Below are 57671 nucleotides of genomic sequence, written 5' to 3'. Positions count from 1 at the left end.
AAGGCTGCCGCTGGACGACCGCACGTATGCAGAGATCGTGCAGCAATCCAGGAAGCTCATACCGAAACGTATGCCGGAATGGACAGACGAAAACGCGCATGATCCCGGTATGACCATGCTGGAGCTGTTTGCATGGCTGACGGAAATGCAGCGCTATTACGTAAGCCGGGTTCCGAACAAGAATCGCAAGAAGTTCCTTGATCTGCTCGGCGCTGAAGTTCGCGACACTGCCTCAGCCAGTGCTATCGTCAGGTTCTCCGGTTTACAGGAACCAGTATCTCTTCCGAGAGGAACGAAGCTGCTTGCGGAGGACCAAGTATTCGAAATGATAGAGTCAGCAGAGCTGAAACCGCTTATGCTGGACCGAATCCTATGCCGAACGGAGAGGGAGTCTAGCGACGTCACAGCCTCCAACGATCATCTCCAAGTTTCCTTTTATCCCTTCGGCATCGACGCGAAACCAGGATCTAAGCTGTATATTTCGTTTGACAGGGAGCTAATTCCAGGAATAACGACAGCGTTGACCTTCAAGCTGTTGAAGACCGATGAGGCATCGAGAGACATCTATGACTCCGCTAGTGAAGAAGATCTGTCGATGCTGGCCCCTTCGGCAAGGTTGTCTTGGAAGGCGTATGGCGTGGATGATAACACGGGCAAAGCTGGCTGGCTGCCGCTGGAAGTAGTATCTGACGAGACGCGGCACTTCACGGTAAGCGGTACAGTCTGCATAGCCGCGACATCTCCGATGCAGAGCGTAACTGTACATCCGGCGGGAGATCGTCCACGATTCTGGATCTGTTGTACGGTAGAAGAGGCTGGTTACGAGATGCCTCCTAGAGTCGGCAGTCTGATGCTGCATACGGCACATGTCATCCAGAAAGATACATTAAGCGAAGTCATTGAAGCGATTGCTTCAGGTGACGAAGATGGAACTTTCGCTCTAAATTCGTACCTAGCAGCGTACGGCAATATTAGAGTTCAACTGGAAGCAGGACTCGGCGGTGGCTGGATAGAGCAATCCCAGAGCCAGTTCGAGGTAATCCGTTCGAGTGACGGCGTTAAGACGTCAGTTCGTCTATCACAAGGAGACGGTGGCAGGCTGGCAAAAGGAAACAAAATCCGTTTCATCGCAAGCGTGCCGGAGTTCTATCGATACCGAAACGTAGGAAGAAGTAACGGATTGCCTAATCAAAGCTTTGAATTGTACGATCTGCCTTGCCGCAAACGTAGTGCCATTGGATTGCAAGTAGGCGCTCAGGATCTTGCAGGTCAGATAATCTGGTCCGATTGGACTGCTGTAGATGACTTTGATCGTTCGGGGCCAAGCGATCACCATTTTTCGTATAACCCGCAAGAGAGACGAATTACCTTCGGCAATGGCGAACGCGGTGCGATCCCTGAAGCGAGCGTAGATGATAATATCGTTTTGATCTTCTGCGAGCTTGGCGGGGGAGATCGCGGTAACGTCAAGCCAGGTCTCATTCGAGAATGGGTGCATGTTGCGCAGCAGAAGCTTGGCATTCAAATTTCCAATCCGTTTTATGCAGCAGGCGGAACGGAAGCTGAGTCTCTCTCAGAAGCGTTGACGCGTGCCGCAGCTGAGCTGAAGCTCGCATTCCGGGCCGTAACGGACGAGGATTACGAGCTGATCGCCAAGGACACGCCAGGCATTGAGGTAGCGAGGGCCAAGTCGATTCCGCTCTTTAGGCCGGGGCTCTCCGATTATCCTAAAGAAAAAGCGGACGGTCAGCTGTCGTTGGTCGTTGTACCGCAGAGCCTCTCGCTTACGCCGATGCCAAGTGCGGGATTCTTGCGAACGGTGAGCAGCTATCTGGAGCAAAGACGATTAATTACGACGGAGCTGCATGTCATTCCTCCCGTATATATCAAGGTAACGGTCCATGCTGTAATCGTGGTTGAGCCTCCGTTTGCAGATGAGAAAGAACCATTAATTGCATTGCTTAAGGGATTGCTTCGACCTCTCGACGGTAATGAAGGAGAACGAGGCTGGGCTTTCGGTAGAACGGTATACAAGGGCGATATCTACAGTGCGCTTACCAAAGGCAACGGAGTTGTGTTCGTCCAAGATCTGTGGCTGGATGCAGAGGGTCTTCATGTGACTAGGTCTGCAGGCGGCGACATTGTCATCCCGCCTCACGGACTCGTGTTCTCAGGCGAACATGAGATTGAATTAATAAGCAGAACCCGGCTATAACGACGGATGATTGGCGGCAAAGGAGGGATTTTCACTGAAGGAGCAGAACCAATATTTCTCCATTAACCGGGAACAAGACTGGTTAAAGGGGACCACATACAACCTGGAGTTCGGGCTGGCGGGCCTCGGGATACGAAGGGATCATAGGTATGGAATTGCCGCATCGCTTCGATTAGCCGATCTCGAAGGGGTGTCATCCGTACGGGATATGGCCGTGGGCGAACATGATCGTATTTATCTCCTAGACGATCGCGCCGATCTATGGGGCTATGATTGGCGGATTGGCGATCATAAACGTCTCTTCCCGCAAGGTCACGGGTTGTTTGGGGGGGATGCCAGGATCTCGGCTTCCGGTCCATTGCTATTTGTTGCCGATCCTTCCGAACACTGCACGCTACTCGCCTTCCATGCCGGTAATGGACAAACCATGTGGTCGAGGCACGGAGGCGAGATCGAAGGATCAATCTTCCACCCCCTCGCCATTACATCTGATGCGAACCGTGTTTATGTACTCTCCCCTCAGGAAGTGGATGACGGCGGGGAGGAGCCGGCCGTGCCGGAAGGAAGCAGGTTTTCCGTCTATGCGTTCACGCATGGCGGAATGCTGGCAGAGAAATATGAGCTGCCTTCGTTAAAACAATCGGTAAGAGCAAAGCTGAAGCATCTCAACGGAGCTTACTTCATGACCAGAGGCGGAGACGGCAGCTTTGTTATTTTGGATACGATCTTTGCCAGGATTGCGATCCTGCACAGGGATGGGTTGGATGCTGTTCATGCTCTCCCGACAAGTACCTATGCCGGGATCGCCAGTGACCGCAGCGGAAAGTTATATGTCGGCGATGCTAGGGAAATCAGGGGGGAGGACGAGGATGATCGATTCGTTCTTTCCTTCGGCAAGAATGGTGAGCCGGCAGGCGCACTTACAAGCTTCCGAGGTCAGACAACAAGGTTGACGACAGATGGTTCGGATCGACTGTATGCATTGGGCAGCGGAGAAGAAGCGAGAATCACGCTCCTTCACCTGCAGCCGCAAACGTTGTCCATGCCAGAGACGGGCGTACCTGAAGGAGTCTGGTTGTCTAAGCGGTTCGACAGTACGGAGATCGGCACCATCTGGCACAAGCTGACGGCCGAAAGTTTTGTACCGGAAGGGACACAGCTACTCCTTTCCTACTTCTCACTTGATGATGAACGGGCCGTTATAGCAGGCGCCTATCGTTCCGTCGATGATTGGATCGCAGATCCAGCTGTTCCATACAAAGAAAAGCTGGATGGATTGGCGAAGCTTTGGTCAAGTCCGATACCGAATCCAAAGGATGCTTTGTTCATTAAAGCGAAGGGGCGATATCTGTGGCTCAAGCTGGAGTGGATCGGAACGGAGCGGTATTCGCCATCCATAGGGAAGTTGAGAGTTTATTTCCCTCGTGAAACCTATCTGGATTATTTGCCGGCCGTCTATCAAGAGGACGAAGAGAGTCGAGACTTTCTGGAGCGATATCTGTCATTGTTCGGAACCGCATTCTCCGAATTGGAGGACGAGATTGGCGATCTGTCTCGCTACATTGATCCCTACAGGGCGACAGGCGAGCATCTTCGCTGGCTTGCGACCTGGATCGGCCTCGAGACGGATGATTATTGGACCGACGAGCAGGTACGCGCATTTATACTCGCTGCCCCCGAGTTATACAGGTATCGAGGCACAAAGCGTGGGATCGGTGCCGTCATAGAGATGTACACGGGCGTTCAGCCCATTATTATAGAGCAGTTTCAGACCAAAAAAATGAGGGATCACGCGGAGCTTCGTAGTCTAACAGATGCGCTGTACGGTGACAATCCGTATTCGTTTACGGTGCTGCTGAAGCCCGAGCAATCGCTTAATGAAAAGCAGCGAGTCGTGATCGAGGGGCTGCTCGAAGAGCAGAAGCCGGCGTACACGGAAGCTAAGCTTGTTCAATTGCAGCCGTGGATGTATCTCGATCTGCATACGTACCTGGGCATTAATACCGTACTTACGGAGCCTTCACTGCTCATGCTGGGACCAGATCGCAGCATGCCGAACGACACGCTCATCGTTGAGATGGGCATGGAGAAACGAATGGATATTCATACGAGGTTGGAGCTTGATTCGGAACTAGAATAAACCGGACAAACGCTAAAAGGAGTGGTTGGAGTGAAAAAGTCGAGACTGTATCCGTTCGAGAGAAACCGTTATTTCTACGGGAAGCTGCTTACAGTGAGGGATTTCGAATCGGAGCAGAAATACTTTAATGACAAAAGAAGGTTGCTCAACCGGCTGCAATTCGGCAGCGGCGTCTTGTCCGGCATGTCGGTTGTAGCGGTAGACGACAAAACGGTTTCTGTTGAAATGGGCGTAGCGATCGATTACATCGGACGTGAAATCGTCATTCCGGCACCTGTTACCATGAAGTTGTCCATGATCGAAGGCTTCACAAACAACGAATACAAAAAGAATGTATACTTATGCGTTGCGTACGATGAGAAAGGCAAAGAGCCGGTACATTCGGTAGGCAATGCTTCAGTCCGTTCGGACGAAGTCAGCGAATATAATCGTGTATTGGAATCGTATCGTCTATTCATTAACGAGACAGCTCCTGCTCCTTCTTCGTTCGAATTCGTACAGCTTATGGAAAACATCGTGACGTTGTATGAGAAGGACAATGTTCGTATCACGCAGCGCATGCCGAAATACGTTGGCCCAGGCGAGGTTGTCGAAGTAAAGCTCGTCGTGGAGAAGACCTTGCAGACACCGCGTATCTCGTTCTCGTACGATTATGAGCTCGCGGGATTCCAGCTTGTCGGCGATTCGAACGGTTCAATCACCTTCCAGGAACCAGGCGATGCTCAGGATACGGAATACACTATGACTTACCAACTCAAGGCTCCGCTGGAAGGCGGGGGATTCGCAGAGCTGTTCGTACCGGCTCAGTCAGCCAAGCTGTCGATCGGAGATGCGCCAGTACCAATTGATGCGAGCGTTAAGCAGATCATCGAAGTAGTAACGATTCCGGTTGCCGATCGTATCTTGGAAGATTGGCACAACCGTACGCTGGAGCAAGCTGTCGAAGGATCGGCGGATAAGAGTATTTGTCTGGCCAAGATCAGCCTTCTGCAGATGGGACCAACCTATATGATCGAGAAGGTCGACCGTATGCCGTTCGACGAATATATCGAAAGCACAACGTTGACACAGAGACTGGCGCGCAGCGGCGGTGGAGCTGCTCTCAATCGATTCTTCGCGAATGCAGAAACAGAAGATTTGGAGTTTGGCGCCAAGCCAACGCTTGATGTACAATACCATCCGGATCGCAACGAATTCGACTTCAAGCTCGGTATTCCGCGTCCGCAGCATCTCTATGATGAAATTGCAACGGGCACGATGGAGGTCGCGCTTGAGGCAATAGGCAAGACAGGCGGATTCTTCTTCTCCCGCGGCAAAAAAAATTATGTCTCTGACGAAATCTTCCACGGTCTCGGCGAGGGGCAAGTCTCCATTGTCGTCGGCTTGGAAGAAACGGACGAATCGGGACATGCTTCGGGCACAGGCGCGAAGAAACAAATCTATTACGGCCAAAGCGATGTGTTCAAAGGAACGGAATTCGAACCGGATATCCCTAACGTTTCATTGGGAACGGTTGTGTATCCCGAGAAGGGAACATTCCGCATTGGTATGAAGCTCCAGGGAGAAACTGAGACAACAGCTTCTGTCATCGCTGTTCGTTGGTGGGCTTTCAAAAGTCTAGGTACGGCCCCTCAAGCGGCCTTACAAGCGCAGCTTGCCTCCGGCTTATCCGAGGCCGCAGCCAGCAAGGAATAATAATTATAGAAGACAGCAATCCCCCGAGAAGCGCCCTAAAGGCGTTGTCGGGGGATTGCTGTTATTCGTATAGTTCCGATGACAAGTACAGGATCAAGGAATCAATCTTCAGTTAGAATCTGTTCAACTTCCATGCGAACGAGCTTGTCTTTGTTTAGGATGAAAGTTAAAAGCATATTGCCTGTAACAAAACGTACGCTCATGCGACCATTCGTTAACGTCTCTTTAACGCTGACTGCTTTGGCGTCTATGAGCTTCTTATAAGCAGGCTCCATAATCAGTGCATTCCAGGTAGCCAGCTTAGTAACCATAAACAGCTCCGGGTTATCTACATCGGCGGTCAGTTGGAACGACATGCCCATGGCCGCATACGTTAGCTGTTGTGTAGCGGGTAACAAAGGCAGAAGCGGATCAAGCGTAAGGTCTTCTCCAGGGTCGACTATGCCGCTAACTGAGTTATTCGATCCTTCACTAGCTGACGGAGGGCCTGTACTTGCTCCACTGCTTGTGGCACTGTCTGTAGTCAGGTTGCTAGTCGTAGCGCTTGTGTCCGCAGCAGCTTCTTCTGTTCCGCTGTTTGTGGTCGAGCCTTCTGATTCTGCGCCGGTATCGGGGCTGTTAACTTCAGATGACGATCCATCTTCAATCGAGCCATTACCGGCAGGCGCCTCACCTTCGCCCGGAATCGGGAGCTCGGGCAATGCAGGCTCCTCCGCCGGTAGAACGGGATCAGCAGCGCCTAATGTTTCTTGCAGCTTCGCGAGTGTAATGCCGACAAACGATTCTCCCGAAGGACTGCCTCCGCGGAAAAAGCCTTTGTAGGCTATAGCACCGTCGCTATCAAACAAGGTACCGATTCCTTGATATTGACCGCCGGTGAACTGGCCGGAGTACTTTAGAATTCCGGCATTGTCGTACAAATCCCCGGTTCCATCCTTGGCACCGCTAAGGAATGTTCCTATGTATTGCGGTTTGCCGTTTTCGCTGAAATAAGTACCGGCACCATGATAGCTGCCAAGCAGGAATTCGCCTTCATACTTCACAAATCCGGATGCATATAGCTCTTTCCCTGCACCAGATGGCTTACCTGCGACAAAACCGCCTTCGTATAGGGCTGTCCCTTGCGAATCGAACAGCTTGCCTGTCCCTTCGTACACGCCAGCAACAAACGAGCCTTCATAAATCAATTTGCCATCGGCGCCAGAAAGCTTTCCTTCACCTTCGTATAGCCCATGCATGAACGCTCCAGCGTACTGAATACTTCCATTGGCGTTGTAGAGAACGCCGGCTCCTTCGAACTTCCCGGAGAGGAAAGCTCCCTCGTAGCTTACAGTACCGTCGACGTTATAAAGTGTACCGGTTCCGCTATAGGTATCGTTAAGGAATTGTCCTCGATAAAGCAACGAGCCGTCCTCGGCGTACAGCTCACCGTCTCCTGCCATGAGTCCTTTGTCAAACAACCCTCTATATCGGAGCGTTCCGTCCGGGTAATAGAGTTTTCCTTCGCCCGAATACAAGCCATCTACTAGCGGCCCTTCGTAAAGAAGATTGCCGTTGTCGTCCTTGACGGCTGCTGTTCCATTGAACCCACTGCCCGCAAGCGCGGCAGCCTCCAATTGGGGAGTCTTGCCCATCCACTTATTCAGGAAGGACGGCGGATTAATGAATCCGAAATACACGATGATTAGAGAGAGTACGATGATAATCGCAACAAGCTTCTTTGCAATATAATAGCTTCCGAGACGCAAATAATTGTCTAACGAACGGAGAGGACCAAAAATCGCCGTGACAAGAAATTTGCGAAGCATGGCGAAGAGCCTTTTTGGAAGCGTTTTGGCTTGTTTGATTGGACGAATGATGATCCGCTGGATCGGTTTGAATATCGGCTTAAGAATCGCTTCAATCATATTAAGGCACCTGTATAGTCATTTGGCCCGGAGCTGTCACCGAGATCACTCCGCCCCAATTGCACATGCATTTGGACGAATTGTTCAGCGCTGGCATATTCCCGATCAGTACGGTCGGCGATCCTGGCGCCCAAGGCGCAGCCGTCACCGGCACGCAGGGCATAGGAGTTAGCACGCCTAACGCCGCTGCCGTTGCAGAAGCTACCATCGGATTAGCAAGCGAGTTGCACATCCCGAAGGGCAAAATGTTCACCATTGGTTTATTATCCATAATGTTGGCCGCAGGCATAAGGTTCACGACTCCGTTGGCAGGCAGTGTGAGCAGGCTGCTGGGAGCGGCTCCGAAGGTGCATTGCAGCGTGGCTCCGCCGCATACTAATTGACCCATAACGTTCCTTTCCGTGAGCAGGAAGACATATCGGACTCCCTCTCTCTGTTTTATAATCAATGGGACAGAATCTATGCTGTGGAATAGGCTGCAACAATTTCTTTGTAATGGAAAATAACCATTGTGGGCAGCTACTATTATTAATAGTACTATAAGCCTCTTTCGCGCATCAACATAAACCTGCATAAATGGCTATAATTCGTCAAAAAAATGATAGGAAAGGGATGCCAAGCGATCAAACATATAGTACTATGGAAATAGAAAATTCATGCTATCTGAAAGCGATGGTGTTCATGCGAAAGTCCCCGATTATATTGATCCTGCTCGTAATCGCAGTCGGGCTTGGCTGGCTTGTGTCCGCAAATCGGACGCAGTTAGATACTCTTCCTTTCGAGAGAGAGCGCCCATTTACCTATTTATCTAAAGTTTCAATGGGACCAGACGGTCTTGTTCATGCTATTGCGGATTCACGTAAGGAACTGATTCAATTAGGCGGCGATAACGTCCTGCAACTGGATATCACGCTAGATGATGGTGATGGCAGGAGTCACGGATTTACCGAGGTGGCCGCAGCCGACGACGGCAGCATGATCGCCCTCGACACCGTGCTGGATGAATACGGCCTATACGTGCAGGAAGAGCTTCTTATCCGCTATGCGCCCGGCGAGAAGGAAGGATCGGTGCTTTATTCCTACAAAGGGACAGGGAACAACAAACGGCTTGGCGTTATTAAGGGCCTGCAGACAGCAGGAGAAAACCTGTATTTCTACATTGACGAAGCAGAGAAGGGGATAGGACTGCACCGGTTGCCGCTGACCGGAGGATCGCCCGAAGAGCTGTTTCGTTTTCAATTGCCCGAGGATCGATTCTTATCTGAGATTGCAGGATACGAGATCGGTTCTATCTATTACTCTACTCGCCGCGGTGCCGTCTACCATGTAGCTGATAACGGGGAAAGCGACCGTATTTATCCTTTGCCGGATACGGAACGGAGCAGCCGGAATTTCCCTGAAGCGCTGGAATTAAAGGATGGGCGTCTCTATTTCATTGACAGACTTGTTAATGCGATTACGAGTCTGAGTATCGCGAGCCCATCCGATATCCGCACGGAATTAACAGAGGCTCAGCTAACCGAGCATGCAGGCGGAGCAGAGAATCTGGAAATGATGGATCTAGCAATCGGTCATGACGGTGGAATCCAGCTTGCGCTGGATGACCGAATCGTCTCCATAGGTACGGATGGGACAAGCTCTCGCATCATCTCGACGTTATCTTACGCTGGCAGCGAGATTAGGTTGAGCTGGCTGGTGTGGTCCGGGGCTCTTCTGCTGCTGATCGTGACGGTCATCGCATTGCGTATGATTTACGTTCATTGGCTCAATCGGCGTTTGTCGCTGTTCTTTAAACAAGTATTTGCGATCGTTCCGATTCTGGTCATCTCGATGTTCTTGCTTTCCAACTTTATCTACGACAGCTTTTCTAATCGGATGGAAGAGGATATGCAGCGCCAGCTTTCGCTGCTTGCACGGAACGGACAATCCATCATCGACGGGGATAAACTTAATCGTCTGACGTCGCCTAGTGATTACGGGAATGAGGATTATAAGGAGCTGCGCTCCAAGATGGATTTCTTGTACGAGAACGAGGATCCAACGATCAGGCAAGGCTTATACAGCACATTGTACAAATACGAGAACGGCGAGTTCTTCCTCATGATGGACGATGACGACGGAGCGAACATGTTCAAGCCGTTCGCACTTAGCGATACGAACCGCCCTGTCGTTGAGAACGGAGATATTGTATCCGAGCGCTGGGAGGATTCGACCGGCAAATGGATGTACGCCATCGGACCTGTCTATGATTCCGCAGGCAATGTTGTCGGAGTATATGAGACGGGCAGCGACCTCAATGTCTTCTATCAATCTAATGTGACGATCTACCAGAGCATTCTGCGAAACATCGGACTGATCAGTCTAGTCATTATTGCACTGGTGCTTGGCGTTACGTATTGGCTGCTACGCTCGCTCCGCAAGCTGCGCAAGAGTGTCATGGAGATGGCAAACGGCAACTGGGACGTAAAAGTAAATATTAAATCGCAAGATGAAGTTGGCGATTTAGGCGAACAATTTAATCGAATGGCGCAGCATATTCGCACGTATATCAAGGACATCACGACCTTCAGCGAGGCATCGCATCGATTCGTTCCGCAGCAAATTTTTAAATACTTAGGTAAGAAGGGCATTACGGAGGTACATCTTGGCGACCAGGTTCAGGGCAATATGTCGGTCATGGTGACAAGCATTCGCTCTTTCAACCAGCTTTCCAAGCAGCTGTCTCCCAAACAAAACTTCGATTTCATGAATGGCTTCCTCAAACGATTCAGCCCGTTTGTACGGCAAGAGGAAGGTCTTATCAGCAAATATTTAGGGGCAGGCTTTATGGCGCTTTTCCCTGGACGAGCCGATGACGCCATTCGCGCTGCCATCGCAATCCGCAGGGAATTGACAGCATATAACGAAAGTCTGCAAGCCGCGGGCATGAATCCGGTCGATATAGGGATGGCGATCCACAAAGGACCGTTGATGTTAGGGATAGTAGGCGAAGAGCAGCGACTTGAGGGTAACGTTATCTCCGATGATGTCAATGTGACAACTGCGCTGGAGCGGTTGTCCGATACGATGGGATCATCATTGTTGGTAACCAAGACATATTTCGAACAGCTTCGTGCTCCAGAACGCATCCGATTCAGATATTTGGGTCGAATCGGTTTAGAGGGCAAGGACGAATCGATAGAGCTGTATGATGTTTATGATGGTGACTCCGACAAAGAGCGACAGCTCAAGGATCGAACGAAAGCGACATTCGAGAAGGGGATCCGACTCTGTCAGGAGGGACGATTCTTCGACGCTCGCGAGACGTTTGTCGAGGTCATTAAGATTAACCGATTCGACAAAACGGCCAAGCTGTATTTCTATCTTTGCGACGAGTATTACCAGAAGGGTTCATCGGAAGGCTGGAACGGCACGCTTGCAGTCTAAAATGATATAGAAATCGTTAGAAAAGGGGCGGAAGGAACATGCTGCTACAATCATGTCGCATCGAGCTGGTAGAAGATAGGCAGACGGCGGAGGAAATCAGTTCGTTCTTATTGTCCGACAGCTCGTTCGATGATACGCGTTATACGCCGGGCGAGCTCAAGCACTTTCGCGAGCTTCCGCTTAAAGCTCTTGCAGGAGAAGAAGTGTTCTGGTATGCCCGCAGTGAGGATGGAAGTATTGTGGGCATCAACTGCATGGCTCCTAATGAGCAGAACTCCGGCGGATACAACTGGGATTATCTCGTTGTACATAGGGATTACCGCAGAAGCGGACTCGCGGCAAGCTTCATCGACGAGATGTTTCGGTATTTGAGAGAGCGGGATGCCCGTTATCTGTTGGGGTACACCTGCGATTTGCCTGAATATGACGCAATCAAAAAAATGTTCCACAAGCTGGGTTTTGCCGAGATCGGTCGTTGTCCCGATTATTATTATGCAGGGGAAGATCGATTGATTTACCATATCAAGATTACGGAAAGCACTCATACATTAATGCGTGACTGAAGAAGGAAGATGGAACAGCCTTCATGAAGGAGATAAAGCGATGAATAGAATGATGCGAGCCGTAGGTGCCCGTCCGGAGGATCAGCGTAAGCTGCTCCTGATGGCACCTGTTTTTTTTGTTTGCGGCATCGCGGAGATGCTGAACTACAATAGCTTCATGACGTTGTTCAACCAGAGGTTCGGCAGTGAGTTTTTGCCTTATGTCTATGCGGCGGAAGCCGTTATTCTTCCGCTTGAAGCATGGTTGCTGTCCTGGCTTGCGGCCAGACTTCCAAAACCCAAGCTAATGCGAGTAATGTTCGGCATGATGCTCGGCATCGTTGGAGTCAGCGCCGTTATTTTGTTAGTTCTGGACGGAATCGGGATGGATGCTAGATGGTTCTACCCTGTATTGTTTATCGCTTCGAGCTTCGTTGTGCGGCAGCAAACCTTATTACTATGGAGTCTCGCGGTCGATCTATGCTCAACTCAACAGGCGAAACGACTGATGCCAATCTTTGTAGGAGCAGCGACTCTTGGCGGGGCAACCGCTGGCTTGCTTGCTCAGCTCATTAGTCTAGCATTCGGACCCGTTGCGATATATACGGTCGGGAGCTTGCTGCTGCTGCTCATCTGGGGCAGGTACCGCAAGGTGATCTCGGTCTATTTGGTACCAATATCATTACGACTTGAAGCAGCATCCACCGAGGAGGAATCGGTTAGCGCAGGCACGGTATTTAAGCAGGCGCTGCGATCGCCGTTTCTACTCATGGTTATTTTATTGATGACGTTTATGCCAGCACTCTACTTCCTCATGGAGTACGAATATCTGAGCATTGCCAAGGAGACGTATGAGAGCGAGAAGTCGTTTAGCCAATTTTTTGGCATGATAACGATGATCTTATTCGTGCTTGCTTTTCTTCTGCAGTTGGTATCGGGCAAACTTATGGAGAAGCTCGGAGCTAGCCAGATGCTGACGATGATTGCCGGTGTATATGTAATCTCTTTCACTGGGGCAGTATTATTCGGCGGTGGCGGGGCGGCATTGCCCGTTATTTCTTTGGGTTATATGCTGTTATATTTGTTGCTCTACTATTCGGCTGAGCCCTCCTATCAGCTATTTTTTAAGACGCTTCCTCTTGCGCAACGAGATAGTTACCGGTACGCTGCACAAGGAATAGCTGCGTCCGCAGGTATTTTGCTCGGAGCGGGAATGCAGTTCTTGCATGCGGGCCTCGGTTTCTCGTGGCTGGTGCTATCCATTATCGGACTTGCGGGCTCAGGCGTACTGCTCGTGCTGGCTTGGTATGGAAGACGGCTATATATGCTTGAGCTGGTTCGGAGTGTTAGCTATATGAGCGCTGATGATCTCGCGGATTCGATGGACGAGCTTAGTATGAACCCGGCAGCTATCGCAGAAGCACGTCGTTTGCTCAAGGATCCATCGGAATCGGCCCGTGAGATTGGGATACAGCTTATTGGCAGATTGCAGGACCCTCAAGATTTGCCGGCATTATTAAGCATATTGGATAGTGCCAATGATCGGATTCGGATAGCCGCAATCCGCGCGATGTCGCTAGAGAGGGCAGATCTGCAAGCGATGGCTGGGATTGCTAGATTGTTAGAAGAGCCGGATGACGCGCTGCGCACGGAAGGCGTTAGAGCAATTGCTCGGATGAAACTGCTAGAAGAGCAGGCGTTTTTCTTCTTGCGGCAGAAGCTGCTTGATCGCCATCCTTCCGTTGTGGCGGAGGCAGTCAAAGCGATGTATTCGCTTGGACGTGAACAAAGTTACGAGGCTTGCCGAGAAGTTATTGAACGAATTCTCGAAGAAGGCGGAGAGGCTTCCGTCTACATGTGTTCCGCGATTGCTGACTTGGAATTGACAAACTTTATCCCGGCTATTATACGATTGACGGATGACCCGCATCCAGCAGCTAGAGTATCCGCGATCCGCGCGCTTGGTAAGCTTCATTGCGAGGAGCTAGTACCGTTGCTTCTGCCTAAGCTGGCGCGAATGGACGAAGAGATGTTAAGCGCAGCAACAATGGCGTTTGTGGATATTGGTGAGCCTTCCGTTCGTCCTTTGCTTGCCAGCCTGACGGCTGCTTCACCCAAACAATGGTGCGCCTCAGTTATAGCTTTGTCTGAGCTGCTAAGTGAGGAAGATCTGCGTGGTGTTCTGGCACGCGAGGCATTGATTCGACTAGCGGAGCTCGGCAAGGCAGCTGATTACGGTGTCGCGCTGCGCGTCTTCGGCAGGGAGGAGCTTGCCAAGCTTGCGGATATGCGTTGGCATGAGGTACGCGGTTTCGTATTCAGGGGGTTATGGAGCATACTCGCCAAGATGACCGACGAACGTGCGGTAGATGTGATCAGAACGGGCGTTACGCACGAAGAGGAAGAATATCGCAGCAATGCCTTGGAAGTACTTTCGGAAGGATTCGGTGATCGAAGAATTTCCCAGGCAATGATTACGACTTTGGAGCTCGAGACATCTTCACGCCCGGCTATGGGAAGGTCGGATGCTAGAGCGCTTCTGGTTATGGCACGGGATGGATCCGATGATTGGTGGAAAGAGATGGCGAGCGAAACGCTTGTAGACAGAAACGGAGGAGAAGGCATGACAAACGAAGGACTTATGATGAGCCGACTAAACAAAGTCGTATTCCTGAAGCAGGTCCCTTATTTCTCCGATCTCTCTCTTGAAGAGCTGGGGCTCATTGCGGGAGTGGCCGTAGAGGAAACGATCTCTGACGAAGACTCGTTGCTGAAGCGCGGCGAACGACATCCGGCGATGTATGTGATCGTTGACGGCAATATTGAATTGACCAGTGTGTCCGCTGCTGGATGGGAAGGGACAATTGGCGTGCTTAGTCCTGGAGATGTTTGCGGTGTTACGTCCGCGCTTGACGGCACACCGTCCACAGTGTCAGCGCAGTCGCTTCTCGGCGATGTACGGGTGCTTAAGCTAATAGGTGATGATGTCTCAAGACTGGTGCGATTGTATCCGGAGATTGGTATAGGGTTGCTGCGTGCTTCATTTGCAAGGATACGATTGCTCGAAGAGATGATGATGCGGATTGATTCATGAGATCTTCATCAATGAAGGTTGCATCGAATCCGTTACTTGCATATAATAAAGATTAATATTCTGCCACGATGGAGAAGAGTAAGCAGTGCTTCCGCACAGGGAGAGGACGCCATGGATTGAGAGCGTCCTTATGGAATCAGGCTGCCGAAGTTCGCTCCGGAGCATGTACTTGAACGGTCGAGACAAATGGAAATTCCACGTCATGATCAGTAGAGATGCACGGTTCCCGCCGTTATTGGGACTTGAGCAATTACATGATGTGTGAACTGTCAGTCGTGTGATTGGAATTAGGGTGGTACCACGGTTCTTCCGTCCCTTCGGGGAGGAAGGGCTTTTTTTGTTTTCACACACAAAATACGATCTTCACCGATCGTGGCGGCGATTGTCGTACTTCCTGGTTGGTTCGGTTCCATAGAACCAAACGGAGAACAGTAAGTTACAAACTAGTGGAGGCGAAGAACAATGAAAGCAAGGCTGGAGGAGCTGCGCGCGGAAGCGCTGCGCGAGCTTCAGGACGTAGCGTCGCAAGGCGCTCTGAACGATCTGCGCATCAAATATTTGGGCAAAAAAGGCGCCTTGACGGAAATATTGCGTGGCATGGGTGCACTTAGCGCCGAAGAGCGTCCCGTTATCGGCGGGGTGGCCAATGATGTGCGTAGCGCGATCGAAACTGTCATCGAAGAGAAACAAACGGCGTTCCAACGTGAAGAAACAGAAGCTCGTCTGCGCGGGGAAACGATCGATGTGACTTTGCCGGGCAGAGCGCTGCCAACAGGCGCCGTTCATCCGCTCAATAAGGTCGCTCAAGAAATCGAAGACGTATTTATCGGACTTGGTTATACCATTGCGGAAGGTCCCGAGGTCGAAACCGACTATTACAACTTTGAAGCCCTTAATTTGCCCAAGAACCATCCGGCTCGCGACATGCAGGATTCGTTCTATGTCACGGACGAAATATTAATGCGTACACATACCTCGCCTGTACAGGTCCGCACGATGAAGGAAAAGGCGGGCATGACGCCAGTGAAAGTGATATGCCCAGGCAAAGTGTATCGCCGCGATGACGACGATGCGACTCATTCGTTCCAATTCAATCAAATTGAAGGTCTTGTTATTGGCAAAGGTATTCGGATGAGCGATCTGAAAGGAACGCTGTTGCAATTCGTGCAGCAAATGTTCGGATCACAGGCACAAATTCGTCTGCGTCCAAGCTTCTTCCCGTTCACGGAGCCAAGCGCCGAAGTAGACGTAACTTGCGTGCAATGCGGTGGAGATGGCTGCCGGATGTGCAAACAAACAGGGTGGCTGGAAATTCTAGGATGTGGCATGGTGCATCCTCGCGTACTTGAGATGGGCGGCTATGATCCGGAAGAAGTGACCGGCTTCGCCTTCGGCATGGGCGTAGAGCGGATCGCGTTGCTCAAATACGGCATCGACGACATCCGCCATTTCTACACAAATGATCTGCGATTCTTGGGCCAATTCGCCAGAATGTGACGAAAGAAGGGACGATACCTACATGTTAGTATCCTATCAATGGTTAAGTGAATATATCGATTTATCCGGTTTGTCGGCCGAAGAGCTCGCTGAGCGAATGACACGCGGGGGCATCGAGATCGACGGAGTGGAATCCCGTAACAAAGGTGTTACCGGCGTCGTTGTCGGCCATGTTGTATCTAAGGAAAAACATCCCGACGCCGATAAGCTGAACGTGTGTAAGGTAGATGTAGGCACAGGCGAGGAGCTGCAGATCGTTTGCGGCGCCAAAAATGTCGATGCCGGTCAGCTTGTTCCTGTTGCCGTTATCGGCGCTGTGCTTCCGGGCGACTTCAAGATTAAACGTGCCAAGCTGCGCGGTGTGGAGTCGCAAGGCATGATCTGCTCCGCAAAAGAGCTTGGTCTGAATGAAAAGCTGCTGCCGAAGGAGCAGCAAGAAGGCATTCTGGTTCTGCCGGAAACGACTCGTATCGGCAGTCCAATCACCACTGTGCTCGGAATTGACGACGAGGTGTTAGAGCTGGATTTGACGCCTAACCGTTCGGACTGCTTGAGCATGTTAGGCGTTGCTTACGAGGTTGGTGCTTTGACAGGCCGCGAGGTCAAATTGCCGGATAACGCTGTGCTGGACGCGGCTATTGAAACCAAGGGACTTGTATCTGTAAGCGTAGAAGCAGCAGAGCAGTGCCCACACTACACAGCGCGTTATATCAAGGATGTAAAAATCGGAGCTTCGCCTGCATGGCTGCAGAATCGCCTGATGGCGGCAGGTGTTCGCCCGATCAACAACGTTGTCGATGTCACCAACTTTGTCATGCTGGAATACGGTCAACCGCTGCATGCGTTCGATGCTGATCGTGTGCCGAATGGACGTATCGTGGTGCGGATGGCGCGCGACGGCGAGACACTCGTTACGCTAGATGATCAAGAGCGCAAGCTGGAGCCGCATATGTTGGTCATCACCGATGGCAATAATCCGATTGCGCTTGCTGGTGTTATGGGTGGGGCGAGCACTGAAGTTACTTCAGGCACAACAAACATTTTGTTGGAATCGGCGCGTTTCGACGGCGGAACAGTGCGCAAGACATCCCGCCAACTGGGTCTTCGTTCTGAATCCAGCATTCGCTTCGAGAAGGAAGTTGATCCTTCGAACGTCATTCCGGCGTTAGACCGTGCAGCTTCCTTGATCGCTCAATTGGCGGAAGGACTAGTAACGGACGGTATTGTTGAGGCTTCCGCCAAACAACCCGAGCCAGTTGTTGTCGAGTTGACGCTGGAGCGTATCAACGGTTATCTCGGAACAGAGCTGTCAAGTCTCGAGGTTCGTTCGATCATGGGGCGTCTGCAATTCCAATACGAGGGAGGCGCAGACGATTTGTTCAGTATTCAAGTGCCTGCACGCAGAGGCGACATTACGCGAGCGGTGGATATCATTGAGGAAGTTGCGCGGCTTTATGGATATGACAATATCCCTACAACGCCGATCTATGGCGATGTCATCCCTGGATCCCTTACGAAACCGCAAGCGATCCGTCGCGAGCTTCGCAAACGTCTTGCGGATTCCGGCTTGCACGAGGTCATCAGCTATTCGTTCACAAGCCCGGCGCGGACGGAGCTTTTCCCTGGATTATCTGACGACGCCCGTGCGGTTCGTCTGGCTATGCCGATGAGCGAAGAACGCAGCGTACTGCGTACGACGCTTCTCGCGCAATTAGTTGAGACGGTCATCTATAACGGCAATCGCAAAAATCATTCTGCCGCCTTGTTCGAAATCGGCAGTGTATTCCATACGGACGAAGAAACGTTAACCCGCTTGCCACGCGAGAAACATCGGTTTGCGGCGCTGTTAACGGGAAATCGTACCGAAGCGGGCTGGAACGGCAAAGCGGCTGCATATGATTTCTATGATGCCAAAGGTATCGTCGAAACGATTGCTTCTACGCTAGGACTTGCGGATAAGCTGACTTATGCACCTGCCCAGCCGGAGCACTTCCATCCCGGCAGAACAGCAGCAATTGTGCTAGAGACAGAAGCGGGTCCTGTTACGATTGGATATGTCGGCCAGATTCATCCGGCGAATCAGCTGGAGTGGGAGCTTCCCGACGCATTTGCCATCGAGCTTGAATTGGGCCCAGTCTATGAATATGCGAGCTTCGATATCGAATACCGCACATTGCCGCGTTACCCAGCCATGGAACGTGATATCGCGGTTGTTGTAAACGAGAATGTTGCAGCAGGCAGTCTGACCAAATCCGCCACAGAGACGGCAGGAGAGCTGCTGGAGTCCATTCGTGTGTTCGACGTGTATACAGGAGATCGTCTGGGTGCCGGCAAGAAGAGCGTTGCACTGTCGCTTGTTTATCGTCATGCGGAGCGTACGTTAACGGATGAAGAAGTAACAGCGCTGCACGCGGAGGTTGTCGAGCAGCTTACGCAATCTTTTGGCGCAGAATTGAGAAAGTAGGCAGGAAACTATCAAAGCCGCATCGAATTAGTTCAACTATGAACTGCGATGCGGCTTTTCTGTGTGCATTTTCATACATGCCTGCGAATAAGAACGGAGCTGTACAAGGCAATAGTATGATGGTACGGCGGAATCTGTATGGCAGCCGCTACATGGAGACGATAGGAGGATACGACACAGTGGATGCAGATCAAACCGTTGTAACCGTTGATATATATGGTGTTCAGTACAAATTAAAAGGACATTCAAACGTCGATTATATGAAGAAAGTTGCAAGCTCGATCGACGATAGCATGAAGAAGCTGGCGAAGACGTATCCTCGTTTGGATATTCAGAAGTTGGCAGTCCTCTGCGCGATGCAAATTACAGAGGATGTCTTCCGTCTTAGACGGGATAACGCACGACTGCAAGAGGAAGAAGCGCGGCTTAGCGCAGTTAGCCAGAAATTAGAGATGGAACAACGCAAAAGTGCTGAACTTGAGTCTGGATTGGCCGAGCTTAAGCAAACCTCGGAGACGAGGTTGCGTGAAGCGACGGAAAAGGCAGAGCAAGAGCTTGCAGAGCTGCTCATGTTAGCGGACAAGCAGAAGCAGGAAGATTCAGCATCGTATAACGAAGCGCTCGCTGCGGCAGAACAAAGATTGGCTGCGCTCCGCGGCGAACACGAAGAAACACTTAAGCGCGTAAGCGAAGAGATGATCGCAGAGAAGAAGGCTGAGATGCTGCAACTCAAGAGCAGACTGGAGACGGAGCTCGCGAAGCTGGAGGCTGACCGCGATCAGAAGCTCTCTTCTTTGATGTCTGAGAAGGAGCAAACGGTTGCAGCGTTGATTAAAGAGAAAGAGCAGGCCGTAATCGAACTTCAGACGGAGCAGGAGCTGACGCTTGCCTCCTATCTGGAAGATCACGAGAAAATCATTTCCGAGCTTAAGAATGAGCAGCAACGCATGATTGCACAGCTTAATAGCGAGAGGGAGTCGGTTATCACTAAGCTGTCGCTCGAGAAGGATGCAGTTATGCTGGAGCTGGCCGATATTTCTGCTGCTAAGGAACGCGCCGTTAAAGAGCTGACCGAAGAACAGAATGAGACCTTAAAGCTGCTTGCAGCAGAAATGGATGAAGAACGAAATAAATGGAAGTCCGACTGGCAGCAGAAGTGGGAAGAACGGGAAACCGAATGGAATCATTTGGCCGAAGTCGCATCGGCCGATCGCAAACGACAAGCGGATGAGCGAGATGCCTTCTGGAAAGCGGAGCTGGAGAAGGTCGAGCTTGGCAGCCGGGAGGAGCTCGAGCGCAGGCGCAGCGGATGGTTAGAAGATCGAGACAAGCTGCTGGCTCAGCTTGCAGAGCTCGAGCAGCTAAGAATCGCAGACAAAGAAGCCATGGAGAAACGAGTAGAGGCGGCAGACGACAGTGTAATGGCCGCATTGGAGCAAGAGGAGATTCTGCGATCCTCCTTGACGCAGCTTGGTCTTGAGCGCGAAGAGTGGATGGAGCAGATGGAAATTGCACGTGAGCGCTTGGAAATGCTGAGCACAGAGAAGGTGACGGCGTCCGCGGAATTTGATGCCAGGCTGACCTTGCTGCAACAGGAGCATCAAAGTACGGTGGCCAAGCTGCAATTAGAGCAAGAAGATCGAATTGCGGCATTATCGACGAATGCTGACAATCAACTGGCTGCTCTCCGTCAAGAGATGGATGCAGCTGCTCTAGAGAATAACGAAAAGATCACGAGGCTGGAGGAGCAGCTTGCGAGTATGGGGCAAGCGGAGGAAGGTTACCTCGAGCAGCTAGTAAATATGGAATCCCAAGAACAATCCTTGTCGGAGCGGCTCGCCGCATCTGATGCGCAACTTGCTCAGCTTGCTGAGAAATTGGAGCGTAAGCTCGAAGTGGAAAAGGAGCAAGCAGCTAAGCTGGAGCAGGCGGAATTTGATGCGCTTGAGCTGTCCGAGCAGTTAGTTAAACTAGAATCTCGCGAGCAATCGCTGAAGGAGCGTCTAGCCGAGTTTGAGGAGAAAGAGCTTTCGCAAGCGAGTGAGCTCGAGCAGTTAACAACCAATGAGCGGACGAAGAACGAACGAATTGCGGAGCTTGGTGAAAACGTTCGTGAACTGAAAGATCAAATTCGAGCTGCGGGATCGAACGAGCGGTCGCAAGCAGAGAGAATCGCATCGCTGGAGTCTTACGAGCGGTCGCAAGCGGAGAGAATCGCATCGCTGGAGTCTAACGAACGGGTGTTGAGCGAACGTATCCGAGATGCCGAATCCAATGCGCATACACTATCTGAATTGCTTGAGATCCAACAGAAGGAAGAGCAAGAATGGATGGATGAGCGCGATGCTCGTGAGCATATTCTGGCAGATCAGATCGCCGAGCTTCGCAAATGGGAGAAAGAGCTTTCTGAGCAGCTAGCAGAGTACAAGGAACGGGAGCGCGAATTGTCGGAGCAAATAGCTGAGAGAGATTCGAGTGAACGTATACGTTCAGAGCAACTAGCGGCTAAAGATACACGGGAACGTGAACTGTTGGAGCAGTTGGCGGAACGGGATACGCGCGAGCGTGAATGGAACAGCCGTCAAGCTGCGCTCCGCGAGTCGATCGAGCTAGAATCGATGGAGCTTGCAGCAGATCTGGAGGAGCAGTGGAAATCTGCAGCTGCGGAAGCGGAACGTCTCGGTAATCTGTTCGCCGAGAGCGAAGAGAAGCTCTTGCGATTGACTTCGGCCGAGAAGGAACGTGAGCAAAGGGAAGAGGAACTCATCGCCCAGTTGGAATTGATCGCTGCACGTGAGCGCATTGCAAGCGGGCAATTGGAAGCAGCCATGGAACGAGCTGAGCAAGCCGAGAGATCTTCATCCCATCGCGAAAGGACGATTCTTGAGCTTGAGGAGAAATTGTCGAGCGTCGAGAAAGCTCGTAATGATTATGCCGCCATGGAAGAAGAGCTGCGAGATCGGATGGAGGTTGCGCTGAGAGAAGCTGCTGCATCTGTCGATGTTCAAGAGGATTGGCAGGATCGGCTGGACGAGCTGCAGCAGGAACGAGACCAGGCTGCACAATCTGCAGAAGCGCTGCTGAACGAACATTCCGTGCTTCTCGATGAGCATCGCAAGCTCAGTAGCGAATATTCGAAGCTGCAATCCGAATTTAATGAGTGGATCGAATTGATCGAAAAAAGTTAATCAGCCCTTCAAGGTTTCGATGAGATAAGCAAACAAAAAACGCCTGCTGACGATCCGGAATTACAGATTACCGGAGCTCGTAAGAGGCGTTTTTTGGGTTATGAACGGTCGCACGGCCATTATCCATAGGAGTGGATCGTTCCTGTTGGTCCGCCAAAGGAAAGGCTGGCGAGCCTAATAATATCTGGCGCAACGATCGCCGGATCTTTACCGGTGGCATGCATCTCAGTGCGCAGCGTGCCTGGATTGTATAGGTTGACCAGTATGCCGTGCTCATGTTCTTCGTCAGCGATGGTCCGGGTCAAGGATTCGAGACCGGCTTTTGCCGCGCTGTAAGCGGCGTATCCGCCTGCTCCATTCTTGGAGAGGCTTGAAGTGATATTAATAATTCTTCCGTACCTCTGTGTGCGCATTGCCGGTAGTACGGCTTTGGTCAGCAAGAACGGAGCGGTTAAATTAGTTGATATTTGCTTCTGCCAATCATCAGTGGTTAGCTCTGCGACGGAGCCGGGCTCCAGGACAGCTGCATTATTAAGCAAGACATCTATTCTTCCATAATGCTCTAACGTCGACTGGATGGCATCCTGCACCTGATTTTCCTCCGTGACATCGGTTTGAAGGATTAACGTGGATGCGCCGAAACGTGCATATACGATAGCTGCGGTCTCTTCCAGCTTGTCGCGTCGCCTTCCTAGCAGCACGACGGTTGCTCCTTCCGAGGCGAAAGCGATCGCGGTTGCTCTGCCAAGACCCGTACCTGCACCGCTGATCAACGCAATTCGAGACTCCATTACCCCCATCCGTATTCCTCCTCTGACTTGTAATGTGTTCATCTTATCAAAGCCACCTACACAAAGGAAGGGAATAGGCTATCAGACTTTTTTACCTTTTGCCTAAGCTTTATTGATAAAACGTAATGTATAAATGAAATAAACGTCCGGAACGGCTTGCTCGATAAAAGCATGCAAGCCATTTCGGACGTTTTTAAAGTTTTTATCTGCCTGTGTTGCGAGTTAAGTTACGACGATCTTAGCTCTCATCTTGCCATGTCCATTGCCGCAAGGCACGTAGCAGATCATATCGTATGTGCCGGGTTTGTCGAATTGAACCGTAATCGATTCATTGTTGTCGATCTTGATTTTGGATTTCAAAATTTGCACGCCATGGACGCCGCCTACGGAAGTGAGCTTGATTGCAGTAGGTTCGCCGGCTTTGATTTGATATTCTTGCTGATCGAATTCATAATTCGATGCTTTAATAAGTACTTCTGATGTTGGAGATACGCTTGCATCTACGGTTACGGCACCGCTGTTGTTGCTTCCGCTGTTTGCACCGCATGCTGCGATTACGAGTGCCAGCGCCAATACAGCTCCGAATACCATCCATTTTTTCATCGTAACGAGTGTCCCCTCTCGGCCAAGAATGGCTATAAATATTGTTTCACTATCATTGTAGCCTAATTTTGGACATGATAAAGAAGGCCAAGTGACAACTCCTTGACAAATCGATTACAGAAATTAGGCAATGCTGCTAATGTGAACAAACCTCTGCTTCCGAGAGCGGAGGGCAAAGGTTTGTTCAGGTGATAGCTATGAATCGCAGTCAGAATTAATCGTGGCGATTGCGACCGGCCTCGTAAGGTGTGCTGACCGGAATGAACAGATCGATAATCCCAATCACCAGAGCTGCGAGGATGGCGCCAAGCCAAGTGACGGTAACGCCGCCAACGATAAACTGAGCAATCCAGATGACGACGGCACTGGCGATAAATCCGACGATGCCTCTGCCGAACGGCGTCACACGTTTGCCGAAGACCCCTTCAATAATCCAGCCTAATGCGGCAATAACAAGCGCAAGGAAAAAGGCGCTCCAGAATCCGCCAACGCTGAATTGCGGTACGATAAACCCAACAAGCATTAACACAAGCGCAGCAACGATAAACCTTACAATGTGCCCGAGAAACGTCATTGCAAATACCTCCTTCAAAGTGTGGTGAAGCCATATAAAGTTTGCGAGCAAACAGGAGTTGGAACGGTTATTGCTTGCTTAGTATGGACATCAATCCAACATTTCATGTGGAATAAGAATAATGAGGGGATCATCTAACGTCGAATCGTGCATCGCGCCTAAGGTTCGGCTATAATATAAGGGCGAGAGGAGTGTTATTCGTTGGATTCCAAAATATTGACGACACTTGAATTTCCGAAAATTATAGATAAATTAACGAAGCATGCCAGTACGTCACTCGGCAAAAGGATAGCCGATGCGCTGCAGCCGGTAACGGAGCTCGAAGCGGTAAAGACCTTGCTGCAGGCAACAGAGGAAGCTTATGCAGCGGATCGATTGAAGGGCAGCGCGCCGTTTGGCGGCGTTGTAGATATCACGGCGTCGCTTCATCGGGCCCGAATTGGCGGTACGCTTAACCCGGCAGAGCTTCTTGATATCGCATCGACGTCTCGCGGTAGCCGCAGAGTGAAGCGCCATGTGGAGAATATCCATGATGAGCATCAGATTCCGATGTTGTCCAGCATCGCTTCCGGTATTGCGGAGCATAAGCAGCTTGAGGATGCTATCTTGGCTTGCATTGACGAGAATGCCGAGGTGCTCGATCAGGCTAGCACGGAGCTCGCCTCCATACGTCGAGAGCTTCGGAGCGGAGAGGGGCGTATACGCGAGAAGCTGGAAAACATGATTCGTTCCTCTAGTGTCCAGAAGATGCTTCAGGATACGTTGATTACGCTCCGCAACGATCGTTACGTGATCCCGGTCAAGCAAGAGTATCGGGGAAGTTTCGGCGGCATCGTACATGATCAATCAGGTTCCGGCGCGACATTATTTATTGAACCTGAAGCTATCGTGGCGATGAACAACAAGCTGCGCGAAACGAGGGCAGCCGAGATCCGGGAGATCGAAAAGATATTGCAGAAGCTTACCGCGCAAGCTGCCGAACATGCAGAGGAGCTGCTCATCGATCTGGAGCTGCTGGGGGATCTGGACTTTGCATTTGCCAAGGCAAGACTCGCGCATGAGATGAAGGCTACTCAGCCCCGAATGAATGACCGGGGATTCCTTAAGCTTAAACGAGGCAGACATCCGCTTATCGACAAAAGCAAGGTTGTCCCTCTTGATGTAGAGCTCGGCAACCAGTATTCGGCTATTATCGTGACAGGACCTAATACGGGGGGCAAAACCGTATCGCTGAAAACAGTCGGGCTGCTTAGCTTGATGGCGATGTCCGGTTTGTTCGTTCCTGCAGAGGAAGGTAGTCAGCTCTGCGTATTTGATGCGATATACGCCGATATCGGAGATGAACAAAGCATAGAGCAAAGCTTGAGTACGTTCTCCAGCCATTTGACCAATATCATAAGGATTCTAGGTTCGTTGACAGCGAAAAGCCTTGTATTGCTTGATGAGCTCGGTGCGGGTACCGATCCGGCGGAAGGCTCGGCGCTCGCTATTGCCATATTGGAGCATATTCATGCCAGGGGAAGCCGCATCATCGCGACAACTCATTATAGCGAGCTTAAAGCATACGCCTATAATCGCAAGTCTGTCATTAACGCCAGCATGGAATTTGATATTGCAACGCTCAGTCCGACTTATCGTCTCCTTGTTGGTGTTCCCGGACGAAGCAATGCGTTCGCCATTGCTGAGCGGCTGGGTCTTCAGCGAGCAATCATCGATCATGCACGCGGAGAAGTGAGCGAAGAGGATTTACGCGTGGAAAATATGATCGCCTCTCTCGAAGAGAACCGAATCAGTGCGGAATCGGAGAGGCAAAGTGCGGAAGTTCTGCGTAAGCAGATGGAAGCGCTTCGGGCCAAACACGAGGAAGAGCAGCTACGGTTTGAAGAGCAGAAGGAAAAGCTGCTGCTGAAAGCACAGGAAGAAGCGAGACAAACTATTGCCAAGGCTAAGCGGGAAGCGGAAGAAATTATCGCTGACTTGCGTAAACTTGCGATGGAAGAAGGCGCTTCTGTCAAAGAGCATAAACTGATCGAAGCGAAACGAAAACTCGATGAGGCGGCGCCGCAGGCGCAAACGAAAAAAAATAAAGGGTCCAGCGCGGGCAAACCGGCGATTATTGGACCCGGCGATGAAGTGATGGTATATAGTCTGAACCAGAAGGGTTCAGTGCTCGAGGTCCATGGCACCGATGCGACGGTGCAGCTAGGAATTATGAAGATGAAGGTAGCTTTGGACGATATGGAGCTGCTTAAGCCCAAACAAACACAATTATCCGGCAAAGGCGCACAGCCTAAGCAGAATGGCGGAGCCAGTCTCAATCGTACGCGTGATGATAATGTTAAGATGGAGCTGGATTTGCGCGGAGAAAGCCTGGAGGAAGCGATTATGGAGGTAGATCGTTTCCTTGACGAAACGTTCCTCTCCGGCTTTGGTCAGGTGTATATCATCCACGGCAAAGGAACCGGTATACTAAGAACCGGCATTCAGCAATATTTGCGCAAGCATTCGCACGTTAAGAGCTTCCGTAACGGAAATTATGGAGAAGGCGGCATCGGAGTGACTGTTGCCGAGTTGAAGTAGGAGGACTGTTGAACGATGGAGCCCGGAATTGATAAGCTGCTTGAGAACTCTTATGCTGCTTCCCTTGTATTTGTATCGGTTACCGTATTATCGCTCATTGTATTTCTATGGGTATTCGAGCTTGTTACCAAATACAAGTGTTGGGACGAAATCAAGAAAGGCAATGTAGCTGTCGCTATGGCAACGGGCGGAAAAATTTTCGGGATATGCAATATTTTCCGCTTTTCAATCCAATCCAACGACAGTATTTACGAAAGCCTGATTTGGGGAGCATACGGTTTCATCATCTTGCTTGTGGCGTACTTCTTATTTGAGTTTATGACGCCGGTCTTCCGAATCGACGAGGAGATTGCTCGCGATAATCGCGCGGTAGGGTTGATTGCCATGGTCATTTCCATTGCATTGTCTTATGTGATCGGCGCAACCGTTATTATTGACTGAATTAGCAGAGGCGATTAGGAGGACAGCACGTGAAATATTTGTGGATTACGTTGCTTGTGGTAGCGATTTTGTTTTTTGCCGTCGGCATTATCTATGTGATGAATACCTAGCATGTTGAGAGATTAGGAATAGAGGAGAGTAAAGAAAATGGAACAACAGGAACAACAACAAATCTGCCCGTGGTGCTTGACAGATATTATTTGGGATGAGGAGATCGGACCTGAGCCGAACTGCCCGCATTGCGATAATGAGCTAGGCGGCTACCGGACAATGAGTATCGGCATCGACGGTGATTCCGATGAGAACCAATCAGATGATGACGACAAAGATGAAGAATTATCGGAGTGGAATGATACAGAGGACGATACCGAGGTAGATTGGGCGGCCGAACAGGATGGGTATAGAGGCACGACCCGAGGTATGTTAGCGGCGGAAGGTGTTATTCAACGTATCTTGGACGAGCAGCTGGAAGCGCCAGAATGTCCTAGCTGCAGAGAATATATGCTGGAAGCGGGTGAGCAGCTCATCAATGAAGGTTTTACTTCATCGGTGCCTAAGGCAATCGGCATACCGATTGTGCCAACACCGTTCCGTATGCTTTATTATGTCTGCCCGACTTGTTTCACAACCTCAACGCAGCTTAGCGTAGCAGACAGAGAAGCGTTGATTACTAGATTATCCGAGCAGGAATAATACAAGGTCGAGGAGCTTCTTCCAATATTGGCCGGGATAAGCTCAGTCTTTTCGGGCATCTTACAAAACATATTTCGGTTTAGCAGTGCATCTGAGTGGTGCTGCGGGAGGGTATGTTTTGGCCAAATTAGACAAGCAAGCAGCGTTACTCCTGATCGTTCAGGCGCTATTCGGCGTGGCGAACGCCTTATCTGGCACATTTGTACCTGTATACTTATGGAAGGCAAGCGAATCGTATACATTGATCGGATGGTTTACCTTTGCTAACTATGCGCTTGGCGGGCTGACATTCTGGGTCGCTGGCAAGTGGGTGAAGGAACATAACAAAATGAATAGCCTGAGAGCCGGTATCGCGCTTTCGGGCTTATTCTATTGTGCTGTGTTGTTATTAGGTGAGGACGCAAAAACATGGGCCATTATGCTGGGCGGAATCAACGGTATTGCGATGGGCTTGTTCTGGTTAGCGTTTAATATCGTTTATTTTGAAGTAACAGAACCCGAGACACGCGACCGCTTTAATGGCTGGGCAGGTCTCCTTGGAGCCGGGGCTGGAATTATCGCGCCTTGGATTTCTGGCTGGTTGATTACCTCTATGCAGGGAGAAAAGGGTTACCGTTTGATTTTCTCCATATCGCTTGTGATCTTCGCAATCGGCGTGGTGCTCAGCTTCTGGCTCAAAAAGAGAAAGGCAGAGGGGAGCTACAGTTGGAGCTTTGGAATCCGGCAACTATTGGAGCGTGGCAATCCTTGGCGGCGCATGTTCGCTGCTATAGTGGCACAAGGCGTACGTGAAGGTGTGTTTATGTTTCTCGTGGGTCTTACGGTTTATATCGCAACACGGGATGAAGCCAAGCTGGGTATGTATTCGCTTGTGACGTCGTTAGTCGCCCTCGTAAGCTCTTGGGCGGTTGGCAAGTGGATGAAGCCCCAGAGGCGGCTGATGGGCATGCTGGTTGGCGTATTGATGATAGCCCTCGTTATTATTCCGTTATTTTGGCAAATCAATTTTACGATGCTGCTGATATTAGGTATTGGTACTTCATTGTTTATTCCGCTCTATATGATACCGATGACCTCTCGCGTATTCGATCTGATCGGGGTTACGCAGGAAAGCGCGAGCCGTCGTGAAGAGTTTGTTGTATTAAGGGAGGCTGGTTTAACGGTGGGCAGGTTGCTCGGCCTGGCTGCATATCTCATTGTGTTGCCCATATCAGATTCGCCTAGGGCGATCACGTGGCTGCTCATGGGTGTCGGCGTGGTGCCAATTGCGGGATGGTGGCTTATCCGGCCTTTCCTGCTGGATCAGCAAGGCGCAGCAGACAAATCCTGAAAGAAGTAAGACAGATCAATGATCAGTGACCCTCACCTAAAGGCTGGTGGGGGTTCTTGTCGTTCGAATATACATTTGTACTTTTCTTCGCGGACATGCATCTGTATGTGATCTTCTGGGCAACCTTTGGTTGTAAGGAAGTGAATGTAAATGATGAAAATAAAGCCATTCGGAATATTACCGACTGCATGTATGCTCATCTTGTCGATTGGGCTACTGAATCACGTACTAATCGTACCGCTTATCCTTAATACCGCAAGGCGAGACGCATGGATGACCGTCATTGTCGCACTCCTTATGTTCCTGCCGATGGCGGCAATCCCGCTGCATGGAGCACTAACAAGGCTGCAGGGAAAACGTCTTGATCATTGGTTGAAAGAACGTATTCCTCCGTTTGCAGTGTGGATCATGATGGGTTATTCGTTATTGTTTGTTCTATTTATCTCGACTCAAACGATAATTGTAACGATTTCCTGGATCGCAACGACCTTCCTAAGCCAAACTCCTCCGATTGTAATCATGTTTGTGTTTATTTCATTAAGTATGTATGCGGCAAGTCTGGGTCTAAGGACGATCGCATTTGTCAGCACGCTGCTTCTGCCAGCCGTCGTATTTGTTGGCGATTTTGTCATGTCGGCCAATTTGCCTCACAAGGATTATCGATATTTGCTCCCCATGTTTGAGAGGGGGTTACCGCCAATTTGGGAGGCTTCTCTTTATTCGATTACTGCATTCGGAGAGCTGTATGTCCTATTGCTAGTGCAGCATCATATCAAACAGCGATTCAAAATATGGCATCTCATAGTGTTGTTATTATTCCTTGCGCTGTTGAGTATCGGTCCGGTGACTGGCGCCATATCCGAATTTGGTCCGGTTGAAGCAGAGAAAATGTTATATCCTGCATTTTCCCAGTGGAGACTCGTTACGATTGGCCGATATTTTGAGCATGTGGATTTTTTTGCTATTTACCAGTGGCTCTCGGGCGCAATGGTGAGGATATCCCTTAGTATCTTCCTGCTGATCGAATTTACGCCAATCGCGAAGATGAAGCATAAATGGATTGGGATGCTCTTGATCGGACTGCTGATCGGAAGTTACTCCTATTATTGGCTGAATCATCTGATCAAATTTGCTGACCTTACAATTGTTTTCTTTACGTATGCGGGGCTCTTAACTTGTGTGATGTTGCTTGCTGTTTACGGAATTTCATTTCTCAAGACGAGGAGGGGCAACCATGGACGGACAGGAGCTTGATCAGCAGACTGCGTTAAGCGGAGGGAGAAGGGACGATTGTATTAGCACCGCTCGTTTCTCTGAGATGTGCGGACCTAGCAAAGATGTGCTGCAGCATATCATGACGATTGATTCAGATGAGTTGGACGAACAGGATATCGAAGTTATGCTCTATTATTGCGACGGTATGATCGACGGTCAAATGTTTCAGATGGTATTGCTGCCCATGCTGGAGGATTGGCAAAATCACACGTCGACGATTCGATCAGGTCATCGAAACGGCATCGATCATGTTATGGAACGCGGCGTAGACGAACAACGGAATAATAGAAGAACAAATGAGCATGAGCATAAGCTGGGCGTGTCAAGAAGACATCCTAGCGATATGTTCAATGAATTGAAGCCAGACAGCAATCTGTTATTCGAGCGGTTGTTCTCCGGTTGCGTCATTCTCGTCTTCTCGAATCGTGAGGCATTCTATGAGTACAATATCGCAAGCCTGCCTGCCAGAAACCCGGAAGAGTCTTCCATGGAGCTCTCTCTTAAGGGGCCGAGGGACGGATTTGTTGAGAAATTGTCAGTTAATATCGCGCTTGTTCGTATGCGATTGCGTACGCCTAATATGCATGTTGAATATTTCATCATTGGAGAAGAAACGAAAACGGAGCTCGCCTTGCTGTATATGGCTGATCTAGCTAAACATGATCTGGTGCAGGAAGCTAGGCGCCGACTTAGTTCCATCCAACTGCAAAGCCTGCATGGCGCAGGGGAGCTGGAGGAACTGATAAGCGATAAACCGAAGTCTCTGTTCCCGCTCGTCAACTATGTTGGACGTCCTGACATCGTCGTACAATCCTTAATGAGAGGCCGAGTAGCGATTACTGTGGACGGAACCCCTGCTGCGCTCATCGCTCCGGGGAACATGACTTTATTAATCAAGTCGCCAGAGGATGCACATTTGCCTTTCTACTATGTGTCCTTAGAGAGGATACTGCGATTTATAGGCTTATTTGTCGCAATGTTTTTACCTGGCTTCTGGATTTCATTATGCTCTTATAATACGGACCAAATTCCATTTACACTGCTAGCAACCGTCACGATGTCGCGAATCGGGCTTCCGATCTCAGCCTCCATGGAGATGTTTCTTATGCTCATCATGTTCGAGCTATTCCGGGAGGCTGGCGTGCGCCTGCCTCGGCCGGTTGGGCAGACGGTATCTGTTGTAGGCGGATTGATTATCGGTGATGCTGCAATTCGAGCAGGCATGACTTCTCCGACCATGCTGGTCGTTGCGGCTGTCTCAGCGGTGTCTACGTTTACGCTGGTCAATCAATCGCTGGCTGGCTCCGTAAGCGTCATCCGATTTTTTGTATTAAGTCTATCTTCGATTTTAGGCATCTACGGTTTCTTTGTTTCCCTGATTGCGGTTCTCCTGTACATGTGCTCTCTGGAGTCATTCGGCCATCCTTATATGGCTCCGCTGGCTCCGCTGCAATTCAAGGAATTGCTGTCGGCCATGCTGATCAAACCCTGGTCCAGCGGCAAACGAGGGAGGAAAACATGAAGCTCTCTGACAAGATTGTTGCCCGCATGCGCAGGATAGGAAAGCTTGTAGCAGTGCTTGTTTCTTTGATCGCGGTCACAGGCTGCTGGGACGAAGTGAACTTACAGGATGTTAGTTATTTGTCCGCACTCGGAATCGATTATGAAGAGGGTCAATTTATTCTTTACGGTCAAATGATTAATTTCGCTTCCGTTGCAAAGACAGAAGCACCGGGACCGGGACCTGTCGATACCTGGATCGGCGTGGGTAAAGGCAATACGATGCATTTGGCTTATAACGATTTGGTACGCGCGGGATATACATTGTTGAATATCGAACATCTGAAGACGGTATTGATTCGAGAACGGGCTTTAGGTTATCTCGAAGATGTCCTGGATGGCCTTAATCGACAGCGGGCTTCGAGATATACATGCCAAATTTATGGGACAACGGTCGATATTATGGATGTGTTGAATACCGAGACCTTTTTTAACCAATCGCCGCTGTACAGCGCACTTTACATGCCAGGCCCTCATAGTGAGCAATATACATTCCTCGAACCGCTTCAGATGCAATTGTTGGTTCAAACGATGAAGGAGCCCAATGAGATTACGCTGCTGCCTGTCATTAACAACAGCACTACACATTGGACCAAGGGCAACAAAAAGATGTCGACACAGCTCGTTACTGGCGCATTTGTGTTCAAGGATTTTGAATACAAAGGATATTATAAAGAAAAGTCAATCAGTGGCATTCGCTGGCTGAATCCGGAATTCCATAACGCTGTCCTGGAAGCAAAGTCAGGGGAAAACAAGGGGACAGTATCTATTAATAGAGTGGTGAAAAACCTGGATGTGAGTATGAAAGGGGACACCCCAATCTTCTCGCTAAACATCAAGCTCAGCGGCTCGCTTATTGAGAAGGACGGGGACATCACGATGGATCAAATTGAATCGTCCATACAAGATGAGGTACACAGCGAGCTTACATCGCTTTATAATCTTGGGGTGAAACAAGGTATAGATTTTCTAGAGCTGGAGCATTATCTCTATCGACACCACTACAGCTATTGGAAAAAGGTTATGCAGGGTCAGAGTTGGGTACCTGACAGCAGGACGCTTAAGGAGATCAATGTCAAATTTAAATTGATAAATTCAGGGAAATTTGACCTTAAGGAACGGGGATAATTCTGTCGGATTAGCTCATACTACGAAAGGCACGATACGATGCTTGCGCTTTTGGGCGAAGCATCGCCCAGACATGAGGATAAGGGAGGATTTACCTTGTTACAGCCAATGACAGCCAAAGAGCTGGAGTATGTTGCGGATTCGATGTCTAATGAAGATCTGCTAATGAAACAATGTGCGGCTGTTGTCGCAACAGCAACAACGCCAGCACTGCGCAATTGCTGCTCACAGATGATTCAGATGCATCAGCAGCATTATGACTCGCTTATGCACGCAATCACGCATCATCAACAGATGGCTCCTACGCAGCCTCAATAAGATCTGAACCAACATACCTGCTATGAGACATGGAGGGATTACGATGAATCAGCAACAACAGTCCATTTTGTCCGAAGAGGATTTGGCGTCTACTGTACTGTCCGATCTGAAGCGGGTGGTAAGAGAGTATGCAACCGCGGCTACAGAGTCGACTTGTCCAGATATGAGGCAGTTGTTCACCAAGCTGCTTAACAACACGCTTGCCGCGCAAGGTCAACTGTTCACGGCTATGCAACAAAGCAATATGTACAATACGGCATCGCCGGCTCTGCGGCAGGAGCTCGATAAGCAATCTCAGCAGTACAAACAGACCCAGCAGAAAACAAAGCAGTTCCTGCAGCAGAAGCTTGGCAATCAGCCGCAATCGATGTACGTGCCGGCAGGACAGCAGCAAGCAGGGCAGTCGCAGCAACAGCCGTATTATATGTAGGCCGTTGAACATAGGAATTAGGAATGGCAGGAGAAAGCAGAAGCAGAAGACCCTTAAGGGTCTTTTGTTTTTTTCTTTGCAGGAACCCGCATTATCTTGTAAAATATTCGTTATAACTCGGAGGCGAGTCGGAAGGAGTATGAAGATGACGGAACTACAATTAAAAGTGCTGGAACTGCTCAAGGAAGATGCCCGCAGGGATGCGGAGCTGATCGCGACGATGGTTGGCGCACCGGCGGAAGACGTGAAGGATGCCATCGCCGCGATGGAGGATAACCACGTCATCGTGAAATACGCGACCGTCGTGAACTGGAGCAAAGTGGACGATGAGAAGGTAACCGCTTTGATCGAGGTTCAAATTACGCCGGAACGAGGCAGAGGATTCGAGGGAATCGCGGAACGAATCTATCTATATCCGGAAGTGAAATCCGTATATCTCATGTCCGGCGCTTACGATTTGCTGGTGGAGGTCGAAGGGAAAAACCTGAAGGAGGTCGCGGCTTTCGTATCGAATACGTTATCGCCGATCGATGCGGTACTGTCGACTAAAACCAACTTCATCCTCAAAAAATATAAACAGGACGGCATCATCTTCGAAGAACACGAAGGTGACCATCGGTTGATGGTATCGCCGTAACATAAGAAGGTGGCGCGAATGATGAAAGAGGGACTGGAAGTGACCTCGGGACACCAGCGGCGGCAATCGATGAGCGAGTATTTGTCTCCGCTAGTCAGAGGCATCAAACCGTCGGGCATCCGCCGGTTTTTTGATTTGGTGAGCACGCGCAAGGACGTCATTACGCTGGGCGTCGGAGAACCAGACTTCGTTACGCCATGGCATGTGCGTGCTGCAGCCGTACACGCTTTGGAGAAGGGCAAGACGCAATATACGTCGAACGCCGGCATGCCTGAGCTTCGCGAAGCCATCTGCCAATACCTAGACGATTCGTTCGACGTCGAATACGATCCTTCGAACGAAGTTATCGTGACGGTAGGAGGCAGCGAGGCGATCGATCTTGCCCTGCGTGCATTGATAGCGCCAGGTGACGAAATATTGATACCTGAGCCTTGTTATATTTCGTATTCGCCGATAACGGCATTAAGCGGGGGCGTCCCTGTCGGTATCGAAACGTATGCAGCGGATGAATTCAAGCTAACGGCCGAATCGCTCAAGAAAGTCATAACGCCGCGCTCCAAAGTTCTCATCTTATGTTATCCGAGTAATCCAACCGGCGGCATTATGACGTATGAGGACTGGCTCCCGATCGCGAAGGTCGTAGAAGAAAACGACCTGATCGTGATCTCCGACGAAATCTACGCTGAGCTTACGTATGGTTCCAAACATGTAAGCTTTGCAGCGATTCCAGGCATGAAAGACCGAACGATTCTCGTCAGTGGCTTCTCCAAAGCCTTTGCGATGACGGGCTGGCGATTGGGGTATATGTGCGGACACTCCGAGCTTCTTGCCGCCATGCTTAAGATTCATCAATATACTGTGATGTGCGCGCCGATTATGGCGCAGTATGCAGCGCTCGAAGCGCTTCAGCACGGTCTCGAAGAGAAGGATCGGATGGTCGAATCCTACAATCAACGGAGGCGGCTTGTCGTGAAGGGATTCCGTGATATCGGGCTCGAATGTCATGAACCGCAGGGTGCGTTCTACGCATTCCCTTCCGTTACATCGACTGGACTGAGCAGCGAATTGTTCGCACAGCGTCTGCTAGAGGAAGCGGGAGTCGCCGCTGTACCTGGAGATGTATTCGGTCTTGGCGGCGAAGGACACCTGAGATGTTCGTATGCTACTTCGGTGACGCAGTTGACCGAAGCTATCGATCGGATCGGCAATTTCGTCCATAAGTTGAAGGGATAGTCATCAGCAGGTCGGGACTCTTGTCCGGCCTGCTGTTTGTTGTCACGGAATGTTGTAAGGGAATGTTGTCAGGAAGATGGGAGGAGCGAGGACATGCAATTATATACGCGAACCGGAGATCAGGGAGAAACATCGCTTATTGGCGGGAGAGTGCGTAAGGACGATGCGCGCGTCGAAGCTTATGGCACGATCGATGAGTTGAACAGCTTTGTCGGAGTAGCTGCATCTGAGGCAGCAAAGCACGAGCCGCTGCGTGAGCTGGCGGCAAGATTGATTGATATCCAGCAGGAGCTGTTTGACTGCGGCTCCGATCTTGCTTATGCGCAGGAAGGCGCGCCTTTTAAGATGGACACTGCACCGTCAGAGCGGTTAGAGCAATGGATGGATGGATACGTAGCGGAATCGCCAGCAATACTTAAGTTTATCCTGCCAGGCGGCAGCGCGGCATCGTCTGCGCTACATGTCTGCCGTACGGTATGTCGCCGAGCGGAACGGCGGGTGGTCACCTTGGCTGGAGAGTATACAATCAATCAAGCGGTGTTAATTTATTTGAATAGGCTGTCTGATTTTCTGTTTGCGGCAGCGCGGTACGCTAATGCTAAGCTAGGAGAACCCGATACGGAGTACATTCGGAGCGCGAATGTTTTCCGTAAGGCCAAAGGAAAAAAGGAACCGAAAAAATGAACGAAAGATATTATGATCCTCTTGTCGTTGTTGTTTCTGCGGAGGATCACGGGAAAGAAGTAAGAAAGGTGCTTGAGCGACGACTTGGCGTTTCTCGCAAGCTGTTGTCTCAGGTGAAATTAACAGATCACGGTCTTACGCTCAATGAGGAACGGATATATACATCTGCTAAAGTAAGCGAAGGCGACGTGATCCGCCTTCGCATGGAGCAGGAGGAGTCTGACGACATCCTGCCCGAGAACATTCCGTTTGAGATCGTCTTTGAGGATGACAGCTTGCTTATCGTCAACAAACCGGCCGGCATGGTCGTTCACCCCACGCATGGGCATTATACGCGTACGCTCGCCAATGCGGTCGTCTATCACTGGAAGTCGCGCGGCGAGAGGGTACGCTTCCGCCCCATTCATCGATTGGACGAAGAAACGTCAGGGCTTGTTGCTATTGCGAAGACGGGATATATTCATCAGCAGGTGTCGGAGCAGCTGCAAGCCGGAGAAGTGGACAAACGTTATCGTGCATATGTGTATGGTATTCCTGAACCTGCAAGCGGCACCATCGATGAGCCAATCGATAGGGATTCGGATCAGCCGCATCTGCGTGTTGTCCGTATAGACGGTTACCCATCTGTGACTCACTACGAGATAGTAGAAGCATTCGGGGCACGTTACGAAGTAGATGAGAACGGGTCTGCCCGCATGATGGCGGCAGCGGTCAAGCTGAAGCTGGAGACAGGAAGAACTCATCAGATCAGAGTGCACATGCGTCATATTGGCTGTCCACTCATTGGAGACAAGCTTTATGGCCGAGCAGATGGAGGCGTGGATGTGTGGGAGCTTGCGGCAGGCAGACATGCTCTCCATGCAGAAACCCTTAGCTTTATACACCCTATGACCCGCGAGAGACTGACGTGGCATGCTCCGCTTCCGCCCGAGCTGCTTCATCTTGAGCGTACGTTACGCGGGCCATTCAACTAAAAGACAACTAGGACGAGAGGAGTAATTCGGTTGAGCATTCAGCAAGTTACTATTATTCAATACCCGAAGTGCAGTACATGTAAGGCGGCAGTGAAGTCGCTGAAGGCCAAAGGGAACGAGGTTATCCTTCGTGATATTAATGAAGATACGCCTACTGCGGCTGAACTTAAGGCGCTGCTGAAGCTTGGCGGATTCGAGCTTAAGAAGCTGTTCAACACATCTGGCGAGGTCTATCGCGATCTGGGATTAAAGGACAAGCTGGCTTCGATGACAGAGGACGAGAAGCTTGAGCTCCTGTCGCAGCATGGGATGTTAATTAAACGGCCGATCGCGACCGACGGCAGCCAAGTTACAATCGGCTACAAGGAAGAACAATACGAAGCAGCGTGGGGAAAACGATGAGCCATTCGACAGACATGAGATTTCGTGCCAAACGTCTATCCCAATTGGGTTCATCCATCTTTGCCGAGGTAGCGGCTTGGAAGCGGGAAGCAGCAGCTAACGGAATGGATATGATTGATCTTGGTATTGGCAGTCCTGATCAACCTCCATCCTTATCGATTCGGAATACCCTTAGCGGGGCTGCATTACGAGAGGATATGTATGCTTATCCAGCTACGAGCAGCGGCATGCCATTCAAGGAAGCGGCTGCCGAATGGATGGCCCATCGATTTGGGGTACAAGTCGATCCTGCTGCCGAAATCGTAACGCTAATGGGCTCGCAGGACGGACTTGCCCACCTGGCGATGGCCGTTTGCGATCCTGGAGACATTGCATTTGTTCCAGATCCCGGATACCCCATCTATGCAGCATCGTTAGCGCTAGCGGGCGTGGAGCCGGTGTTCTTGCCGCTTCGCGAAGAAAACGGATATTTGCCTGATCTAGAATCGATAAGTGATGAGCGTTGGGATGCGGCCTCATTCATTTTGTTGAATTACCCCAACAATCCGTTGTCGGCGGTTGCCGATCTCGAGTTCTTTGAGCGACTGATTGCCAAAGCGCGCAAACACCACGTTCTCGTCGTTCATGATCTCGCTTATTCGGAGATGGGGTTTGATGGATTGGAGCCGCCAAGCATTCTTCAGGTGCCTGGTGCGCTCGAACAAGCCGTGGAGTTCCATTCGTTGTCCAAGAGTTTCAACATGGCAGGCTGCCGCATCGGATTCCTTGTGGGCAATCGGGATGCGGTTGCAGCTTTGCGCGAGCTTAAGGGCAATATCGATTATGGCGTGTTTGACCCTGTACAGGAGGCTGGGATCGTAGCGTTGCGCGATGCCATACATTCGGGTAGTCTGCCAGAGGTCGCGGCTCCTAGAGCGGGAACGATCTATGAACATAGAAGAGATTTATTCATTCATGCGATTCGTGAGCAGGGCTGGGAAGTTGAAGCGCCTAAGGCTACGATGTTTGCATGGGCCAAGCTCCCCGTTCTTCGTGATAAGGAAGGCAACCTGCTGAATTCACGCTCGTTCTCGCAGCAATTATTACAAGATACCGGCGTGGTTGTCATTCCGGGTGAAGCCTTTGGCGTTGAGGGCGAGGGTTACGTTCGGATCGCGTTTGTAGAGGATGATGACCGATTGCTGGAAGCGGCGGCAAGAATCGGTGCATGGCTTCGCTCCGCTTATATGGTAGGATAGATATAGAGCGCCTATGGTCGCTAGTTTGATGACCTAATGCAAATGGAGAACGGAGTTGAACAAATAAATGAATAATCAGAAGGTATTGTTGGTAGATGGTATGGCTATTCTGTTCCGTGCTTATTTCGCTACGTCGTTTACGGGCAGTATCCGCAGAACAAGCAGCGGCTTGCCTGTGAATGCTGTACATGGATTTGTCAGGTATTTCATGGACGCCATTACGAAATTCGATCCGACCCATGTTATTTGTTGCTGGGATATGGGGAGCAAGACTTTCCGCTCGGAGCAATATGTCGGCTACAAATCCAATCGCCCGGAAGCGCCGCTGGATCTAATCCCGCAGTTTGACCTGGTGAAGGAAGTTGTTGCGAGCTTTGGCGTTCCTAATGTGGGACTTGAAGGTTTTGAAGCGGATGACTGCATCGGCACGCTGGCTGCCAAGTTCAAGGAGCATGCCGAAGTATATATTGTGACGGGAGACCATGATCTACTTCAGCTTGTGGACGCGCAAGTGTCCGTCGCGATTATGAAGAAGGGGATTGGCAATTACATGGTGTATTCTCCGGAGGTACTGATGACTGAACGCGGATTGACGCCACTGCAAGTGATTGACATCAAAGGATTGATGGGCGACACGAGCGATAATTATCCGGGCGTTCGGGGAATCGGGGAGAAAACGGCTCATAAGCTGATTCAGGAGCATGGCTCCATTGAAGAATTGTTAGCCAACCTTGAGCAAATATCCAAGACGATCCGGACAAAAATTGAAGCCGATCTAGATATGCTTCATCTGTCACGTCAGCTGGCAACGATTCAGTGCAATGTCCCGCTGGATACGCATATCGATCATTGCGGATGGGGATATGATCGTGAGACCGTACTGGGCAAGTTCGAAGAGTTGGAGTTCAAAAGTCTGGTCTCATTGATTGGTTAATGGTTTACAGGCGCATATGTAAGGCGATGCCGGGGAGTGTGACTGGCATCGTCTTTTTTGCGATGTCCGCTTGTTTGTTACGTTAACGTAACATGCGATTACTCTTCATCTTGCGTTGACAGTGCGGCGTTATACTGAGAGGGTCAATTAAATCTCAAGTAACAAACGCAGCCTAGACGAGGCATGGGAGGGTACTAGCGATGGGCATTCATCAATATTTTAGATCGCTTAACGAGTTGGAGAGAATCTACAGATGTCCGGGCAAGTTCAAATTCGAGGAGCACAGTGTCGCCGAACATTCGTGGAAGGTCGTGCAATATGCAAAGACGCTCGCGGATATTGAAGAACGAAATGGTGTGACAGTCGATTGGAAGAAGCTGTACGAAATTACGAGCAGCCATGATTATGGCGAAATCTTTATCGGGGATATCAAAACGCCGGTCAAACATGCATCGAGTGAGCTCCGCGCATTAATTCAGCAGGTAGAGGTTGGAATGGTGGACCGTTTCGTAGAGGAACATATCCCCGAGGAATTTAAGTCGATCTTCCGCAAGCAGCTGCATGAAGGCAAGGATCATTCGACGGAAGGGTTAATCCTTGAGGTTGCGGATAAGCTCGATCAGGTATACGAGGCGTTCGCCGAACTGAAACACGGTAATTCCGAAAAGGAATTTATCGAGATGTACCGTCACGCATTACTCAAAATAAGCCAAATCAAGTTGCATTGCGTCGATTATTTCTTGGATTGTATCTTGCCGGATATGGTGAATGACGAAATTATTTCTCCAATCGACATTCGCGGTATAACGAATGAGGTGTTAGGCAACAGGTTATAGGCATTCACGGAGCATGAGTAGGATTCTGAATAGTAAGACTTAGAAGCTGGTTTTTCGCACCCGATCGGGACGGAAATCCGGCTAATTGTTGTTGTATGCAGCCTAAATTGTCGGTGGCTGGGACAAAAAGGTGTTCACTATAACGAATATAATGAGTGTTTTTTTATAAAAGACTAGTCATATCGGGTATTGACCTGTTCTCTTTAAAGAACTACAATGAAATAAATCGTTCGTTATAATGATTCCTTACACCCGCTTACACAGCCGCCAACGATACGGATCTAATCTGATTGAAGGAGAATACTATGATTGGGGAACGGATCAAATCACTCAGGGAAAAGAAAGGATATTCGATTACGAAGCTCGCGGATTTGGCCGGCGTGTCGAAATCTTATTTGAGCTATATCGAAAGAAACGTTCAGAACAATCCTTCCCTTCAGGTGCTGGCGAAGATTGCTTATCATCTGGATACGAATATGGAATATCTATTAGGGGAGGATATCCCGCCTAAGGTTTGGGTGGAGGATCTGATCGATGATGAATGGCATACGATTCTGCGCGACGCGGTTGATGAAGGGATGAGCTCGGGCGACTTTCGTGCACTCAAGGATCTTGTGCGAGGACAGAGGTGGAAAGAAGAGCTGTCCAATCCCGGCAAGAAAAAAACATCGAACATTATCATCTTGCACATCGATCATTAAACATTCACAAATTAAGAAGTGTAAGTGTATTGACATGTTCTATATAAAGAACTACACTTTAGTTAGTGTTCTATATAACTAACAAAACAAGTGGGTGTTTGAATGGAAACCAGTCGATTAAGCCGGAGCAGTTCGCCGCTTAAGGAAAAAGAAATTAATTTAAAAAGCGTGTTTATCATTATAAGAAAACGGCTCTGGCTAATTGTGCTGCTTACTGGGCTGCTGACTGTGCTTGGCAATCTATACAACTCCAGGCCCGAGCCACAGGTATATGTGTCTTCCACAAGGGTTATTATAGCGGCTAGCAATGATATGATGACGACGGTTAGAGCGCTTGTAAGAGAGCCGATTGTGCTTAATCAAGTGATCGAAGAGCTTCAGCTTAATGCTTCGCCGGGCCAGCTTAGGAGTCAAGTTCGTGTAGACAGCGTCGATTCTTCATTGATTACGGTCATCAGTGTCCTTGACAGCCATCCGGAGAGGGCGGCCGATATTGCCAATTCAATCGTCACCAAATACCGCGAGGTTGCGATGGAAACACTCGGCGTTCAAAGCATACGGTTGTTGTCGGCGGCGGAGCCTGATCCCGTGCCGATCAATACGACAAGCAATACGATTGTATATGTAGCCTTTGTCGTTGGCTTGATATTAAGTGTAACGGTTGCATTCTTAATGGAATCGCTCGACGATTCTGTTCGGACGGAACAGGATGTAGAGTTATTGCTTGGATTGAATATGCTTGGCCATGTATCGAGGATCAAGCCTCGTCCTTCTGCACAGACACTCAATAAGACAAAGCCGTCAATCGTTAGGAGTGAGAGCGTTGGTTCGTGAGAAAGCAAAGATTGCCCGCAAAGTTGTACAACGCAGCCTAATGGCGCATCTGCATCCCGGTCATCGCATTTCTGAACAATACCGTTCGATCCGCAACAACATTCAATTCGCATCGGAAGGGAAGCCCATCCGCACGATTGTGATTACATCGCCATCCGATGGCGACGGCAAGTCAACATCCGCCGTCAACTTGGCGATTAGTATGGCGCAGAGGGGCGAGCGGGTACTTCTTATCGACGCAAACTTCAGATCTCCGATGCTGCATAAAATCTTTGGAGCCCCGATGTCGCCAGGATTGTCAAGCGTTCTCTCGAGTCAGCTGCCGCTTGGCGAGTCCGTTCAGGCAACGGAAATCGAGTCACTCGATCTTCTCACCAGCGGCGTGCATCAAACCTACTCTACCGATCTCCTTGATTCACATCGAATGAAGGAAGTGCTCGAAGTCGCTTCCTCCCAATATGACCGTGTCGTGATCGATTGCCCGGCAGTGTTGTCGGCACCGGACACGAACGCATTGGTAAACAAGTGCGATGGCGTTGTGTTGCTCCTTAGATCCGGCAAAACGACACATGCCAAAGCGATTGAAGCCAAACAAGCCTTAACATTCGCTGGAGCGAATATCGTAGGCGCCATCCTTAATAAACGAAGCGTTAGATGAGTCAATCAATCTGTCAGTCAAGAAGCAAGAAGCAAGAAGCAAGAAGGTTAGAAAGACGAAGGCCGAGGCGGCGCTTGTCGAATCGGCCTTTATGTGCGGTTTACATGTTCTTAATAGAGAACGGTCTAAAGAACAAATTATAGAACGGCAATCAGAAGGGTGAGGATTAGAATGACGTATCGACGAAGGCTGTCGCTGCTCGTGCTGCTGGACTCGGCAATCGTGGTCGCTGCCGTATGGCTCGGTCAATTACTGCTGGGACCATCGTATGGAGATGTGGAATCATTCTCTATCTATTTCGTCTTTACGTCGCTGCTTGGGGGACATCATATCTTCTTTTTTACTTACAAGCTGTACAAGAAGGCGTGGGAATATGCGAGCATAGGCGAGCTGCTTATTATGATGAAGGCAGCGATGCTGACAGTCGTACTCTCCGTTTTTGCGCAGGCAGTGGTTCTGGGAGTCGTTCATTGGCGTCTGCTCGCTGCTGCCGGACTTATTCATTTAATGCTTGTTGGGGGATCGAGGTTAGTCTGGCGGATCTTTAGAAGCGGGTTTAACAAACAAAGCGGGAAACGCAAACGCACGATGATCGTCGGAGCCGGTTCTGCGGGTACGATGCTCGTTCGCCAGCTGCTGAGCAATTCGGACACGGAGCTGTATCCGGTAGCGTTCATTGATGATGATACGAACAAACAGAAGCTCGATATTATGGGAATTCCCGTATGCGGCGGCATCCAGGCTATTGTCACCAAGGCCAAGGAGCTTGAGATCGACAACATCGTTATCGCGATTCCGTCCCTGAGTAAGAAGCAATTGTACAACATTTATACAGAATGCGCCAAAACATCGGCCAAAACGCAGACCATTCCCATGCTGGAGGATTTGGCGACGGGCCGGATCTCCGTTACGCAGTTCCGAGATGTCCAGGTTGAGGATCTGCTCGGACGGGAGCCCGTTGAGCTCGATATCGAAAGTATCTCCGGCTACGTGTCAAGGAAGGTTGTGCTGGTAACGGGAGCGGGCGGCTCAATCGGATCAGAGGTGTGCAGGCAAGTGTCGCGATTCCTCCCAGAGAAGCTTGTCCTGCTAGGACATGGCGAGAATAGCATATACGCAATCGAGATGGAGCTTAAGGAGATGTTCAAGGATACGAACATCAAGTTTTTTACGGAAATCGCAGACCTGCAGGACGCTGACAAAATGATGGCGGTCATGCTTGCGCACCGGCCGGATGTTGTTTATCATGCTGCAGCTCACAAGCATGTGCCCCTTATGGAGCGGAATCCCGAGGAAGCGTTCAAAAATAATGTGTTAGGCACACTTAATACGGCACGAGCAGCCGGCAAGGCGCGAGTCGAAACCTTTGTCATGATTTCCACCGACAAAGCCGTCAATCCGACCAGTGTGATGGGTTCGACCAAACGGCTCGCGGAGATGATCATTCAGCATATGGATCGGATCAGCTCTACCAAATTTGTTGCGGTTCGATTCGGCAATGTTCTCGGCAGCCGCGGCAGTGTGATCCCTTTGTTCCAGAAGCAGATTGCAAAGGGAGGGCCAGTTACGGTTACTCATCCGGATATGGTGCGTTATTTCATGACGATTCCGGAAGCATCGAGGTTAGTCATCCAAGCGGGGGCACTCGCGAGAGGCGGAGAAATATTCGTGCTCGACATGGGGGAGCCCGTGCGAATTACGGATCTTGCGCAGAATGTCATCCGGATGTCCGGCTACACGGTCGAAGATATCGGAATCGTATACACGGGCATCCGCCCTGGCGAGAAGCTCTTCGAAGAAATGCTGGGAGACAAAGAGATGACCGAACAGCAGGTATATCCGAAGATCTACATAGGCAAAGTGTCGGATGTGTTGTATGAGGAGATCGAGACCATGATCGCCGAGTTCCCAGGTATGAACAGCGCGGAGCTTAAGGTACGGCTGCTGGATCTGGCGAATCATGTCGTCCTGGATTCGAATTCGAAGCTTGCGACGATTACAGGGTAACGCCTAATAGATCGTCAATTTCGTAGGGGAATAGGAGCGATGTAGAGATGAAAGTAAGAAAAGCGATTATACCGGCGGCAGGTCTGGGTACACGGTTTCTGCCGGCTACCAAAGCGATGCCTAAGGAAATGCTGCCGATCGTAGATAAACCAACGATCCAATATATTGTGGAAGAAGCGATCGAATCCGGCATCGAAGACATTATTATCGTGACGGGCAAAGGGAAACGTGCCATCGAGGATCACTTCGACAACTCCATGGAGCTGGAGCAAATCCTGACAGCCAAGAGCAAGTTCGACCTTCTTCAGGAGGTTCGCAAATCCTCGGACATGGTTGATATTCATTACATTCGTCAAAAGGAGCCGCGCGGCTTGGGTCATGCCATATGGTGCGCGCGCAAGTTCATCGGAGACGAACCGTTCGCGGTGCTGCTAGGCGATGATATCATTTCTGCTCCTAAACCGTGCCTTCGTCAAATGATTGAGAAATTTGAGCAATACGGCTCATCCGTCATCGGTGTGCAGCGTGTAGCCGAAGAATCGGTTTCCCGTTATGGCATCGTGGATGGCATGATGATGGAACCTGCTTTCCACCGCATTAATCATCTGGTTGAGAAACCAAAGCGTGAAGCAGCGCCTTCTAATATGGCCATCATGGGTCGGTATATTCTGACACCAGAGATCTTCGATATACTTGGCGATCAGCCTCCTGGCTCGGGTGGAGAGATTCAACTGACGGATGCCATTGCTGAACTAAACCGGTCACGTGCAGTATTCGCCTACGAATTCGACGGACAGAGATATGATGTCGGCGAGAAGATGGGCTTTATTCAGACGACTATTGAATTTGCGCTGCAGCGCGATGATTTGCGGATTGAATTGCTGGAGTACTTGACCAGTAAGCTGGAGAAGGAGACTGCGCCTCGCTAAGGCGCGGACCTAGATCCGATGGGAACACAACCGAAGATATTGTTCTGCGCAACAGTGGACTATCACTTCAGAGCGTTCCATCTGCCTATTATGGAATGGTTCCAAGAGCTCGGATGGGAGGTGCATGTTGCCGCTAGAGGCGGACTAACCCTGCCGCATACGGACCGCAAATTCGATTTGCCGATTGAACGCTCGCCGTTAAGACAGTCCAATGTGAAGGCATATCGGATGCTGAAGAAGATTATCGACGAGACGGGCTATGACATTATCCATTGCCATACGCCAATGGGCGGCGTCCTGGCTCGGCTCGCGGCCCGAGAGGCTAGAACAAAAGGGACAAAAGTTTTCTATACGGCCCATGGCTTCCACTTCTATAAGGGGGCTCCGCTGCTTAATTGGCTGCTTTATTACCCCATTGAGAGGTGGTTATCCTCCCACACGGATTGTCTTGTCACCATCAATGAAGAAGATTACAGGCGTGCGCGAAAAGCGGAATTCCGCTCGGGCATCATTGCTCATGTCCACGGCGTCGGTGTGGATACCGAATATTACGCACCGATCAGCGAGAATGAGAAGCGAGTCAGGCGTGAGCGGTTTAATTATGGTCCCGATCACTTTCTAATGATCTATGCCGCAGAATTTAATGCGAACAAAAACCATCGATTGCTCATCTACGCATTGGCTAAGCTAAAGGCGCGAGTGCCTGGAGCCAGATTGCTGCTTGCGGGAGAAGGCCCTCTCCTGCACGACTGCCGAGTGCTCGCGATTCAGCTTGGCGTCGCGCATCTGGTGGAGTTTCTTGGTTATCGGGACGATCTTGATGAGCTCTATCCCATGTGCGATGCTGCCGTGGCGGCCAGTCTGAGAGAGGGGCTGCCGGTTAATGTTATGGAAGCGATGGCTTGCGGCCTGCCCGTCGTCGCGACAAGAAATCGCGGCCATAGCGAGCTAGTTGACGAGGGGCGTACGGGTTTCATTATCGAGCCGGATGATGTTGCCGCGTTCGCGAGCCGACTGCAGCTGCTTCACTACTTCCGCGACTCCAGGCGCCGCATGGGCGAGCGGAGCGCGGAGCGGGCAAGGCAGTATTCGCTGGAGCAAGTGATGGGGGAGCTAGGGGAGATGTATTTGACCTTTATGATGGAGGCGTCGCAAGGTGAAACCCATAATCAGCATCGTCGTGCCGATCTATAACATGGAGCCCTATTTGCTCCGATGTCTGGATAGCCTGCTCGGGCAAACCCGTCGTGAGCTGGAAGTAATCGCTGTGAACGACGGCTCTACGGATGGAAGCTTGTCCGTGTTATGGCAGGCTGCTGCGGGCGATGAGCGGCTTCGAGTCATTGATAGCCGCAATCAAGGCGTATCCGCTGCACGCAATCTTGGATTATTGCATTGCACCGGCGATTACATCGGTTTTGTTGATCCGGATGACTGGATCGATAGCCGGATGTATGAGGAGATGTTAGATGCGGCTTTGCGAGAGCAGTCCGATATTGTGATGTGCGGCTACGTCAGCGAGTTCGGTGGATTCGCGAGGGTCAAGTCGTTCGAGCTGGCGGATACAACGGTTTATCGCGGTGCCGAAGTTCGTGAACATGTCACAGGCAGACTGCTCGGTCCGTTAGGTCCCGAAACGGCAAGACCTGAAAACCTGGACGCATGGGGAACGGTCTGGTCCAAATTGTACAAGGCGGAACTGCTGCATGACATCAAGTTCATGGATCTGTCGCTGATCGGGAGCAACGAGGATTCGCTCTTTAATCTCTCGGCATGTTTGAGAGCCAGCACCTTCGTGTTTCTCAATCGTCCTTATTATCATTATTGGCGGGCTAACGAAAGCTCCATCACGACACGCTTCAGACCTCGGCTCGAGAGCAAGTTTCTGGTGTTATATGCATCGATGGAAGAGGCTTACCGGAAGGGAACAAACGATTCTCGTGAGGCAATCGTCGATGCGGACGTTCGCTTGTCCAATCGAATCGCGATGAATGTGTTAGGTCTTGGGCTGAATATAGTCGGCCGCTCCAACCCCGCGAATCCGGTTAGCAAGCTGCGCGAGATACGTAGATTGCTGCACCATAACATATATGGCAAGGCATTGGAGCGATTCTCGCCCCTGCATTGTCAAGTCATATGGAGAATCTTCTATCAAATGGCTGGCCGCAAGCTGGCCTTACCCGTGTACATCATGTTAGCCGCGATGGAATTCGCGCGAACCATGAAGCCGATCAGGAGGAGCAGACATGGAATCATTACGAATACTGCAGGTCGTCACGATCATGAATCGCGGCGGTCTGGAGACAATGCTCATGAATTATTACCGTCAAATGCGGGAGAAGGGCATTCAGTTTGACTTTCTTGTACATCGGATGGAAGAGGGACATTACGATCGTGAGATTGTAGCGCTTGGAGGACAGATCTACCGGATGCCACCGATTAGACCGGGACAATATCGCCGCTACTTCAAGAAGCTCGATACGTTCTTTGAAAGCCATCGCGAGTACAAGATCGTTCATTCGCATATGAACGAGAACAGCGGATTTGTATTACGAGCCGCAAGAAAAGCAGGCGTACCTTGCCGCATTATCCATAGCCATCTAAGTGATCTCGGCCTTGACTACAAGTATCCCTTCCGGCTCTATGCCCGGATGTCGATCAAGGATCATCCCAGCGATTATTTCGCTTGTTCAGCCAGAGCGGGAGAATGGTTGTTTGGCAAAAGGAAGCAGCGGAGCGAGAAGGTGACCGTCCTGCATAACGCTGTGAATGCATCTGAGTTTCGTTACAATGCATCGGTCCGGCAAGCTGTAAGGCATGAATTAGGGGCTGGAGACGCTATCGTGATCGGACATATCGGACGATTCAACGAGCAGAAGAACCATAAGTTCCTGCTGCAGCTATTTGAACAGATACACCTCCGTAATCCGAATACGTTGCTTCTGCTGGCAGGAGACGGGCATTTGCGTTCGGCCATGGAAGAGGAAGCAAAGAGACTCGGGATCTCCGGCGCGGTGAGATTCCTTGGCGTACGCGAGGATGTTGCGGCTTTGCTGCAAGCGATGGATGTGTTCTTGTTCCCGTCGTTGTTCGAAGGACTCCCAGTCGTGCTGGTAGAAGCGCAAGCCGCAGGACTTCGATGTGTGGTCTCCGATGCGATAACGGAGGAGGCGGATATTACGGGAAGAGTGAGCTTCTTATCGTTGAACCAGCCGATAGACGTTTGGTGCGACGCTGTGCTTGGAGTGACCTACGAGCATGTCGATACAGGGCTTCTGCTGAGGGAGAGCGGGTACGATACCGCTTCAATGGCTGATTGGTTGAGCGACTATTACAGATCGAGAATTAGTCCGAGGTCTTCGGGAGGAGTGGGATGATGAACGCTCTGCCGCAGTTGACGGTATTTACGCCGACCTATAATCGCGCTTATACACTCCATCTCTGTTACGAGAGCTTGCTGCGCCAGACTTGCAAGCAATTCATATGGCTTATCGTGGACGATGGCTCGTCAGACGATACGGAAGCGATGGTGCAGCGCTGGAAGGAACAAGCCGATTTCCCGATTCGATATGTGTATCAACAGAATCAAGGGATGCATGGCGCCCACAATACCGCTTACGCGCTGATCGAGACGGAGCTTAACGTCTGCATCGACTCTGACGATTACATGTCGGATCATGCGGTGGAGACCATCCTGGCTTGCTGGAGTGAGCGAGGCAGCGGTGCATATGCAGGAATTGTAGCGCTAGACGCGACGACGGATGGAGACGTTATCGGCACGCGGATGCCAGATCATCTCTTCAGCGTGACGTTGTCAGCGTTGTATGCCAAGCATGGTGTCAAGGGAGATAAGAAGCTCGTGTACCGAACGGAGCTGACACGGGAATGCCCCCCGTACCCGCTCTACGAGGGAGAGAAGTATTGTCCGCTTTCGTATAAGTACATCCTGATCGACCAGAAGGCGCCGCTGCTTGTTCTTAACGAAGTCGTATGCATCGTCGAGTATCGGCAGGACGGCTCCAGTATGAACATGGTCAAACAATACCTTCGCAATCCGCGAGGCTTCACCTTTTTCCGCAAGACAGCGATGCAGCATGCACCAACCTATAAGGACCGGTTCCGCGAGGCGGTGCATTACGTCTCCAGCAGTTTGATGCTGCGGAATACCAAATTCATCGTGGAATCGCCGCGCAAGTGGACGACCGTGCTTGCCGTTCCGCTTGGTGTCGCCCTGTATATGTACATTCAGCGGACAAAAAGAAACACAATCGTGAAGACGGGCTGAAGATCCGTAATCCGAAGGGGGGATGCAGAGATGGAAATGATCTGGTTCGCGCTAATCGCCGTTTTTTTTAACGCGTTTATGGCGAGATATTTCGCGTCGTCAACAACGATCGGACCGCTCGGCATCCGGCCGAATCGGATTTATATCGTAATCGGCGCGATCATATTAAGTCTTGTAGCGGGTCTGAGGAATAATATCGGCGATACGTATTTGTATATGCATAGCTACAGGGTAGATGACTTTTCTTGGGCAAGCATCCTGCAAAAGGACGATATCGGCTTCAATATATTCCAGATGCTGCTCAAACAAATGACAAATGATCCTCAGTTGATGATTCTGCTTACGGCGATTGTTACGAACATTCTAATCGTCATTGTTTTTTATCAATACGCTAGGATGATCGAGCTTAGCTTGTATGCGTATTTCACAACAGGTGCTTTTATCGTATCCATGAATGGCATCCGGCAGTTTCTGGCGGCAGCTATCATTTTCGCTGCTACGAAAGCGTTACTGGAAGGCAAGTGGAAAATATATTTTCCCGTCGTTATTTTCGCATCGTTATTTCATCAGAGTGCGTTGCTTATGATCCCTATTTATTTTCTGGTCAGGCGCAAAGCTTGGACTCTTGTAACGACTCTTATGCTGTCATTAGCCATTCTCATCGTTGTCGGGTTTAACTACTTTTCGAGCGCACTGTTCGCTGTTATCGAGAATACGCAGTATTCGGAATATCAGAGCTTCTCGGAAGGGGGAGCCAATATATTGCGGGTGATCGTTTACGTAATTCCGTTGATCATCGCATACTTTGGCAAGGAAAAGCTTAGGAGCCTCTTTCCTGAGAGTGACATTATCGTTAATCTTTCGCTCGTAGGCACGGTCATAATGATCATCTCGACGCAAAACTGGATTTTTGCCAGACTCAGTATCTACTTTACTTTATATCAATTGTTATTGCTGGGCTGGATGGTCATGTTGTTTAGAAAAAAGGATCAAAAAGTCGTGTATCTTGCTTTCATCAGCTTCTATTTTTTGTACTTTTTCTACGAGAACGTCATCGTTCTTGATATCCGTTATTCAAGCGAATATTTGAAATGGCCGTTCTAACCATTCGAGAAATGAGGGAGAAATGATGCAACAGCAGGAGCGGATTCCCCGCATTATCCATTATTGCTGGTTCGGTCGCGGCGAGAAGCCTGCCAAAATTAAGACGTGCATGAAAAGCTGGGAGAAAAAGCTCGGCAGCGGCTATCAATTCATGGAATGGAATGAGGACAACTTCGATCTGGACTCCTCCCAATATGCCAAGGAAGCCTATGGAGCCAAAAAGTATGCTTTCGTCAGCGATTATGTACGCTTGCACGCGCTTTACCATCACGGCGGCATCTATTTGGACACGGATGTTGAAGTGTTAAAGGGGCTCGACCCCTTGCTGGTGCACGAGGCCTTCTCTGGCTTTGAGGATGGACGATTCTTGCAGTCCGGTACGATGGGTGCTGCACCAAAGCATCCTTGGATCAAGATGCTGCTGGACGATTACGAAAGCAGGACCTTCCTGCTGCCTGACGGTACCTACGATATGATGACCAACACGGCTGTCATCTCTGAGCTTTGCAAGTCCGAAGGACTCGTGCTCGACGGTACATATCAGCACCTTCGTAACGGAGTCGTCATGTATCCACGCGAATATTTCAGCCCCTACGATTATATCAATGGGGGGAGCTATCGCACGGAAGACAGCTATACCATTCATCATTTTGCTCAATCATGGCTGCCTATGCATGTTCGATTCAAAAGCGGCGCAAAGCGGGTAGCTAGCCGAATCATCGGTCCCAAAGCCATTGCGAGAATGAGAAAACTATTTGCATAGTACCGAATAATTGCAGCTGGAACGAGATAGATAGAGGAGAGACCTACGATGCTAAAAAGAGTGTTTGATCTTGTAGCCGCAAGCCTGCTATTAATTGTTGCTTCTATCCCGATGGCGATTGTCGCTATTCTTGTTCGGACTAAACTAGGTACCCCGATCTTATTTAAACAAGAGCGTCCAGGGCTTAGGGGTAGCCCGTTTATGCTGTACAAATTCCGAACAATGACCGACGAGCGAGACAGGGAAGGCGCTCTGCTCTCTGATCATCTTAGACTTACGCCATTCGGTATACTGCTGCGAAAGTTAAGTCTCGACGAATTGCCGCAGCTAGTGAATGTTGTAAAGGGAGAGCTGAGCCTGGTAGGGCCGAGGCCGCTGCTCATGGACTATTTGCCGTTATACACGGAAGAGCAAGCCAAACGTCATCTGGTTAGACCAGGGATTACAGGCTGGGCTCAAGTGAACGGCCGCAACGCTGTTTCTTGGGAGGATCGTTTCGATCGTGATGTGTGGTATGTCGAGAATCAATCCTTCTGGCTGGATATAAGGATCATGTTTCTGACAGTTGGACGCGTGTTTCGATCCGAAGGAATTAGTAATGGCAACCATGTTACTATGCCGATATTCGAAGGCCAAACTCATAACCAGAAAGGATGATCGTTTTGTCGCAGCAATCAACTCGTATTTACTTATCTCCGCCGCATATGAGCGGGAACGAGCAAGCCTATATCGATGAAGCTTTCCGGAGTAATTGGATCGCGCCGATCGGTCCGCATATAACAGCTTTTGAGCAACAATTAGCGCAATATGTTGGCATCGAAGGAGCAGCGGCAGTCAGCTCGGGTACGGCCGCGATTCATCTGGCCTTGCAATTGCTCGGCGTCGGTGAAGGTGATACGGTGCTTTGTCCCAGCTTCACCTTTGTTGCGACCGCCAATCCGATCAGCTATCTTGGAGCGACGCCGATCTTTGTAGATTCGGAGCCGGATACTTGGAATTTGTCTCCGAGCGCGTTGGAGCGGGCGTTACGTCAAGAAACGGCCGCAGGGCGAACGCCCAAAGCGGTTATCGTCGTCCATCTGTACGGTGGAATGGCGAACATGGATAAAATTATGAGTATTTGTGAGCGATATGGCGTGCCCATCCTTGAGGATGCTGCTGAGTCATTGGGTTCCACGTATCGTGGACGCCAGAGCGGCACTTTTGGCGCCTTCGGCATCTATTCGTTTAACGGCAACAAAATTATTACCACCTCCGGAGGCGGAATGCTTGTATCTTCCGATACAGAAGCGTTGGAGCGTGCCAAATTTCTGGCCACGCAAGCAAGAGATGCCGCTGTGCATTATCAACATAGCGCAATGGGCTACAACTACCGGATGAGCAACGTGCTGGCTGGCATTGGCAGGGCGCAGCTTGAGGTGCTGAGTCAAAGGGTGGATGCCAAGCGGGCGATTTATCAAAGGTACGAAGAAGCGCTTGGCCAATATGAGAGTATTGCTTTTATGCCTGAGCCGGAAGGCACGCGCAGCAACCGGTGGCTGACGGCGATGACGATCTGCCACGCAAGGGCAGAAAGCATGATCGGCAATCTCCTCGCTGAGCTGGCCAAAGCGGATATCGAAGCAAGGCCGCTCTGGAAGCCGTTGCATTTGCAACCATTGTTCAAGGGAACTACATTCTATGGTCATCACGAACAAGGGATCTCGGTATGTGAGTCATTGTTCAGAACGGGTATCTGTCTGCCATCGGGTTCCAATATGAGCTTGGAGGAGCAGGAGAGAGTCATCCGCGTAATCGAGGATGTTGCGGGTGAGGAGCTTGCTCAAACGACTGAAGCGGCAAGTTAAAGGTAACGTTCGCCGCTAATACGGGATCGAATGACCCTAGCAGGCGTTCCGAAGGCGACGGATAAAGAAGCAACATCCCGAATGACGGTTGAACCCGCGCCTATGATGCTATGTTCGCCAATCGTAACACCATGAATGATCGATACTCCGATGGCGATTGCTGTATAATCGCCAACAATGACGTTACCGCCTGTAGCGGATTTAGGAGCGAAGCTAACGAAGTCGCCGATTCGCGAATCATGTTCGACAAGCGAGTGCGAGTACAATACCGAGTGCTCCCCTATACTCGTATCACTGCCGACAAAGGCGCCTGCCATGACGACCGAGCCTGCGCCGATGCTGGCTCCCTTCGCAATATCCGCAGATGGATGGATGGCGGTAACAAACTTCAAATTAGGTCGCATACGCGTAACTCTTTGGTACACCAGGCCTCTCGTCCAATTGTCTCCGATCGCGACTATTGCGCCATCCACAGTGTGATTTGAATCATCCAGCCAGGATTCGTCCCCCAATACCTCGTATCCGTATACAACTTCCCCGATCGGCTTACCTTTGTCGAGCAATCCAATAATTCGATAGTCAGCTTGTTGTTCGATCGTATCAATGACGGCTTTGGCATGTCCGCCGGCGCCGAGAATTACGATTGTATTCGACATTCGAAAGCTCCCTTCATCGTTTATCTCCTATGATCTGCTACCATTCTAGCACACCATGGAATGATTTGGATTAGAAACAATGGAGAAATATGGTGAAGGTAATTGACAGATGTTTGAGCGGATGCTAATCTGAATACGTGTTCGTTTTATAGAACAAAACAATAATTTTGTTCGTTATTTGCGAATGAAGGAGACCGACATGAAAATGGAAGCCGTGCTCCATACCGGGGACTTTTCACATGAATTAAAATTATTACTTGCCTTCCTGGAGATGGAAGAGGGAACGGAATTAAGTTATGAGCTCTGGGAGCTGATGAAGGATGCCGATTGGCATGCTTTTATCGAACTTGCAAGGCATCATCGCGTATTCCCGACTATAAACCGGAAGCTGCAGGAGCATAGGCCCATTCGCGTACCTGCTTTCGTCATAAGTATTTTCCAGAAAGACTATTATCGGAATACGCTGCAAATGTTGACGCTCAGTGGAGAAATGGAGCAGCTGGCTACATTGTTTCAAGGCGCCGACATTCGAGCATTGTTCCTCAAGGGTCCTGTTATCGCTGCGGATCTATACGGCGACGTATCCTTGCGAACTTCTTGCGATCTCGATCTGTTGGTACCCATGGATCGCCTCGAAGACGCTGAGAAGCTTCTCGTCTCACTGGGCTACGAGAAGGATGATTACATTACAAGCGTGCTCAACGACTGGAAGTGGCGGCATCATCATGTCACGTTCCATCATCCCACAAAAGGGATAAAGGTAGAGGTGCATTGGCGCCTTAATCCCTCTCCGTCCAAGGAGCCTGGATTCGAAGAGCTATGGAGCCGCAGACGACAGAGTGCTCTCATTAGCAGGCCGATTTACTTCTTGGGGAGAGAGGATTTGTTCCTGTTTCTTGTCTCCCATGGCGCAAGACATGGTTGGTCAAGACTACGATGGCTATTAGATATTAAGCAAATGATGAAACAGAAGATCGATTGGCCTAGACTTGCTGCCCATCTGCGTAAACATCAGCTCCTTCATATTGGAGGTCAAGCGCTGTTTCTCGCCGCTAAACTGCTCGCCGCGCCGCTTCGAGAAGAGATGAAGCCGATTCTAACTACACGCAAAGCCGGATGGCTGGCGGAAGACACGATGTTCTATATGGAGCGTATGGTTAATCTCCATTCACCACCTGTGCCCAAAGATGTCGAGCGATATCATAAACAATATTTGTTCGGACTCATGACATTACGTCAGAAGTGTATATACGCGCTGAGCATCATACATCCCTTCCACGAAGATGCTGAGACGCTGCCATTGCCGAAGCGGCTTCATTTTTTATATTTTCCACTGAGGCCGATGCTCTGGACTTGGAGGAAGATTAAACAAAGAAATAATGAAAAAAAGAAATAAAGTCTGTGGAGGAGCTATATGAAACAAGTTTTAATCGCTTCTTACGATATGGAGGTTGGCGGCGTAGAACGAAGTCTTGCTGGCATGTTGGATGAGTTCGATTACGACAATCATCGTGTCGACGTCATGTTATACCGGCATAAGGGAGATTTCATGGGTTTGTTATCCCAAAAAGCGAATTTACTGCAGGAGTTGCCTGCTTACGCCACGTTCCGTTCATCCATTAAGGAAACAATCTTATCCGGACATCTCGGTTTAGGATTGGCTCGGCTGCTGTCCAAGTTCCATACAGCCATGCTGACTCTTATGCGGAGAAAACTAACGGAGCCTGGATATCTGCAGATGCAATTGATGTGGAAATACGCACTTCCTTTTTTGCCTAAGGAAGGAAGGCGCTACGATGCGGCGATAAGTTACTTATGGCCGCATTATTATGTGGCTGAGAAGGTTAATGCAACCCGGAAGCTGGCATGGATCCATACCGACTTCTCGACTATCGAAACTGATATCGAAATGGATTTGAAGATTTGGCGCAAATACGATGCCATTATCGCTGTGTCGGAGGGTTGCAAATCCTCATTTGTGAGCAAATATGGCGAGCTTGCGCCTAAAGTGCATGTCGTGGAAAACGTTATATCGCAGCAGGCCGTTACAGCACTGGCAATGGAGCAAGGTGCGGCCAATGAAATGAAAGCTGATGATCGTTTTAAATTATTGACGGTAGCCCGGCTTTCTCACGCCAAAGGAATCGACCAAGCGGTCAAGGCAATGAAAAGGCTTAAAGACAGGGGATTCAACAATATCGTTTGGTATGTGGTTGGTTACGGCGGAGACGAGGCACAAATAAAGGAATTAATTCGTTTTAACCAATTGGAAGACTCTTTCGTGCTGCTAGGCAAGCAGCTCAATCCTTACCCATATATGGCAGCTTGCGATTTATACGTACAGCCTTCGAGGTATGAAGGAAAGGCCGTTACAGTGACGGAAGCTCAAGTGCTCTGTAAGGCGGTGCTCATAACCAATTATCCGACAGCCTCCAGCCAAGTTAGGCATGAACAGGACGGGTACATTGTGCATATGTCCGAGAACGGCATTGCCGATGGCATCGAACATTTATATAACCATCCTGAACTGTTGAAGAAGTTCGAAGATGCGTGCCGGGTAACGAATTACGGCGGCGTTGAGGAGCTCAGCAAGTTATATGCACTGATGATAGATGCCAAAGAAAATGCAGTCGTGTAAGGAGATATCGACATGGATTTGAAAGTGAGCGTTATCGTACCTGTATATAACACGGAGAAGTATCTGTCCGAGTGTATCGAATCGCTGTTGGCACAGACCCTGGATTCATGCGAGTTTCTATTTATTAATGATGGTTCAAGAGACGGAAGCCTCGCGATCCTGGAACGATATCGAATGAAAGACTCTCGCATCCGGGTAATCAATCAGGAGAATCAGGGTGTCAGCGCTGCACGTAATGCCGGTATTGCCGCTGCCAGAGGTGAATATATCGGGTTCGTGGACAGTGACGACTGGGTGGAAGCGGATATGTTCGAGGTCATGTACCAGGCAGCGAAAGCATCGGACTGCGACATTGTTTTAATCGATTATGTGACCCAATTAGAGGGGCAATCCCTAAGAACTCATTTCGAAATTACTTCG

Annotated in this window: 48 protein-coding genes (2 of these 48 only partly in view); 42 read left to right on the top strand and 6 right to left on the bottom strand. The window is 50.1% G+C overall.

Translation table 11 applies throughout. The features are described from left to right. The 3 genes in view from ACX1C1_RS25835 to ACX1C1_RS25825 are tightly spaced (at most 30 nt apart) and all read left to right on the top strand, a layout consistent with a single transcriptional unit that may run on beyond the window. Positions 1-2215 carry the 3' portion of a putative baseplate assembly protein gene (locus ACX1C1_RS25835; protein ID WP_458954981.1) on the top strand. 11 nt of this gene lie to the left of the window's left edge, so the window shows 2215 of its 2226 coding nt (coding positions 12-2226); its start codon lies off the left edge, out of view; it ends in the stop codon at positions 2213-2215. Between the two features lie 10 nt (positions 2216-2225). Continuing rightward, on the top strand, positions 2226-4355 hold the full coding sequence (locus tag ACX1C1_RS25830) for a phage tail protein (RefSeq protein ID WP_458954980.1): 2130 nt from the start codon (positions 2226-2228) through the stop codon (positions 4353-4355). Between the two features lie 30 nt (positions 4356-4385). Then, positions 4386-6050 carry a hypothetical protein gene (locus ACX1C1_RS25825; RefSeq protein ID WP_458954979.1) on the top strand — a complete coding sequence of 555 codons (1665 nt, stop codon included), beginning with the start codon at positions 4386-4388 and terminating at the stop codon, positions 6048-6050. 101 nt (positions 6051-6151) lie between these two features. Here the strand turns inward: ACX1C1_RS25825 and ACX1C1_RS25820 are convergent, their stop codons facing one another. Then, positions 6152-7957: an MORN repeat-containing protein gene (locus ACX1C1_RS25820; RefSeq protein WP_458954978.1), complete on the bottom strand. Its 1806-nt coding sequence runs from the start codon at positions 7955-7957 to the stop codon at positions 6152-6154. Position 7958: 1 nt separating this feature from the next. Beyond that, a complete protein-coding gene (locus ACX1C1_RS25815) occupies positions 7959-8345 on the bottom strand; it encodes a DUF4280 domain-containing protein (RefSeq protein WP_458954977.1) in 387 nt (128 codons plus the stop codon). 293 nt (positions 8346-8638) lie between these two features. Between ACX1C1_RS25815 and ACX1C1_RS25810 the strand changes: the two genes are divergently transcribed. The 6 genes from ACX1C1_RS25810 (at position 8639) to zapA (ending at position 22168) form a co-directional block, all read left to right on the top strand. Beyond that, positions 8639-11383 (top strand): HAMP domain-containing protein, encoded by a 2745-nt coding sequence (locus tag ACX1C1_RS25810; protein WP_458954976.1) that lies wholly within the window; start codon positions 8639-8641, stop codon positions 11381-11383. Between the two features lie 38 nt (positions 11384-11421). Beyond that, positions 11422-11946, top strand: a complete 525-nt coding sequence (locus ACX1C1_RS25805) for a GNAT family N-acetyltransferase (protein WP_458954975.1) — start codon at positions 11422-11424, stop codon at positions 11944-11946. Between the two features lie 40 nt (positions 11947-11986). Further along, positions 11987-15019, top strand: a complete 3033-nt coding sequence (locus ACX1C1_RS25800; RefSeq protein WP_458954974.1) for an Npt1/Npt2 family nucleotide transporter — start codon at positions 11987-11989, stop codon at positions 15017-15019. A 462-nt stretch (positions 15020-15481) separates the two neighbouring features. Beyond that, positions 15482-16516, top strand: coding sequence for a phenylalanine--tRNA ligase subunit alpha (pheS, locus tag ACX1C1_RS25795; RefSeq protein ID WP_458954973.1), 1035 nt, complete (start codon positions 15482-15484; stop codon positions 16514-16516). 22 nt (positions 16517-16538) lie between these two features. Continuing rightward, entirely contained in the window at positions 16539-18980 is a 2442-nt protein-coding gene (pheT, locus tag ACX1C1_RS25790; protein WP_458954972.1) for a phenylalanine--tRNA ligase subunit beta, read from the top strand. Positions 18981-19159: 179 nt separating this feature from the next. Further along, positions 19160-22168 carry a cell division protein ZapA gene (zapA, locus tag ACX1C1_RS25785; RefSeq protein WP_458954971.1) on the top strand — a complete coding sequence of 1003 codons (3009 nt, stop codon included), beginning with the start codon at positions 19160-19162 and terminating at the stop codon, positions 22166-22168. A gap of 119 nt (positions 22169-22287) precedes the next feature. On the opposite strand, the gene ACX1C1_RS25780 is transcribed toward zapA, so the two are convergent. The 3 genes from ACX1C1_RS25780 to ACX1C1_RS25770 all read right to left on the bottom strand — a co-directional run bounded on the left by ACX1C1_RS25780 (position 22288) and on the right by ACX1C1_RS25770 (position 24136). Further along, positions 22288-22968, bottom strand: coding sequence for an SDR family NAD(P)-dependent oxidoreductase (locus ACX1C1_RS25780; protein WP_458954970.1), 681 nt, complete (start codon positions 22966-22968; stop codon positions 22288-22290). 213 nt (positions 22969-23181) lie between these two features. Then, entirely contained in the window at positions 23182-23562 is a 381-nt protein-coding gene (locus ACX1C1_RS25775) for a cupredoxin domain-containing protein (protein WP_458954969.1), read from the bottom strand. Positions 23563-23776: 214 nt separating this feature from the next. After that, positions 23777-24136: a phage holin family protein gene (locus tag ACX1C1_RS25770; RefSeq protein ID WP_458954968.1), complete on the bottom strand. Its 360-nt coding sequence runs from the start codon at positions 24134-24136 to the stop codon at positions 23777-23779. Positions 24137-24337: 201 nt separating this feature from the next. Between ACX1C1_RS25770 and ACX1C1_RS25765 the strand changes: the two genes are divergently transcribed. The 30 genes from ACX1C1_RS25765 (at position 24338) to ACX1C1_RS25620 (ending at position 53957) form a co-directional block, all read left to right on the top strand. Next, the gene (locus ACX1C1_RS25765; RefSeq protein WP_458954967.1) at positions 24338-26716 is read left to right on the top strand and encodes an endonuclease MutS2; all 2379 of its coding nucleotides are present in this window, start codon (positions 24338-24340) and stop codon (positions 26714-26716) included. Between the two features lie 15 nt (positions 26717-26731). Next, positions 26732-27157: a DUF350 domain-containing protein gene (locus tag ACX1C1_RS25760; protein ID WP_458954966.1), complete on the top strand. Its 426-nt coding sequence runs from the start codon at positions 26732-26734 to the stop codon at positions 27155-27157. A gap of 147 nt (positions 27158-27304) precedes the next feature. Next, on the top strand, positions 27305-27850 hold the full coding sequence (locus ACX1C1_RS25755; RefSeq protein WP_458954965.1) for a hypothetical protein: 546 nt from the start codon (positions 27305-27307) through the stop codon (positions 27848-27850). A gap of 118 nt (positions 27851-27968) precedes the next feature. Next, entirely contained in the window at positions 27969-29180 is a 1212-nt protein-coding gene (locus ACX1C1_RS25750) for an MFS transporter (protein WP_458954964.1), read from the top strand. Positions 29181-29330: 150 nt separating this feature from the next. After that, on the top strand, positions 29331-30434 hold the full coding sequence (locus tag ACX1C1_RS25745; RefSeq protein WP_458954963.1) for an endospore germination permease: 1104 nt from the start codon (positions 29331-29333) through the stop codon (positions 30432-30434). Beyond that, positions 30415-31977 (top strand): spore germination protein, encoded by a 1563-nt coding sequence (locus tag ACX1C1_RS25740; RefSeq protein ID WP_458954962.1) that lies wholly within the window; start codon positions 30415-30417, stop codon positions 31975-31977. The genes ACX1C1_RS25745 and ACX1C1_RS25740 overlap by 20 nt, the downstream gene beginning before the upstream one ends. Next, complete coding sequence (locus ACX1C1_RS25735) at positions 31974-33143, top strand: Ger(x)C family spore germination protein (RefSeq protein WP_458954961.1); 1170 nt, start codon at positions 31974-31976, stop codon at positions 33141-33143. Before ACX1C1_RS25740 ends, ACX1C1_RS25735 begins: the two co-directional genes overlap by 4 nt. Positions 33144-33182: 39 nt before the next feature. Continuing rightward, positions 33183-33461, top strand: a complete 279-nt coding sequence (locus tag ACX1C1_RS25730; RefSeq protein ID WP_458954960.1) for a hypothetical protein — start codon at positions 33183-33185, stop codon at positions 33459-33461. 43 nt (positions 33462-33504) lie between these two features. Further along, the gene (locus ACX1C1_RS25725; RefSeq protein ID WP_458954959.1) at positions 33505-33891 is read left to right on the top strand and encodes a spore coat protein; all 387 of its coding nucleotides are present in this window, start codon (positions 33505-33507) and stop codon (positions 33889-33891) included. 145 nt (positions 33892-34036) lie between these two features. Continuing rightward, complete coding sequence (locus ACX1C1_RS25720; protein ID WP_458954958.1) at positions 34037-34528, top strand: Lrp/AsnC family transcriptional regulator; 492 nt, start codon at positions 34037-34039, stop codon at positions 34526-34528. Between the two features lie 18 nt (positions 34529-34546). Next, entirely contained in the window at positions 34547-35761 is a 1215-nt protein-coding gene (locus ACX1C1_RS25715; RefSeq protein ID WP_458954957.1) for an aminotransferase class I/II-fold pyridoxal phosphate-dependent enzyme, read from the top strand. A 93-nt stretch (positions 35762-35854) separates the two neighbouring features. Then, complete coding sequence (locus ACX1C1_RS25710; RefSeq protein ID WP_458954956.1) at positions 35855-36445, top strand: cob(I)yrinic acid a,c-diamide adenosyltransferase; 591 nt, start codon at positions 35855-35857, stop codon at positions 36443-36445. Then, positions 36442-37419: an RluA family pseudouridine synthase gene (locus ACX1C1_RS25705; RefSeq protein WP_458954955.1), complete on the top strand. Its 978-nt coding sequence runs from the start codon at positions 36442-36444 to the stop codon at positions 37417-37419. Before ACX1C1_RS25710 ends, ACX1C1_RS25705 begins: the two co-directional genes overlap by 4 nt. A gap of 36 nt (positions 37420-37455) precedes the next feature. Continuing rightward, entirely contained in the window at positions 37456-37821 is a 366-nt protein-coding gene (locus ACX1C1_RS25700) for an arsenate reductase family protein (protein ID WP_458957801.1), read from the top strand. Next, on the top strand, positions 37818-39059 hold the full coding sequence (locus ACX1C1_RS25695; protein WP_458954954.1) for an aminotransferase class I/II-fold pyridoxal phosphate-dependent enzyme: 1242 nt from the start codon (positions 37818-37820) through the stop codon (positions 39057-39059). Before ACX1C1_RS25700 ends, ACX1C1_RS25695 begins: the two co-directional genes overlap by 4 nt. A gap of 67 nt (positions 39060-39126) precedes the next feature. After that, a complete protein-coding gene (locus ACX1C1_RS25690) occupies positions 39127-39993 on the top strand; it encodes a 5'-3' exonuclease (protein WP_458954953.1) in 867 nt (288 codons plus the stop codon). A 200-nt stretch (positions 39994-40193) separates the two neighbouring features. Beyond that, positions 40194-40829, top strand: coding sequence for a YfbR-like 5'-deoxynucleotidase (locus ACX1C1_RS25685; protein ID WP_458954952.1), 636 nt, complete (start codon positions 40194-40196; stop codon positions 40827-40829). A gap of 305 nt (positions 40830-41134) precedes the next feature. Then, entirely contained in the window at positions 41135-41530 is a 396-nt protein-coding gene (locus ACX1C1_RS25680) for a helix-turn-helix domain-containing protein (protein ID WP_458954951.1), read from the top strand. Positions 41531-41632: 102 nt separating this feature from the next. Further along, positions 41633-42364: a YveK family protein gene (locus ACX1C1_RS25675; RefSeq protein WP_458954950.1), complete on the top strand. Its 732-nt coding sequence runs from the start codon at positions 41633-41635 to the stop codon at positions 42362-42364. Beyond that, positions 42354-43022 carry a CpsD/CapB family tyrosine-protein kinase gene (locus tag ACX1C1_RS25670; protein ID WP_458954949.1) on the top strand — a complete coding sequence of 223 codons (669 nt, stop codon included), beginning with the start codon at positions 42354-42356 and terminating at the stop codon, positions 43020-43022. The genes ACX1C1_RS25675 and ACX1C1_RS25670 overlap by 11 nt, the downstream gene beginning before the upstream one ends. Before the next feature lie 171 nt (positions 43023-43193). Then, on the top strand, positions 43194-45029 hold the full coding sequence (locus ACX1C1_RS25665; RefSeq protein WP_458954948.1) for a polysaccharide biosynthesis protein: 1836 nt from the start codon (positions 43194-43196) through the stop codon (positions 45027-45029). A 47-nt stretch (positions 45030-45076) separates the two neighbouring features. Beyond that, positions 45077-45958 (top strand): UTP--glucose-1-phosphate uridylyltransferase GalU, encoded by an 882-nt coding sequence (galU, locus tag ACX1C1_RS25660; RefSeq protein ID WP_458954947.1) that lies wholly within the window; start codon positions 45077-45079, stop codon positions 45956-45958. A gap of 18 nt (positions 45959-45976) precedes the next feature. Then, positions 45977-47152, top strand: coding sequence for a glycosyltransferase family 4 protein (locus ACX1C1_RS25655; RefSeq protein WP_458954946.1), 1176 nt, complete (start codon positions 45977-45979; stop codon positions 47150-47152). Further along, complete coding sequence (locus ACX1C1_RS25650; protein WP_458954945.1) at positions 47115-48314, top strand: glycosyltransferase family 2 protein; 1200 nt, start codon at positions 47115-47117, stop codon at positions 48312-48314. The genes ACX1C1_RS25655 and ACX1C1_RS25650 overlap by 38 nt, the downstream gene beginning before the upstream one ends. Continuing rightward, positions 48205-49335, top strand: a complete 1131-nt coding sequence (locus ACX1C1_RS25645; protein WP_458954944.1) for a glycosyltransferase family 1 protein — start codon at positions 48205-48207, stop codon at positions 49333-49335. The genes ACX1C1_RS25650 and ACX1C1_RS25645 overlap by 110 nt, the downstream gene beginning before the upstream one ends. Then, positions 49335-50243, top strand: coding sequence for a glycosyltransferase family 2 protein (locus ACX1C1_RS25640; RefSeq protein ID WP_458957800.1), 909 nt, complete (start codon positions 49335-49337; stop codon positions 50241-50243). The genes ACX1C1_RS25645 and ACX1C1_RS25640 overlap by 1 nt, the downstream gene beginning before the upstream one ends. A 30-nt stretch (positions 50244-50273) precedes the next feature. Then, positions 50274-51347 carry an EpsG family protein gene (locus ACX1C1_RS25635; RefSeq protein ID WP_458954943.1) on the top strand — a complete coding sequence of 358 codons (1074 nt, stop codon included), beginning with the start codon at positions 50274-50276 and terminating at the stop codon, positions 51345-51347. A 22-nt stretch (positions 51348-51369) separates the two neighbouring features. After that, complete coding sequence (locus tag ACX1C1_RS25630; RefSeq protein ID WP_458954942.1) at positions 51370-52110, top strand: glycosyltransferase family 32 protein; 741 nt, start codon at positions 51370-51372, stop codon at positions 52108-52110. Positions 52111-52158: 48 nt separating this feature from the next. After that, on the top strand, positions 52159-52767 hold the full coding sequence (locus tag ACX1C1_RS25625) for a sugar transferase (protein ID WP_458954941.1): 609 nt from the start codon (positions 52159-52161) through the stop codon (positions 52765-52767). After that, a complete protein-coding gene (locus ACX1C1_RS25620) occupies positions 52764-53957 on the top strand; it encodes an aminotransferase class I/II-fold pyridoxal phosphate-dependent enzyme (RefSeq protein ID WP_458954940.1) in 1194 nt (397 codons plus the stop codon). Before ACX1C1_RS25625 ends, ACX1C1_RS25620 begins: the two co-directional genes overlap by 4 nt. Here ACX1C1_RS25620 and ACX1C1_RS25615 read toward each other — a convergent pair. Next, on the bottom strand, positions 53954-54613 hold the full coding sequence (locus ACX1C1_RS25615) for an acetyltransferase (RefSeq protein ID WP_458954939.1): 660 nt from the start codon (positions 54611-54613) through the stop codon (positions 53954-53956). The two genes, ACX1C1_RS25620 and ACX1C1_RS25615, sit on opposite strands and share 4 nt — an antisense overlap. Before the next feature lie 199 nt (positions 54614-54812). Between ACX1C1_RS25615 and ACX1C1_RS25610 the strand changes: the two genes are divergently transcribed. The 3 genes in view from ACX1C1_RS25610 to ACX1C1_RS25600 are tightly spaced (at most 18 nt apart) and all read left to right on the top strand, a layout consistent with a single transcriptional unit that may run on beyond the window. After that, a complete protein-coding gene (locus ACX1C1_RS25610; protein ID WP_458954938.1) occupies positions 54813-56009 on the top strand; it encodes a nucleotidyltransferase domain-containing protein in 1197 nt (398 codons plus the stop codon). A gap of 18 nt (positions 56010-56027) precedes the next feature. Then, entirely contained in the window at positions 56028-57251 is a 1224-nt protein-coding gene (locus ACX1C1_RS25605; protein WP_458954937.1) for a glycosyltransferase, read from the top strand. A gap of 12 nt (positions 57252-57263) precedes the next feature. Further along, on the top strand, positions 57264-57671 hold the beginning of the coding sequence (locus ACX1C1_RS25600; protein ID WP_458954936.1) for a glycosyltransferase family 2 protein. Its footprint extends 636 nt past the window's final position; the window shows 408 of its 1044 coding nt (coding positions 1-408); its start codon is at positions 57264-57266; its stop codon lies off the right edge, out of view.

It is taken from the genome of Paenibacillus sp. strain BS8-2, from assembly GCF_054483835.1.
Note: the sequence above shows the minus strand (reverse complement) of the source record. Positions and strands in the feature narration are given on the sequence as shown.

Coding starts and splice junctions, on each gene's coding strand:
- ACX1C1_RS25820 (WP_458954978.1), bottom strand. CDS start 7,957: ATGATTGAAGCGATTCTTAAGCCGATATTCAAACCGATCCAGCGGATC.
- ACX1C1_RS25815 (WP_458954977.1), bottom strand. CDS start 8,345: ATGGGTCAATTAGTATGCGGCGGAGCCACGCTGCAATGCACCTTCGGA.
- ACX1C1_RS25810 (WP_458954976.1), top strand. CDS start 8,639: ATGCGAAAGTCCCCGATTATATTGATCCTGCTCGTAATCGCAGTCGGG.
- ACX1C1_RS25805 (WP_458954975.1), top strand. CDS start 11,422: ATGCTGCTACAATCATGTCGCATCGAGCTGGTAGAAGATAGGCAGACG.
- ACX1C1_RS25800 (WP_458954974.1), top strand. CDS start 11,987: ATGAATAGAATGATGCGAGCCGTAGGTGCCCGTCCGGAGGATCAGCGT.
- pheS (WP_458954973.1), top strand. CDS start 15,482: ATGAAAGCAAGGCTGGAGGAGCTGCGCGCGGAAGCGCTGCGCGAGCTT.
- pheT (WP_458954972.1), top strand. CDS start 16,539: ATGTTAGTATCCTATCAATGGTTAAGTGAATATATCGATTTATCCGGT.
- ACX1C1_RS25780 (WP_458954970.1), bottom strand. CDS start 22,968: ATGGGGGTAATGGAGTCTCGAATTGCGTTGATCAGCGGTGCAGGTACG.
- ACX1C1_RS25775 (WP_458954969.1), bottom strand. CDS start 23,562: ATGAAAAAATGGATGGTATTCGGAGCTGTATTGGCGCTGGCACTCGTA.
- ACX1C1_RS25770 (WP_458954968.1), bottom strand. CDS start 24,136: ATGACGTTTCTCGGGCACATTGTAAGGTTTATCGTTGCTGCGCTTGTG.
- ACX1C1_RS25760 (WP_458954966.1), top strand. CDS start 26,732: ATGGAGCCCGGAATTGATAAGCTGCTTGAGAACTCTTATGCTGCTTCC.
- ACX1C1_RS25755 (WP_458954965.1), top strand. CDS start 27,305: ATGGAACAACAGGAACAACAACAAATCTGCCCGTGGTGCTTGACAGAT.
- ACX1C1_RS25745 (WP_458954963.1), top strand. CDS start 29,331: ATGATGAAAATAAAGCCATTCGGAATATTACCGACTGCATGTATGCTC.
- ACX1C1_RS25740 (WP_458954962.1), top strand. CDS start 30,415: ATGGACGGACAGGAGCTTGATCAGCAGACTGCGTTAAGCGGAGGGAGA.
- ACX1C1_RS25735 (WP_458954961.1), top strand. CDS start 31,974: ATGAAGCTCTCTGACAAGATTGTTGCCCGCATGCGCAGGATAGGAAAG.
- ACX1C1_RS25730 (WP_458954960.1), top strand. CDS start 33,183: ATGCTTGCGCTTTTGGGCGAAGCATCGCCCAGACATGAGGATAAGGGA.
- ACX1C1_RS25725 (WP_458954959.1), top strand. CDS start 33,505: ATGAATCAGCAACAACAGTCCATTTTGTCCGAAGAGGATTTGGCGTCT.
- ACX1C1_RS25720 (WP_458954958.1), top strand. CDS start 34,037: ATGACGGAACTACAATTAAAAGTGCTGGAACTGCTCAAGGAAGATGCC.
- ACX1C1_RS25715 (WP_458954957.1), top strand. CDS start 34,547: ATGATGAAAGAGGGACTGGAAGTGACCTCGGGACACCAGCGGCGGCAA.
- ACX1C1_RS25710 (WP_458954956.1), top strand. CDS start 35,855: ATGCAATTATATACGCGAACCGGAGATCAGGGAGAAACATCGCTTATT.
- ACX1C1_RS25705 (WP_458954955.1), top strand. CDS start 36,442: ATGAACGAAAGATATTATGATCCTCTTGTCGTTGTTGTTTCTGCGGAG.
- ACX1C1_RS25695 (WP_458954954.1), top strand. CDS start 37,818: ATGAGCCATTCGACAGACATGAGATTTCGTGCCAAACGTCTATCCCAA.
- ACX1C1_RS25690 (WP_458954953.1), top strand. CDS start 39,127: ATGAATAATCAGAAGGTATTGTTGGTAGATGGTATGGCTATTCTGTTC.
- ACX1C1_RS25685 (WP_458954952.1), top strand. CDS start 40,194: ATGGGCATTCATCAATATTTTAGATCGCTTAACGAGTTGGAGAGAATC.
- ACX1C1_RS25680 (WP_458954951.1), top strand. CDS start 41,135: ATGATTGGGGAACGGATCAAATCACTCAGGGAAAAGAAAGGATATTCG.
- ACX1C1_RS25675 (WP_458954950.1), top strand. CDS start 41,633: ATGGAAACCAGTCGATTAAGCCGGAGCAGTTCGCCGCTTAAGGAAAAA.
- ACX1C1_RS25665 (WP_458954948.1), top strand. CDS start 43,194: ATGACGTATCGACGAAGGCTGTCGCTGCTCGTGCTGCTGGACTCGGCA.
- galU (WP_458954947.1), top strand. CDS start 45,077: ATGAAAGTAAGAAAAGCGATTATACCGGCGGCAGGTCTGGGTACACGG.
- ACX1C1_RS25655 (WP_458954946.1), top strand. CDS start 45,977: ATGGGAACACAACCGAAGATATTGTTCTGCGCAACAGTGGACTATCAC.
- ACX1C1_RS25645 (WP_458954944.1), top strand. CDS start 48,205: ATGGAATCATTACGAATACTGCAGGTCGTCACGATCATGAATCGCGGC.
- ACX1C1_RS25640 (WP_458957800.1), top strand. CDS start 49,335: ATGAACGCTCTGCCGCAGTTGACGGTATTTACGCCGACCTATAATCGC.
- ACX1C1_RS25635 (WP_458954943.1), top strand. CDS start 50,274: ATGGAAATGATCTGGTTCGCGCTAATCGCCGTTTTTTTTAACGCGTTT.
- ACX1C1_RS25630 (WP_458954942.1), top strand. CDS start 51,370: ATGATGCAACAGCAGGAGCGGATTCCCCGCATTATCCATTATTGCTGG.
- ACX1C1_RS25625 (WP_458954941.1), top strand. CDS start 52,159: ATGCTAAAAAGAGTGTTTGATCTTGTAGCCGCAAGCCTGCTATTAATT.
- ACX1C1_RS25620 (WP_458954940.1), top strand. CDS start 52,764: ATGATCGTTTTGTCGCAGCAATCAACTCGTATTTACTTATCTCCGCCG.
- ACX1C1_RS25615 (WP_458954939.1), bottom strand. CDS start 54,613: ATGTCGAATACAATCGTAATTCTCGGCGCCGGCGGACATGCCAAAGCC.
- ACX1C1_RS25610 (WP_458954938.1), top strand. CDS start 54,813: ATGAAAATGGAAGCCGTGCTCCATACCGGGGACTTTTCACATGAATTA.
- ACX1C1_RS25605 (WP_458954937.1), top strand. CDS start 56,028: ATGAAACAAGTTTTAATCGCTTCTTACGATATGGAGGTTGGCGGCGTA.